This is a genomic window from Mesorhizobium sp. 113-3-9 (genome assembly GCF_016756515.1).
GTDB lineage: Bacteria > Pseudomonadota > Alphaproteobacteria > Rhizobiales > Rhizobiaceae > Mesorhizobium.
The window spans coordinates 3,478,260-3,532,686 of the sequence record NZ_AP023246.1; the positions used below are offsets into that span (position 1 = coordinate 3,478,260).

Below are 54,427 nucleotides of genomic sequence, written 5' to 3' on the forward strand. Positions count from 1 at the left end.
GCCTTGCGGTGCTTGCTGCCCCACGCGCCGAGCGTGGCCAGCACCGGCAAAAGGTCGATGCCGGCCTCGGTCAGCCGGTAGATCGCCTTCAGCCCATGGCTCGGGTCGTCGCTGCGGGTGAGGATGCCTTCGTCCTGCAGCGTCTGCAGCCGCTCCGCCAGCGTGCGTGAGGAGATGCCTTCATCGGACTGCAGGAACTCGCGAAAATGCTTTTTCCCGGCGAAGACCAGGTCGCGGATGATGAGCAGCGTCCAGCGGTCGCCGAGCAGCTCCAGAGACAGGCTGATCGGACAGCCGGATCTTTCACGCGTCGACATTTCTATGCTTCCATTTTTAAATCACTTTACTATTGACATCATTTTTTGCCTGCGTCAATGGTTCCAAAAGTAAAGCAATTGCCTTTTGATCCCGCGTGGAGACGACGATGAAGAAGCTCATCCTTCAGATGCAGATGTCGGTCGACGGTTTCGTCGGTGCCTATGAGGATCATGGCTGGCAACTCTGGGAGTGGGGCGACGACAGCGCCTGGGACGAGGAGCTGAAGCGGGACTTCAACACCGTCTTCGCCGGCATCGACACAATCCTGCTCAGCCGCAAGATGGCCGAGGAGGGGTATCTGACCCATTGGGGCAATGCGGCGAAGAGGTTTCCGGCCGATCCGTTCTACGCCTTCGCCCAGCGCATCGTGGAGGCCCGAAAGGTGGTGCCGAGCGGCAGGCTGAAAAGCTCGCGCTGGGAGCGCACGACGGTGGTCAGCGGCGACCTGCCGCGCGAAATCGAGGCGCTGAAGGCAGGCGAGGGCGGCGACATGGCCGTCTTCGGTGGTGCCGGCTTTGCGTCGGCGCTGATCGCGGCGGGGCTGGTCGACGAGTTCCAGCTGTTCATCAACCCGGCGGTGCTGGGCGCGGGACGCCGTATCTTCGAGCAGGGCGGTTTCCAGGACCTGCTTCTGCTCGGCTCGAAGGCCTATGCCTGCGGCATGGTGGTCAATCGCTACGCTCCGGTGCGGTGAGGAGAGAAAAATCCGGGTCCGACGTATCTTTTGCACCCGCCCGTCCGTCCTTGGCTTTGGAAGGTCGCGCAGCCCGCGATCCGCAACCCTGGGAGATTATCATGGCGAGCACTGAGAGTGAGGCAAACAGGAACCACTATGCGGCGATCGTCGCCAATGCCGGCACGTTCACCAGCCCACAGGCGATGATCGATTTCAACGACACCAGCTGGACGGCGCTGACCGGCGAACCCGGCGGCGTCGACTTTATAGAGGTCGATGCCGGCGGCGTGCCGGCGCTATGGATCGTGCCGAAGGGCGCCGACGAGCGGCGCGTGCTGTTCTACGCCCATGGCGGCGGCTTCCTCGGCGGTTCGATCTACACGCACCGCAAGCTGGTCGGCCATCTCGCCAAAGCCGTCGGCTGCCGGGCCTTGCTCTATGACTATCCGCTGGCGCACCAGGCCAAGCATCCAGCCCAGCTCGAGGCGGCGATGGCCGCCTGGAACTGGCTCGTCGACCAGGGCTTCGACACCAGGCATGTCGCGCTTGCCGGCGATTCCTGCGGCGCGGTGTTGACCTATGGCCTCCTGCAGCGGCTGCGTTCGCAAGGCCGGCTGTTGCCAGCCGCCACGCTGATCATCTCCGGCTGGTTCGACATGGCGCTGACCGGCGCCAGCTACGAGACCAACCGCGAGAAGGATCCGGCCTTCGCCAGGGAGTCCGTCGACTGGCTGGCGACCAATTTCATCGGCGACGGCGACCGGCTCGATCCGGAGGTCAGCGCGCTCTACGCCGACCTCTCCGGCTTTCCGCCCGTCTTCCTGCAGGCCGGTGCCGACGAGGCGCTGGTCGACGAAAGCCGCATGTTCGCCGAGCGCGCGCGGCAGGCTGGCATCGAGACGCGCCTCGATGTCTTCGACGGCATGCTGCACTCCTTCCAGATGATGGCCGGCCGGGCGCCGGAGGCCGATGACGCGATCGGCCGCTTCGCCGCCTGGGTGCGGCCGAGGCTCGGCCTGCCGGATGCCGTCAGCGAGAAGATCGCCAGCGGCAAGGCGGCATAAGCATGGGCGGGCCGATCGGGTCGCACTTCGTGCTTGTGGATGCACGGCGCCTGCGCGATGGTGCCGTGACGTTAGAGCAGTTCACCGTTTCACGGAAACGGCGAACTGCTCTAACTCTTTGTTTTGACGCAATTCCGAACGGAAAACCGCTACACACTTTTCCTGGAATTGCTCTAAGCGACGTGCCGCGATGAACCAGCAGATCCGCACATCCCGTGAAACGAGGCAAGGCATCGAGCCGCGCCTCGATCCCGAAGGCCTGTTCGACCTGCGCTACAGGGCATTCCTGGAGACGGTCTCGCATTTGCGCGTCCGTCTGCACCGCTACTGCGCGCGCATGACCGGCTCGGCTCTCGACGGCGAGGACATCATGCAGGAGGCTCTGTTCGAGGCCTACCGCAAGATCGTGCTGCTCGACGATGCACAGGCATTGCGGCCATGGCTGTTTCGTATCGCCCATAACAGGTGCATCGACTTCATCCGCAACCGCCGCACGCGGCTCAAGGCCGAAGCCTCCTATGCCAGCGATGAGATCGTGCTGCCTGTCGAGCCCGCCGGCGCGGGCGCCGGTCGCGCCATCGAGCGGCTGGTGGTGCACCTGCCGCCGAAGGAGCGCGCCTGCGTGCTGCTCAAGGATGTCCTCGACCACTCGCTCGAAGAGATCGCCGACCTGGTCGGCTCGACATCGGGCGGCGTCAAGTCGGCGCTCAATCGTGGCCGCGCCAAGCTCGCCGCTCTTCCGGCGCAACCGGTCGCGGCATCCGCGCACGACCCCGAACTGGAGCGGCTGCTCGGCCGCTATGTCGAGCTCTTCAATGCCAGGGACTGGGACGGGGTGCGGGCGCTGACCAGCGCCGATGCCCGGCTGCGGGTTTCGGACTGCTACAATGGCCTGCTCTCCCGCTCGCCCTATTTCGTCGAATACGAGCGCGGCGAGCCCTGGCGCATGCGGCAAGATGCGATCGAAGGGGAGGCCGTGCTGGTCGTCGACAGGCTGCAGGGCCAGGCGTGGCGGCCAGCCTATCTGGTGCGCATCCATGCCGATGGCGGCGTCATCGATCGCATCGCCGACTATTATGCCTGCCCCTGGATCCTGGAGATGGTCTTCACGGACGGGTGACGGGCCTATCCGGCCCGCGTCCTATTTCACCGAGTCGGCGGCAGCCAGAATGACATCGGCCACCTCGCGCGGTTTGGAGAGCATCGGAACGTGGCTGGTCGCAAGCTCGGTCACCTCAGCGCCGATCGCCTTGGCCATCGCGGCTTCAGCCGCCGGCGGTATCATGCCGTCGTGGCTGGCGACGATGTAGAAGCTCGGCTTGGTCTCGTAGGCGGCGGCCGTGAGCTTCTCATCGAAGATACCGGCAAAGGGCGGACCTTGCGTGGCTGCGATCAGGCTGATTTCCTGCGGCGGCAGGTCCTGCGCGAAATGTTTGGCGACGCCTTCAGCGCTTAGCCTGACATAGCCGCCGCTGTCGGCTTCCAGGGCGCTTGCCCAGGGCAGCGGCGGCTGCCCCTTGCCAAGATCGTTCACCGACACGCCCTTTGGCGGTGCGAAGGCGGCGACATAGACCAGCGCCTTGACCTTGTCGTTCACGCCCGCCTGACTGATGACGACACCGCCCCAGGAATGGCCGACCAGGATGACCGGCCCCGGCTGGGCATCGATGACCCGCCTGGTTGCGTCGACATCGGCGGCCAGCGAGCTCAACGGATTCTGCACCGCCACCACATTGAGCCCCCTGGCCTCCAGCAAGGGGATGACCTTGCTCCAGCTCGAGCCGTCGGCAAAGGCACCATGCACCAGCACGACCGTTTTCTTCGGCGCGCCGGCGGCCGAAGCCGGCGCGGCCATCGCCATGAGGACGGCGGTTCCCGACAAGAGAAGATGCGACAACGACATTGAATGGCTCCATTTCTTGCCGTGACGGGCCGCCTTGCGGGCGACAACCCATCGGCTTGGTTTCATGACATCGGTTTCAGCAGGTCCGAAATGATCGCCGGCCGGTTGTTACCTGGCGAGGAAATCGGTGATCAGCTTGACCGTGGCATCCGGGTTTTCTTCCATGATCCAATGGCCGGATGCGGGCACGATGGCGCCCGTCACGTCCGACGCGACGAACCGCAGGATGTCGGCCTGTGACGTGCCCGCCGATTTCTCCGCGCCGGCCGCGAGCACCGGCATGGGCAGCTTGCCGCCGGCGGAAAGCATCGCCTGGTTGTCGACGGCGTCCTGGTCGAATGCCTTGAACTGCTCGAAGGCGTCATGCATGGCATGCGGCCGCGCATAGAGTTTTGCGTAGTGGGCGCGCGTCGCCTCATCGATCTTCTTCGGGTCGGCCGACAGTTCGTTGTAGAAGCGGTCGAGGTAGATGCGCTCGCGGCCCGCCACCAGCCGCTCCATGTCGGGGCCGCGGAAGTTGAAGTGCCATAGCAGCGGGCTTTGCTTGATCTTGTCCCAGTCACCTATGCCCGGCAGTGGTGCGTCGATGACAACCCATTTCGTGATGCGCTTCGGATATTGCGCGGCCAGTGCATAGCCGACCATGTTGCCGATGTCGTGCGTCACCAGGTCGGCCTTGTCGATCTTCAGCGCATCCATCACACCGGCGATGTCGACCGCCTGGTTCTTCTTGGCGTAGCCGCTGTCCGGATGCGCCGAAAGGCCCATGCCGCGCAGGTCCGGCACGATCACCGTGTGATCCTTCATCAGCTTTATCGCCGCCGGTGCCCACATGTCGCCCGTATCGCCGAAGCCGTGCAGCAGAATGACCGCAGGCCCTTGTCCGCCGACGCGCACATGCAGGCTGGTGCCGTTGGTCTCGATCGACTGGGTCTTGAAGCCCGCCGGAAACGGGATCACGCGCGCCGAGGCCGGAGCGGCGAGTGACAGCAGGCCAAGCACGATAACCAAAGGACGAAACATGATGCATTACCCCGAGCTTTTGTGGCCGCCGTATCGCGGTCCTTCCAACTATGGCACCATGCCCTTGATTTCGTTAGGCGTCGGTCGCCTGATTGTGAATTCGGGAACGCCGAACAATGCTAAAGCTTGAAGCCGCCGCCGCGTTTGTCGCCGTCGCGGAATCCGGTTCGATCAGCGAGGCGGCCAGGCGCATGAGCCTGTCCAAGTCCGTCATCAGCGAGCGGCTGTCGGAGCTCGAGCGCAGCCTCGGCACAAAGCTTCTGGACCGCACCACCCGCAAACTCTCGATCACCGAAGCGGGGCGGGGTTTTTACGAACGCGCCAAGCGCATCATGCAAGAGGTGGCCGATGCCAGCGCCGAAATCGCCGAACATCGCGGCGAACTGGCCGGGCCGCTCAGGATATCGGCGCCGACGAGTTTCGGCATCCTCCATCTCGGCCCGGCGCTGTATGGCTTCCTGGCCAGGCACCCGGGGATCGAACTGACGCTTGATCTCGACGATCGTTTCGTCAGCATGGTGGCCGATGGCTACGATGCCATCGTGCGTCACGGGCCGGTCGTCGATGACGGACCTGTCATCGTCAAGAAGCTGGCTTCCAGCGAGCGCTTCCTGGTGGCCTCGCCGGACTATATCAAGCGGTTCGGACGACCCGCGGCCACCGAAGATCTGAAACGCCATAAGGGCATCATCTATTCCATCCGGGGCGCCGCCGACTGGCGGTTCAAGATTTCGCGGCGGCTGGTGACGATCCGCCCACAAACGGCGCTGCGCGTCAACAACGGGATCCTGATGCGCGACGCCGCTCTTGCCGGCCTCGGCCTGGCATTACTCCCCGCCTACTTCATCCAGACCGAGATCGCCGACAAGCGATTGACGGTCGTCGATGTCGGCGCCGAGCCCCAGGGAGCCACCATCTATATCGCCTATCCCGAGGATAGGCGCGGATCCGCCAAACTGCGCGCGCTCACCACATGGCTGCGCGATGCCTTTGGCGATCCGCCCTATTGGGAGGCTTGAGCGGCGCTCACTTGGCGTCGTGAAAAATGATGCCGGCCGTGTGGCGCATGCCCGAGCGCAGCCGGCTGACGCCGTGGCGCAGGTTGACGCGGTAGTTGCCCTTGGTTCCCTGCACCGGCCGGTTGTGGACTGCGAAGGCCACCGCATCGCCCTGGCGCAACGGCACCACTTCGACCCGGCTCTGCATGCGCGGCCGCTGCTCGGTCAGCGCGAACTCGCCGCCGGTGAAATCCCCGCCCGGTTCGGAGAGCAGGATCGCCACCTGCAGAGGGAAGGCGAGGTCGCCATAGAGGTCCTGATGCAGGCAGTTGAAGTCGCCGGGCACATATTGCAGCAGGAGCGGCGTCGGCCGCTCCTGGCCGGCGGCATGGCACTGGTCCAGAAACTCGGCATGCGTGCGGGGATAGCGCAGGGCGATGCCCATGCGCTCGTTCCACCGGTTGGCGACCTCGGCCAGCCTTGGATAGAGTGCGCTGCGCAGGCCGCCGATGAGGTCGGGCAAGGGATAGCGGAAGTAGCGGTATTCGCCCTTGCCGAAACCGTGCCTGGCCATGTGGACATGGCTGCGGAAATGCTGCTCCTGGGGGTAGAGGCCGGCGATTCGCCGGCACTCCTCGGGTGAGAGCAGCTTTTGCATCACCGCGCAGCCGAAGCCGTCGAGTTCGGCGGCAAGGGCCGGCCAGTCGTAGCCGGCGATGCGGGTCTCCGCTGCTTCGACCACGGAAGTGGCAACCTTGGCATGGGCGTTCATATCGCGGCCTCCTTGTCCAGCAGCGCGCGCTTGCGCTCGATGCCCCAGCGGTAGCCCGACGGCGTGCCGTCGGCTCTGACAACACGATGACAGGGAATGCCGAGCGCGATCGCGTTGGCGGCACAGGCGATCGCCACGGCGCGCGCGCCGTTCGGCTGGCCAAGGCGCCGGGCAAGCGCGGTGTAGGTGATGGTGGCGCCGCACGGTATGGTGCGCAGCACTTCCCACACCCGTTGCTGGAACGGCGTGCCGTGGCGCATGTCGAGCGGCAGGTCGAGACCGGCGGCGGGCGTTTCGATGAAGCGCGCTATTGCCGCAAGATCGTCACGCAAGGCGGCCTCGCCCTCGGCCAAGGCTGTGCCGGGGAAGTAGCTGGCGAGATCCTGCTTCAATGCATCGGCGTCGGAGCCGATCAGGATGGCGCAGACGCCGAAGGGGCTGCGGGCGGCCAGGATATGGCCGATCGCGGATTGGCCGGTGGCATAGGTTATGGTGTCGTGCGCCGTCGATGCGGTCACTTGAGTTTGCATGGGGTTCATTGCCTTCACTCCTTTGTCTATGGCCGAACCCTAGCCAGGTGCCTTGCGTTCCTCACTCCGATGCTTGCTTTCAAATTCAAATCTTGGCGTTTGAGTGTGCCTATGCCACACGCGTGACGGACACCTCGCCCAGCACGAACACTTCGCCTGATGACAGGCGCAGCTCGATCTCACCTGTCGCGGTGCTGCTCAATTCGGCCTTGCCGGCATCGACCAGGCCGCCGATGGCGGCCAACACCCGTGACTTCGCGTCGATGGCTGCGCCGTTGGCGATCTGGCTGTTCGCGCCGGTGGTGGAAGACCTGGCCATCGCGCGCATCGCCGATCCTCGTCAGGTCCGCGAAGGCCGGTCGGCGGTCGCCGTCCCGTCCGCCTCGCGGTCGAGAAGCGCGCGCCGGCGCTCGGCACCCCAGGCATAGCCTGAGAGGGCGCCGTCCTTGCGGATCACGCGGTGGCAGGGAATCGCGACCGCATGGGCGTTTGCGGCGCAGGCGCCGGCGACGGCGCGGGTTGCCCTGGGCGAGCCGATGCGTTCGGCGATCTCGGCGTAGGAAACCGTGCTGCCGACCGGGATATCCCGCAAGGCCCGCCAGACGCGCTGCTGGAACGCGGTGCCGCGCACGTCGAGCGGCAGGTCGAGACCGAACCGTGGGGCCTCGACGAAGCCAACGACGCGGGCGACCAGCGCCTCGTAGTCGCGGTCGCCGCCGATCAGCCGCGCCCTGGGGAAACGGTCCTGCAGGTCGCGCACCAGTGCATCCGGATCGTCGCCGAGCAGGATCGAGGCGACGCCCTTGCGGCTCGACGCCACCAGTATGGTGCCGAGCGAGGTCTCGCCGACGGCGAAGCGGATATCCTCGTTGGCGCCGCCGGCGCGGTAGCGCGTCGGCGTCATGCCGAGCATGCCGGTCGATTTTTCGTAGAAGCGGCCGCTCGAATTGAAACCGGCGTCGTAGATCGCGGCCGTCACGCTGGCGCCGTCCTCCAGACCCTGGCGGACCCGGGCGGCGCGGTGCGCGGCGGCATAGTCCTTCGGCGTCAGCCCGGTGGTCGCCTTGAAGACGCGGTGGAAATAGCCGGCGCTGCGGCCGGCGGCATCGGCGAGTTCGGCGAGCGAGGGCTCTTCCTCGCCCTGCTCGATCCTGCGGCAGGCATCGGCGACCATCGCGGCATTGCCGGCCTCGAGCGAGGGGCCATCCGGGGTGCAGCGCCGGCAGGCGCGAAAGCCGGTCGCCTTTGCCTGGGCCAGCGTGTCGTGCAGTTGCACATTGGCAGGGTTGGCCTGCCGCGACGGGCAGGAGGGCCGGCAATAGACGCCGGTCGTCGCCACCGAATACCAGAATTCTCCGTCCGCCGATTTGTCACGCGCGACGATGCGCGCCCAGCGCGGATCGTCACTGACCGGCAGCGGCGTGGATTTCAAGTCTCTTTGGAGCGTGACGAACATGGCAGCATTGAAGCCGCCGAAAGCCGCCGCCGCCACCCGTTTCCTGACAAATGTCAGGATGGCGCAAGCGTATGCGAGGGGCGCGGCTCCCTTACGCCGCGCGTTTGGGCTCCACCGCGAACGGGCTGAGTCCCAGCCAGGTCTGCATCTTCCTGCCGATGGCCTGATCGCCGGTCAGGGAAACCTTGGCGCCGGCCTTCTCGACGGTCAGCAACCCCATCCAGATCGCCGTCATCGTGTGCAGGTCGGTCGAGACGTAGAGATCGACATCGAAGCCCGGATCGTACCAGCAAAGGTCGACCTCGCCGTGCTTTTCGACGATCAGCCACCACGAGCGTTTGGATGCCGGCAGATCCTGATACAGGAATTGTATCACCGTGCGCCCTTCAGGGAGCGGCGATGGGTTCAGATTGCGCCGCATGTCCCACATCAGCAGCGACGGATCGAGGTTCTTGAGCGACAGCCGCGACTCGACCCATTTCTGCCCCCAGAAGCCCATCGCCTCGACGACCGGGCGCAAATCGCGGCCGGCCTCGGTCAGCCGGTAATCGAAGATCCCTTTCTCGCCCTGGACCTCCCTGCGCTCGACGATCCCCGCCAGCTCGAGCTCCTTCAGCCGTTGCGACAGAAGGGTCGGCGACATTTTTGGGACGCCGCGGCGCAGGTCGTTGAAGCGGGTCGAACCGGCCACCAACTCGCGCATCAGCACCATCGTCCAGCGGGTGCACAGCACCTCGGCGGCCATCGATAACGGGCAGAACTGCTTGTATCCGTGCTGGGCCATGATTGGCGTCCTTCCCTCGAACCAAGGCCGAACATTAGTCCTTCATGATTGAGGCGGCGAGTACAGAAACTGTACCGGCCCGGTACAGATCGCGGACTGGTTGGCGAGGGCCCCGCCATGCGAGCCCTTTGGCCGGTGACACGGGATACCCCTGTGCGCCGCAACCAGGAGACGACCATGACTGCTTATCTTATCGCGGACATCAAGATGAAGGACCCGAAATGGGTGCCGGACTATGCCGCCTCGGTGCACGACCTCGTCCACAAGCATGGCGGCAAGTATCTGTCGCGCAGCGGCAATGTGAAGACGCTCGAAGGCAAGCCGCTCGACACCACGCTGATCGCCCTGATGGCTTTCCCGTCGGAGGCGGCGGCGCGCGCCTTCACCAACGATCCGGCCTACGCGCCTTTCGTTTCGGCCCGTCAAGGCGGCAGCGACAGCCGTTTCCAGCTGATCGACGACACCGATCTGGCCGGAACGATCCCATATCTGCCGAAGGGATGACCGGCATTCGCCGCATCGTTTTCGGGATCTCCAAGCAACAACAGCTACGGCGCTTGCCTGTCGCGCCGCCGTATTTCCGGCGGCCGGCCAGCCGTGCTTTTTCAAGAGGAATGGAATGGACATGATATCAGATTTTCGCAACAGGCTTGTCATGGCGGGGGCCATGCTGGCCGTCTGCACCACCTTCGCACAGGCGCATCAGGAAGCGGCTGAAGCCGCGTCCGGCCCCAATCCGCTGGCCGACAAGGTACGGGCCGCCAACAGCCGGTTTCTCGACGTGAAAGCGGCGACGGCCGAGGGCTATGCGCCCATTCCCTGCGCCAGCGGCATCACCGGCGGCGCCATGGGCATCCACTACGTCAACGGCCAGTACCTGAAGGACGACAAGATCGACATCGCCCGTCCCGAGGCCGTCATGTACGAGCCGATGGCCGACGGCACGTTGAAGCTGGTGGCGGTCGAATACATCACCTCGAAGGGGCCGGCGTCGCTGGACGGACAGCTGTTCAACTTCAACAGCGCGCCCAACCGCTATGGCCTTGGTGAATTCTACGAGCTGCATGTCTGGGCCTGGAAGGGCAACCCGACCGGCACTTTCGCCGACATGAACCCGAAAGTGTCTTGCGAACACACGATGGCGCCGAGCCAGTAGCGGGCAAGGCCAGGCGGCGCCAAGGTCGCCTGGCCGAAAGCCAGCTGGAGGTGGTTTGCCGGCCTCAGCCGGGCCCGGTCATTGCGACACCGGTTCGGGCAACGGCAGATCCGTCCCGACGGTATCCCGGCTCGCTTGCGGCAGGACGAAACGTCCCGTCAGATACCAGATCGCGGACACGACAAGGATCGAAAGGTAGCCGTCCACGGCATAGTGCCAGCCGGTGTAGACCGAGCCGAACAGGATGAGTGCTGCAAAAGACCAGCCGGCGACGGCCCAGCGGCGGCCGAAACCGGTGAGGAAGAAAGCGTTGAGCGTGACGAAGGCGACATGCATGCTTGGCATGGCGGATATGCCGCCGCCCAGTTCAGGGCGGCCGCTTGTATAGGCTGTGAGCAGATAGCTGGCATACATATGGACCGGCGCGGCGTAGCTGTTCCGCGCCAGCGCGGTCTGCAAGGCGGCAAATCGGTCGCCGCCATAGAACTGGTCATGAAATATCGGGCCGGTGGAGGACAGCGCCATGGCCAGAACGGTGCCACACAGGATCGTGGTCAGCGCGAGCGCCCACAGATAACGCAAACGCGCTGCCGGGTTGTTCCAGAAGGCGACGAACAGCAAGGTGCCGAACCATTGCAGGTGCCAGCCATATCCGTAGCCGATGAAGATGACAGCCGAAATGCGTTCGGGAACGACGCGGTGCGCCCATGTCCAGGGATCGGCGCCATGGAGTCCAAGATCAAGCTCCGCCAGCATGCGGTCGGCATAGAATGGCACGATCTCCGGGATGGCGATCTTAAAGGTGGTGAAGGCGGTAATGCAGAGAAAGGACAGGAGGATCACCGGTGCCGCGCCTAGCCAGCGCTGCCTGAGCATGTCGAGCATGAACCGCGTCGGGCTATGCCTGGCAAATGTCAGCGCCATCACGCCGAGGCCGGCGGCAAGAAGCGTAGGCAGGAAGAAGACGAATGGCTCTGTGTAGGATTGCGCCAGATGCAGATAGCGGTCCGGCTGCAGGCTAAGCGCGGTAAGGGCATAGGCCAGGCACAGGGCGGTCAGCAGCCAACCGCTCCTGGTCACCGCGATGTCCAGGTCGATAACGGCAAGAGACCGGCGATCGCGGTCCCGCTGCCCGGTGTGCGCATTCATTGAAGGACGTCCCGCCAGCTGCCCAAAGCATTATTGATGGGTATTTTTGCATATTGTGTATTACTATTCAGTTACACTTGGCAAAGGATAAAAATTGAAAATATTAGACGTCTATAATTCTTCTTTTTTCATCAAGGAATCGTTGACGAAGATGTCGTCGTGAAATGCACAAGTATTGACGATTTCGCGGGCCGCTTCCGAACGGCTGCCGGCTTCGACCCAGGGGCCACCGCCTGGAGCAGTTCACCATTTCACGGAAACGGCGAACTGCTCTAACCATTTGTTTTTACGCAATTCCTGTGGGAAAACCGTTTCACATTTTTCCTGGAATTGCCCTAGGCGGCGATGGCCTCGCCGATCAGGCGGCCTTGATCAGGCCGAGCTGGGTCAGCGCCGCGACGCCGTCGTCGAGACCGATCTCCTCGACGATCCTGCCGTCGATCACCTTCAGCACCGTGGTACCGGTGAAGCGCATGGCGCGGCCGGTGGCGGCGGGCAGCGAACCGGCGAGGAAATCGCCGAAGGCCGGCCCGGTATGCGTGCCGCCGCCCTCCCACTGGCCGACGACATAGTCGCCCTCGGCGATGAGATCGGCGGTGGCCCAGAAGTTGAGATCCGGGAAGGCGGCGCGGAAATCGGTCATGAAGGCCTTGATGTCGTCGCGGCCCCGGCGCGGCTCATGCAAGGAATATTTGAGCAGCATGTCGGACGCGGCGATGTCGTCGACGACGCTGAGATCGCAGGTTTCACCCCAGAAATCGGTGAACCATCTGACGACGACGGCCTTGTTGTCTTCCTGTTTGGTCATGGGAGGGTCCTCTTTGTTGTCGTGCATGCCGTTTTCCCCAAGGCGTGGGCGCATTCGGCCGATGGCTGCTGGGCGGCTGCTTCTCTCGAGATCGCCGGGATGGGCGGCCTCGTGCGATCACTAGGACCATTGGCCGGCGACAAAACTCCGCTTCTTGTCGGCCAATCGAAAGACCGGGAGGGCGTCGGTATTTGGGACCTGGACAGGGCCGCCCAGACCAAACTCTGTTCCGCCGGGCCCAGGCCTGCCCACCTGGCCCCGGATGGACTTGAGCGGCGAAAGGGCACTGGAAAAGGAACTGGCGATGACGAAGACCTACGAAGAGCCGAGGCTCGAAAAGCGCGAAAAGCTGTCCAGCGTGACGGCGGCCAGCGGCGTGTCAACGGTCGAGGAAAGTTGACGGGCCGCCCCTTGCGGCAAGCAGCGTGGGCGCCTTGATGGGCCGCTGACCTTCCAGACATGGCATTCCGCCGCTCCGGTAACTGTTTCTTCTCTGGTCTTGCCGCAGATTGCCCGTCGGTGGGGCAAGCGAAACAGACTATGGCGCGTCAGGGCAAGAAAAGTCGCAATGGAGCGTTCTGGGCCAAGGCCCTGGAACGCGCCCATCTTGGCGTCTGGGACTGGGATCTTCGCAGCGGCGACTGCTTCTATTCGGCGACCTGGGCACGAATGCTGGGTTACGGGGAAGATGAACTCGCCAACGCCAGCGACCTGTGGCTGCGACTCACCCATCCCGAAGATCGCGAGCGGGCGCTGGCCAGTGGCGACCGCCACATCGCCGGGCTGACCGATACCATCGAGACCGAACTCAGGCTGAAGCACAAGCAGGGGCACTGGGTGTGGGTGCTCGATCGCGGTGGTATCGTCGAGCGCGGCACGGACGGGCGGCCGGTGCGGCTGATGGGCGTGCAGACCGACATCTCGAAGCAGAAGGCTGCCGAAGCCGCGCTCGAACAGGTCACCATGCGCTTCCGCCTGGCGCTCGCCGCCAGCGGCACCGGCATCTGGCACTACGACATCGCCACCCACAAGAGCTATTGGGACGCCCGCACCAGGGCCATATTCGGTGTCGCCGCCGACGCCGACGAGGTGCCCGCCGACCTCTGGCACAGCTATCTGCACCCCGACGACAAGGAAGCCACCGAGCGCGCGCACCAGCCGGCACCCGGCTCGGACGGCGTCACCGCCTCGCAATACCGCATCATCAAGCGCGACGGCGAGATCCGCCATATCGAATCGCTGGTGCGTTTCGTCGCCGCCGCGGGCGCTGCCGGCCAGGTCCTCGGCACGGTGCGCGACATCACCGAGGACAAGCTGCGCGAGCAGGAGCTTGCCTTCGCCGCGCGTCACGATGCGCTGACCGGCCTCTGGAACCGCGCCGCCTTCGACAGGCTGCTTGCCGACCATATCGCCACGGGCATGCCGCTGGCGGTGTTCTATGTCGATCTCGACTACTTCAAGGCGCTCAACGACTTCGCCGGCCATGCCGCCGGCGATCTCGCGCTGAAGAGCGTGGCGGCGGGCATCGGCCGCTGCCTGCCGCCATCGGCGCATGCGGCGCGGCTGGGCGGCGACGAGTTCGCCCTGCTGGTGCCCCATTGCGACGCCGCACAGGCCGAGCGGCTGGCCGGCGCCATCCTGGCGGCCGTGCGCGGCGCCGATCTCGGCCTCGCCGTGACCTCGCGCCGGCTCGCGGCGAGCATCGGCATCGCGATCGTCGATGACCGAGCCACCACGGTTGCCGACGCGCTGGCCTGCGCCGACGATGCCTGCTACGCGGCCAAGGCCGCCGGGCGCGACCGTTTCGCGGTGTTTTCGGCCGAGGCCGCTTCGGGCGGCCTCAACGCGGCACGGCTCGCCGCCGATACGGTCGACGCCATGGAGGACGGCCGGCTGAAACTGTTCGGCCAGGAGATCCACCGGTTGGGCCGCCCCTGGCAGGAAAGCCGCCATGTCGAGGTGCTGGCGCGGCTTGCCGGGCGCGCCGGCAAGCTGATCCCCCCCAGCGAATTCATACCGGCGGCCGAGCGCTTCGGCATTGCCGCCAGGCTCGATCGCTGGATCATCCGCACCGCGCTCTCGCAGCACGGCGCGGCCATGAAGTCCGGCGCGATCACGCTCGGCTTCAACCTGTCGGCGCAGACGCTGAGCGATCCGGGGCTGTGGGACTTCGTCGACAGCATCATCGAGCAAACCGGAGCGCCGCATTCCGGCATCGGATTCGAGATCACCGAAACCGCCGCCGTCACCAATTTCGACGCCGCCGAGGCATTCGTGCGCAAGGCGCGCGAGCGCCGCTGCAAGGTCAGCCTCGACGATTTCGGCGCGGGCATGAGTTCGTTCGAATATCTCAGGCGGTTTCCGGTCGATGCCATCAAGATCGATGGGTCCTTCATCGAGCACATCGCCGAGAGCCGCTTCGACCGCGAGATCGTCTCGGCCATATCAGGCATTGCCCGCAGCGTCGGCTGCGCCGTCGTGGCCGAGAAGATCGAGCAGGCCGAGACGCTCGGCATCCTGCAGGCAATGGGCGTCGATTTCGGCCAGGGCTTCCTGCTGCACCAGCCCGAACCGCTGGAGCAGATCGTGGCACGTGCGGCCGGGCCGGCAAGCGGAGCCCGCAAGGCATCCTGATGCCTGTCGCTTACATCAGCTGGGGTGCCGCATCGTCACCTGAGGAAAGTCCAGCACTCCGGTCTCGGGCCGCCTGTGCTGGGCTTCCGCCACCGTCTCGATGAGGAGGTCGAGGGCCTCGCATGTCGAGCGGCTTGTCTCGTCATTGCCGCGCAGATAGTGATAGGCGCGTTCGAGATGGATGCGGGCGGCTGAAAAATCGCTGGTCAATGGTCCCTCCATGATCCCGCCCTAATTTATCTTGGCTTGCCCGCCGGAACGCTGGGTAAATATCCACAGGCGTTTTTTATTCAAATGCCGCCGGACCTTGCCGCGCTGTCAGGAGAGACACCGCGCAACTCTTTGCCCTGCCTGCCCGCACGGCTAGACTGAGACTTCTTTTCCCGGGGTGACATTCATGATCGTCCAGGCCTGCATCAACGGCGCGCGTCGGCGCGATTTCCATCCGAAGCTGCCGCTGACCGTCGAGACGATGGCAAGCGATGCCGCGGCCTGCGTCGCCGCCGGCGCCGGCGAACTGCACATCCATCCGCGCGGCGCCGACGGGCGCGAAAGCCTGGCCGCCGTCGATGCGACGGTGCTGGCGGTGCACCGGGCTTGCCCGGGCACGCTTGTCGGCGTGTCGACCGGCGCCTGGATCGAAAACGATGTCGGTCGGACCCGGGCGGCGATCGCCGGCTGGCGCGAGCTGCCCGACTATGCCTCTGTCAATCTGTCGGAGGCCGACGCGCCCGCCGTGATGGAGCTGTTGCGCCAGCGCGGCGTCGGCATCGAGGCCGGGCTTGCCACGACAGGGGATGCCGAGCGCTTCGTGGCGCTTGCCGACCGTAGCCGGGTGCTGCGCATCCTGATCGAGATCGACATACAGGACCTGGCGGCAGCGCTCGACGAGGCTCGAGGCATCGGCGCCGTGCTCGAACGCGCCGAGATGCGGCGGCCGATCCTGCTGCATGGCGTCGACGCCACGGTCTGGCCGTTCGTGAAATTGGCGCGCCAAAGGCGCTGGTCGACGCGGGTCGGGCTGGAAGACGGCAAGACGCTGGCCGACGGAACGGTGGCGAAGGACAATGCCGAAATCGTTGCGGCGGCGGTGGCGATCTTCTCGTCGCGGGGCTGATCTACTGCCTCGTCTCGTCCGGCGCCGCGACCCGCAGCACCAGCGCGGCCAGCGCGATCACCGGCGGGATGACGAAGCACCAGACGTTGACGAAGGCGAAGCCGAGTGCGGCTGCCGCGCAGCCGGCGGCGAACACGGCGACCGCCGCCGCCATGCGCCGCAGGCGGGCAACAAGCGCCGGGCGGGCCTCCGGCGCCAGCCCGCCGATGAGGTCGGCGAGGTCGATCATGATCTGGGTGGTGGTGCCGGTCATCAGCGTCGAGGGCGGGGCTGCCGCCAGATGGACCCGTTGCACCGCGTTCTGGATCGCCATGGCGGCGACCAGCACCATGCCGGTGAGGATCGCGGCCGCGCTGTCGCCGCTGGCGAAGGGGCCAAAGCGGATCGCCAGGGCGGCGCCGATGACAAGCAGCGCCAGTTTGGTTCCCAATAGCGGCCCGAGCGCCGGCCGGCCATGCCGGCGCAGATGTTCGCCGGCTAGCCGGGTCAGGATGACGACGATGCAGAACACCGGCAGCGCCAGGAGCTTTGCCAGCACACCCGAAATGCCGAGCACCAGCGAGGCGCCCAGCGTGACGAAGTTCCCCGTCACATGCGCGGTGAACAGGCCCTGCAGCGCCAGGAAGCCCGCCGTGTCGACATAACCGCCATTGAGGCTCAACAGCAGCGGCAGGGTGGGCTTCATGGCGGCATCTCGCGTCCGGGGATCAGGCAGCGTCTCATATCCCCGCGCGGCAATCCACCTCCGTTAGGGGCGTTGCCGTCACGAGCACGGTACCTTTACTGGACGTCCGACTAGGCGTCCGCCCAGATTGCTACTCCAGAATAATCCGGATCGCCTGATCGACCACCGGATGCAGGCCGCTGGCCTGGAAGGAGAGGCGGTTGCCGGAGCCGACATTGCTGGTCATGGCGATGGTGAGATCCGTTTCCGGGTCATGCAGCATGACGGCGACATAGCCAGGAATGCTGCCCTGGTGGCCGTAGAAGGCGCGGTCGGCATAGGCGCTCTGGAACATGCCGGCGCCGGTTTCGCGCATGCGAGTGCCGGGGAAGCTCGCCGGCACGCGGTGTTCGAACATCTCCGCGAAGAAGAGTGGCGACAGCAGTCGGCCGGAAAACAGGCCGCGCATGAAGCCCACCATGTCGGATGGCGTCGACACCATGTCGCCGCAGCCATAGGCGGCGCCGAAGGGGAAGGAATCGGAGGAATCCTGCAAGGCGTCGGAATAGGGCAGAACGCCATCCATGCGCCACATCTCGCCGCCCGAAGCGATGTCGGTGGGCGCGTTCGGCGCCGGCGGCGGCCGGTGGTAATAGCCGCGCACCATCGATTTTTCCGGAAAGGCTTCGGTCGCCGGCGACCAGGTGTTTTTCAGGCCGAGCGGCTGCAGGATCGCGCTTCTGACATAGGCGCCCAGCGACTGGCCGGTGACGGCCTCGATCACCATGCCGGCCAGCACATAGCCGGTGTTGTTGTAGACGGCCGGACCGCCCGGGGCCTTCTGCTTGTCGGAGGCGAAGGCGATGTCGACCAGTTGCTGCGGCGTCCATCGCCGGCTCGGGTCCATCGGAATGTAATATTCGAATTCCGGCAGCCCGCTGCGGTGGTTGATCAGCTGGCGCACCGAAATATCCCGGGCTCCCGGCAGGTCCGGAAACCAGGCGGAGATCGGCGCGCCGAGATCGAGCTTGCCGGTCTCGGCGAGCTTGACCAGTGCCGCCGCGACGAAGGTCTTGGTGCAACTGCCGATCTTGAACAGCTGGTCTGGGGTGACTGGGGTGCCGTGCTTGCGGTCGGCGAGGCCAGCGGTGAGGGCGGTTGGCGTGGCGCCTGTCGAGTAAGCGAGCGAGGCGCCGACCGCACCGTCGGCGAGGTAGGTGGCGAGGAGGGAGGTCAGATCTTTTGTCATGGTGGTCTCGCTTTCTTTTTCCCTTCTCCCCTTGTGGGAGAAGGTGGATCGGCGGTTAGCGCCGAGACGGATGAGGGGTGTTCCAGCGGAGTGAGACGTTGGCGTTCCCTGGAACACCCCTCATCCGTCGCCTTCGGCGACACCTTCTCCCACAAGGGGAGAAGGGAAGCAGGGCCCGGCCTTATTCCGCTATGTCGACCGCGGCAAAATTCTGCCGGCCGAAGGGGTCGAGCACGTAGTTGAGCACGCTCTTGCGGATCGGGATCGCGACCATGGAATGGGCGATCGGCGCCACCGGCACTTCCGCCTTCAGGATGGCCTGCGCCTTGCCGTAGATCGCGGCGCGTTCCTTCGGGTCGGCGGCGACGCGGCCTTCGTTCAGCAGCTTCTCGAAATCCTTGTCGCACCAGCGCGAGCGGTTGGAGCCGCCCTTCACGCCGTCACAGGACAAGAGATAGCTCAGCATGTTGTCGGGATCGCCATTGTCGCTGCTGCCGCCGAGCAGGAAGGTGTCCTGCTCGCCCGCCGCGGTGCGCTTGAGGTATTCGCCCCATTCGAAGCTGACGATCTCCGACTGGACACCAACCTTGGCCCAGTCGGCCTGGATCATCTCGGCCATGCGCTTGGCGTTGGGATTGTAGGGGCGCGACACCGGCATCGCCCACAGGCTGATCTTCAGCCCGTTTTCGTGGCCGGCTTCCTTCAGCAGCTTCTTGGCGCCATCGGGATCATAGTCGATGCCCGCATCGGTGACGGCACCGAGCTGCGCCGGCGGTACGACGCTGCCGGCCACCGTGCCCGCGCCGGCATAGACGGCCTCGACGATCGCCTTGCGGTCGATGGCCTTGGCCAGCGCGGTGCGCACGCGCACATCGCCCAGCGGCTGGTGTTCGACATTGAAGCCGAGGATACCGATGTTCTGGCCCTTGAGGTCGAGCACCGTGATGTCGGGATCGGTGCGCAGGTCGGCCACCGCGCTTGGCGGCGGCGGGGCGGCGACCTGGCATTCATTGGCCTTGATGCGCTCGACGCGGGTGGTCGGCTCGGGCGTGATGGCGAAGACCAGCGTGTCGATCTTCGGCGCGCCGCGCCAGTAATCCTTGTTGGCGGTATAACGGACCTGGCTGTCGGGCACATAGGCCTCGAGCATGAATGGGCCGGTGCCGACCGGCTGGCTGTCGATCAGCTCCGGCGTGCCGGCCGCCACCATCTTTTCGGTCTGCTCCAGTGACAGGATAGAGAGATAGTCGAGCGCCAGCCCGGCCAGGAAGGTGACGTTGGCAGCGGTCAGCGTGAAGCGCACGGTGTAGTCGTCGACCTTGTCGATCTTGTCGATGAGCGTGCCCATGCCGAGCGCATTGAAGTACTCGTAAGTGCCGCCGCCGAGCTTGTGGTAGGGATTGTTGGCATCGCGCTGGCGGTTGAAGGTGTAGAGCACGTCGTCGGCGTCGAAATCACGCGTCGGGGTGAAATGCTCGTTCGACTGGAACTTCACGCCGTGGCGCAGGTGGAAGGTGTAGGTCTTGCCGTCCGGTGAGACATCCCAGCTTTCGGCCAGCGCCGGCCCGACCTCCGTCGTGCCCGGCTTGAATTCGACCAGCCGGTTGAAGATCGTCTTGGCCGCGGCGTCCATGGTGGAATCGGCGATGCCGATCGCCGGGTTGAAAGTCTCCGGATTGGCTTCCGAACAATAGACCAGCGTCTTGGCGTAGGCCTGCCCGCCGAGCAGGACGGACGAGGCCAGAAGGGTCGAGGCAAGCACTGCGCGCAGAACGGGGGATTTCATCGCAAACGCTCCTGATGACACTTTCGGGGTTGAGGGAAGGGCATGAACTTCATGGCGTTGCCGCCGGGACGAGGAAACGGTCGGGCGCCAGCGCCGCGGCGGTGACGCCGAGCGCGGTGATATCCGCCGGCAGGGGCTCGCCGCGCATCAGCGCCGAGCTCAGCCTGGCCAGCGTCAGCGACACCTGGAAGCCGTAGCCGCCCTGGCCGCCGAGCCAGAAGAAGCCGGGCAGGCGCGGGTCGAAGCCGGCGACCGGCGTGCGGTCGGGCGCGAAGGTGCGCAGGCCCGCCCATGGCGTCGAGGGCCGGCCGATGCGCATCGACGTCGCCTGCTCGATGCGGTCGACAGCGATGGCGACGTCGATGTCTTCGGGCCAGGCGTCACAAGGCGCGGAGTCCGTTTCGTCGGCCAGCGAGCCGATCAGCCTGCCGGCATCGGGCTTGAAGTAGAATTGTTCGTGCAAATCGACCACCAGCGGCCAGCCGGCAATGTCGGTGCCCGCGGGAGGGTCGAAAAGGAAGGCGGTGCGCCGTTTCGGCTGGAAGCCAAGCCCGGAGAGCCCGGCAAGGCCGGCGACGACATCGACCCAGGCGCCGGCGGCATTGACGACGATGTCGGCCCGATGCTCGCCGGCACTGGTGATGATATGGAAACCGTCTCCGGCATGGTCGATCTCGCGGACTTCCTCGCCGGTGCGGATGATGCCGCCGCCGGCCTTCAGCGCCGAGGCGCTTGACCCCAGCATCTTGCCCGTGTCGACATCCACCGCGTCCGGCTCATAGACGCCGCCGCAGGTGGCCTCCGTGGCAATGACCGGAACCAGGGCGTGGAGTTCGGTCGCGGAGAGGCGGCGCACGCTCGGCACCAGCGCCTGCAATTCGCCGGCCAGCCGGTCTATCGCCGCGTCGTCGCCGCGCCAGCCGACATGCAGGGCCCCACGCCGGTGGGCGACGAACCCGCCCTCGACGATGGCCTCCCGGCTGGCCAGCGTCAGCCCGCGCACCAACCGGTTGCCATAGGTCTCGGTGAACAGAGCGGCGGAGCGGCCGCTGGCGTGGTAGCCCAGGTGTGGCTCACGCTCGATGACGATGACTTCTGCCCAGTCCCGCACGGCCGCGGCCAGCGACAGGCCGGCAATGCCACCACCGATGACGACGATTTTTTTGGGAGACTTCGACTGCATCCACCAGTCGTAAAAATGTTTTCGTATCCAGTCAATATTTAGCGTATAAGAAAATTGTTGGCATTGTTGATGGTGGCGAGGAGTTCGACTACCTAGAGCAACGAGCGACGACTACCTAGAGCAACGAGCGACGGATGGCCGCGCCATGGAGCTGACGATGTCGGAGCAACCGAACCTCGGTGATTGTCTGCGTGCGCTGAGAAAGACGCATGGCTGGACCTTGCAGGAGGTCAGCACGCTCACCGGCGTCGCGGTGTCGACGCTGTCCAAGGTCGAGAACGACCAGATGTCGCTGAGCTACGACAAGCTCCTGCAGATCTGCGAGGGGCTCGGCATCCATGTGACGGAGCTGCTCAGCGGCGACCGCAAGCAGCCGGCGTCGCGCACGCGCCGCTCTGTAACCTCGCCGGCCAACACGCTGCGCCAGCTGACCCGCAACTACGACTACCGGTATCTGGCCACCGACCTGGTGCGCAAGCGCATGGTGCCGATCCGCGCCTATGCGCGCGCCCGCACGCCGCAGGAATTCGGCCCGCTGACCCGGCATGCCGGCGAGGAATTCCTGATCGTGCTCAAGGGCGAGATCGAACTCCATACCGACCAGTACGCGCCGGTGCGGCTCAAGGCGGGCGAAAGCGTCTACATAGATTCCACCATGGGCCACGCCTATCTCTCGGTGGGCGAGGGCGACGCCGAGATGCTGTGCGTGTGTTCCGGCGACGAGCCCGACATGGAAGGCACGCTGCTGAGCGTGCTGGAGACTGTGGAGGGGTAGGGGGGCTGCTGCGCACGTTCCAATGCGGAGCCCAACGCCCTTGTTGATCTACACGGGCGCCCTTTCCCCCGCATCCAGCAGCCATTGCCGCACGGCCTGCGTCGGTTCGGGATGGCGCTGTTTTCTCGGCATCACGACATAAAAATCCTGCGTGCCGCGCATCTCGCCATGCACCGGCTGGATCAGCCGGCCGGCGGCGAGGTCGGCGGCGACGAGGAAGCGGCTGGCCAGCGCTATGCCCTGGCCGGCGAGGGCCGCGTCGATGGCGAGCCCGGTCTGGTTGAAGCGCATGCGTTTCAACTCGGTCGTCATCTTCAGGCCGACCGCCTTTTCCATGAATTCCGGCCACAGATTGTGCGCGTCGTGCAGCAGGACGTGGTGCTGGATTTCGGTCGCCGCGATTTCGCTTGTGCCGGCCGGCAGCAGGGCCGGGCTGCAGACGGCGATGATCTGCTGGGGAAACAACAGGTCGACGATCAGGCCGGGGCCGAAGGGGGCGCGGCCTTGCCGCACCGCGATGTCGACGCCGTCGGCCTGGAAGCTCGACAGGCTTTCGCTGGCCAGCACGCGCAGGTCGACCAGCGGATTGTCTGCCATGAAGTCCTGCAACCTGGGGATCAGCCATTTGGTGGCGAAGCTCGGGGTCACGCTGATCGTCAGCCGCGCCGGTTCGGGGCGTAGAAGCAAGGTCGCCTCCGAGATCAGGTCGAAGGCGCGGCGGATGTTGGGCACATAGGCGCGGCCCTCATCGGTCAGCGCCAGGCCGCGTGGCAACCGCTCGAACAGTTTCGTGCCGAGATCGGCCTCCAGGCCGCGAATGTGCTGGGCGACCGCCCCTTGGGTGACGTTCAGCTCCTCGGCGGCGATGCGGAAGTTGAGATGGCGCGCCGAGGCCTCGAAGGCGCGTAGCGCATTCAGCGGCGGCAGGCTCAGGAAGGCTTCGGGCATGCAGGAGTTTTTCTACTGGTTGATTTCAGGCATTCTGGTTCGAACCGAGCGGAAAAACCAGCTATATCAGCGCTCGGATCCCGAAAACACCGTTTTCGGCTCTCGCCAACCCGAAGAGGAAAATCCAATGAGTGTAGAAAAAGTGGCTGTGGTCGTGGCCGGCGGCAGCGGCATGGGGGCGGCGGCGGCCAAGCGGCTGGCGGCGGACGGCTTCAAGGTCGCCATCCTGTCCTCCTCGGGCAAGGGTGAGGCCCTGGCCAAGGAATTGGGCGGGCTCGGCGTCACCGGCTCCAACCAGTCGAATGAGGATCTGCAGCGCCTCGTCGACCTGACGCTGGAGCGTTTTGGCCGCATCGACGTGCTGGTCAACAGCGGCGGTCACGGCCCGCGCGCACCGATCCTGGAGATCACGGACGAGCAATGGCACACCGGCATGGATGTCTATCTGCTCAACGTGATCAGGCCGGTGCGCATCGTGGCGCCGCAAATGGTCAAGCAGAAGGGCGGCGCCATCATCAACATCTCGACCGCCTGGGTCGCCGAGCCGAATGCGATGTTCCCGACCTCGGCCGTGTTCCGGGCCGGTCTTGCCGCCTACACCAAGATCTTCGCCAACACCTACGCCGCCGACAATGTGCGCATGAACAATGTGCTGCCCGGCTGGATCGACAGCCTGCCGGCCACCGAGGAGCGCCGCGACAACGTGCCGATGCAGCGCTACGGCACATCGGAGGAGATCGCCGCGACCATCGCCTTCCTGGCATCGGAGGGTGCGGGCTATATCACCGGCCAGAACATTCGTGTCGATGGGGGTGTCATCCGGGCGCTGTGAGGCGCCGGCCTGGGGCCAGGCGCCGCCAGTCTCGCGGCCCGTGCGCAGTACTTTCAATCATTTCTTGAAACCGACAGCGACAGTTTCATGGTTTGATGGTGCCGGCCAAGAGGGGAGGCATCATTGACCGACTTCATCGGACTGCCGAAAGCCGAAGTGCACATCCATATCGAGGGCTGCTTCGAGGCCGACGATGTGGTCAGGAACTGCGAGGAAGCCGGCATTGCGCTGCGCGCGCCGCGCGACAGGCTGTTCGAAGCCCATGACCTCAAGAGTTTTCTCGAGATGCTCGACTGGTTGTGCGGGACTTTTCGCACGCGCGAGCAGCTCGCGACCACGGCCTACAAGTTCGCGCAGCGCATGGGCCGAAGCGGCGTGCGCTACGCCGACGTCATCGTCAACCCGACGCACTGGCCGCATTGGCACAAAGACATTCGGGGGATGATCGACGCGTTCGATGCGGGTTTCGCGGCCGCCGAACAGGATGGGCACCCGCCGGTCGGGCTTTGCGTCAGCCTGCTTCGCACCCAGTCGGCGGCGGAAGCGATCGAGCTGGTGGAGCTGCTGATCGACATCAGGCACGGCCGTGTCGTTGCCTTGTCGATCGACGGCAACGAAGCGGCTGCCGGCCGCACCGGCCCACGCTTCGCCGAGGCGTTTCGCCGTGCCGGCGCGGCGGGTTTGCGGCGCACGGTTCACGCCGGCGAGTCGAGCGGGCCGGAAGGCGTTCGCGACGCAATCGAGCTGCTCGGTGCCGACCGCATCGACCACGGCGTGCGGGCGATCGAGGATCCGGACCTTGTCGACTTGCTGGCGCAAAGACAGATTCCGCTCGGCATCTGTCCGGTCTCCAACCTGGCGCTCGGCGTCTATCCCTCGTTGGCGCAACATCCGCTCGACGCCCTGCGCAAGGCCGGTGTCCCGGTCTCCATCAACACCGACGATCCGGCACTGCTCGACACCACGCTTGAAGCATCCTACGCCGCTTGCGCCGAGGCCTTCGCCTGGGACGACGAAACCATCCGCCAGCTCGCCGCGACATCGGTGCAGGCGAGCTACGCCGACCCCGCGCTGAAGGCACGGATCCTGGCCGATCTGGCGGCCTGGCGAAGCTAGCAAGGTTCAGTTCGCAGGCACCGTCCCGGCCTGCTGATCCGCGTCCGTCAGCGTCTGCAGGAACGCGACAATGTCGTCGATCTCGGCGTCGGTCAGCGCCGGCTTGTCGCCGGGCTTTTTGCCGTTGAAGGGCGGATCCTGATTCAAGTTCGGCCAGTAAGCCTTTGGCAGATCATCATATTGCCGGACCGTACCATCGGCATTTCTGGGGTACCAATGGCCGGGATCGGTATCACGGCTGGCGTAGAAGGCGACAGCGTCGCGCAGCGTGTGGAAGGTGCCGTTGTGGAAGAAGCTCTTGCGCAGCGCGACGTTGCGCAGGGTCGGTGTCTTGAACAGGCCGCAAAACTCGGCCCGGCCCTTGAAGTCGGTGCGCAGCGGGCCGCAGAGGCCGAGATCGACATAGGCGGGATCGGCATTGGCGGGAATTGCCGCGTTGCGCGGCACGGCGATGGCGATCAGGCCAAAATCGGTGAATTGCGGCGGCTCGCCGTCATTGGCCGGTTCGCTGAGATGGCAGCTGGCGCAATTGCCCTTGGCCTCGTCCTCGAACAGCGCGCGGCCGCGCAATTCCCGCGCCGTCAGCTCGGCCTTGCCGGCAAGGAAGGCGTCGTAGCGGCTGGAATAGGGATAGAAATCAGGCGCACTCTGCTCGAATGTGCCGAGCGCCTCGGCGGCGGCGTCGAAGGCATCGCCCGGGTGGTCGAACACGTCGTCGCCGAAGGCGGCCTTGAACTCACCGGCATAGGCTGATTTGCGCAAGGCCGATGTGACGGCGGCCCCGTCCTTGTTGGCCATCTCGAAGGGCGAGAGCAGGGGGATTTTCGCCTGGTCCTTGCCATGGTCGGCCCGGCCGTCCCAGGTCAGGCCGCCGGTCGGGCCATTGTCGACGCTCTCATCGCCCTCGTCCTCGGAATCGTAGAAATGCTCGGTGAAGGCGGGCGCGGCCTGGAGATAGCGCAGCGACGGCACGGCGCGTACGCCTGGTTGGTCGAGATTCGGACCGCCCATCTCGACCGGCGTGGCCGAGGCCGGGCCGAAGGCATGGTGCGGGTCATGGCAGGACGAACAGGCCTGCTTGCCCGAGGCGGACAGCGCCGGATCGAAGAACATTTTTCGGCCAAGCGCGGTCAGCGCCTGCGCCCGCGCGAAGGCATCGGCACGCGATAGCGGGCCGGGGTGGACGCTGCCGGATCCGGCATGGACAAGGGTTTGCGGCCAGGCGAGGGCGAGGCCGAACAACGAGGCGGCAGCGGCCGCGATCATCAGGCGTTTGCCTCGTCCCGTCGTCATCGCTTCCCAGTCCATTTCGCTCCGCAGTTAGGGTCGCACTGCAACGGATTGATGACTGCTCCCGTTCTTCACGAAACCGTGTTCGCGGGCGAGGCAAGTGTCACAAAGGTGACAAGGCATCGACGTAGCTCTTTGCGTGCGCGGCCACCGGCCATGCACGACGCCTCTAGCCATCCCCCTTAGCCATGAGGACTCCTTGATGCGGCCCTTCAGTTCGCTTTTCCTGGCCTCCACCGCCCTGGCATCGTTCGCCAGCGCTGCCAACGCCGCCCCTCCCGGCTACGACAAGATCGATACTGTCGTCGTCATCTATGCCGAGAACCGCAGCTTCGATAATCTCTATGGCGGCTTCCCCGGCGCCAACGGGCTGGCCAATGTCTCGGCCGACCAGGCGCGCCAGCTCGACCGCGACGGCAAGCCGCTTGCCGAATTGCCGCCGGCCTGGGGCGGGCTGACCGCCAAGGGCGTGACGCCTGTGGTGACCGAGGCGCAGTCGGCGCATCTGAGCAACGCCAGCTTCGCCATCGACGACGCAAGCGGCTTCAACGAGAAGACCTCCGTCGTCACCCGCGACCTCTGGCACCGCTTCTACCAGGAGCAGATGCAGATCGATGGCGGCCGGAACGACAAGTTCGCCGCCTGGGCCGATTCAGGCGGTCTGGTCATGGGCCATTATGACGGCTCCGGCCTGCCGATGTGGGCGGTGGCGAAGAAATACGTGCTGGCCGACAATTTCTTCCAGGGCGCCTTTGGCGGCTCCTTCCTCAACCATTTCCAGCTCGCCTGCGCCTGCGCCCCGGTCTATCCAAACGCCGATACCAGCCCGGTGAAGGGCCAGATCGCCGTCGTCGAGGCCGATGGCAAGACGCTGAAGGTGGCCGACAACTCGCCACCCTCCGCCCTTGGCGGCGTGCCGAAATTCGTCAATGACGGCGCCATCACGCCCGACTTCTATGCCGTCAACACCATGCAGCCGCCTTACCAGCCGAGCGCCAACAAGCCCGTCGAAGGCGGCGACAAGGCGCTGGCCGACCCGGCGCAGCCGACGACGCTGCCGCCGCAGCACGACATCACCATCGGCGACCTGCTGTCGCTGAAGGGGATCGACTGGGCCTGGTATGCCGGCGCCTGGCAGGCAACGCTCGACGGCAAGAACGCGACGCCGGTGCCGAACTTCCAGTACCACCACCAGCCGTTCAACTATTTCGCCGCCTATGCGCCGGGCACCGCCGCGCGCACCGCGCATCTCAGGGATGGCGGTCTCGACGGTTCCGAATTCATCAAGGCGATCGATGACGGCAAGCTGCCTTCTGTCAGCTTCTACAAGCCGCAAGGCAATCTCAACGAACACAGCGGCTATGCCGATGTGACATCGGGCGACCAGCATCTGGCCGACCTCGTCGCGCATCTGGAGAAGAGCCCACAATGGAGCCACATGCTGGTCGTCGTGACCTATGACGAGAATGGCGGCTTCTGGGATCATGTCGCGCCGCCCAAGGCCGACCGCTGGGGCCCGGGCAACCGCGTCCCGGCCTTCATCATCTCGCCCTACGCGAAGATGGGCACGGTCGACCACACGCAATACGACACGACGTCGATCCTGCGCTTCATCACCGCGCGCTACGACCTGCCGGTGCTTTCAGGCATCGTCGCCCGCGACAAGGCGCTGCGCAACAACGACCAGCCGCCGATGGGCGATTTGAGCGCCGCGCTTGATCTGAGCCGGTAGGTTGGTTGGCGCCCTTCCTCTCCCTCCGGAGGGCAGGGCAATCGCATATGGAAACTTCCCGAAGGTTTGCCCGGCACGTACCCCCACCCCTAACCCCTCCCCACAAGGGGGAGGGGAAGTGGGTCGGCGCCGATCTCTACGAAGTGTCCAGGTCCGAAGCCAGAAAAGCGGCAGCGTTCCCTCCCCCTTGTGGGGAGGGTTAGGGTGGGGGTCCTCTTCGTAAAAACTCATATGCGATTGCCCTGCTCCGGAGGGGAGAGGAAAGGCGCCATTTGCCACCGTGGTGACCGCGCCATGGCGTCGGGGGCTTGAGGACCGGACCTGATGGAGCCGCGATGATGACAGTCAGGGACCGCTCACCAAGGCTAGCACAAGCTTCTGCAGATTGCCGCCCTGGCCGAACTCGACGCGGTCGAAATCGCGGCTGCCCTGTATCCTCGCCTTCGAGATCGCGTCGAGCCGGCGGACCACCTCGGCCCTGGTCTTGCTGCATTTGGGATCATCAGTGATAGTCAGGCCGTCTGTCGCGGCTTCGATGTCATGGACCATCTGTATCATGCTGGCGCCATGCACCTTCTCATGGGCGCTGACGCCGGCGATGAACACTTCCCAGTTCTTCTGGACGGCCGGCGGCAGCGGCGCGGAAGGGCTTGGCAAGGTGTAGGTGATGACCAGTTTCGGCTTCCCCGCCGTCAGCACGCAGTCCTTGCCCCTGGGCTTGTAGTCCCTGACCCCCCAGGTCAGCTTGAAGTTGGTGTAGGCGATGGCGCGGGTAGTGCCGACATTCGGCCCGTTCTCGCCGATCGACCGGTAGAGCTCGATCCCGGACTGGCCCGAAATGGCGTAGGTCTCGACCTTCTCGACCGGCTTCCACTCAGCATGGGCGGTGACCGGCAAGGCCAGCATGGCGGCCAGCAAAACACAAGGACGAACTCTCGACACAAACTCTCTCCAGGCCGGGACCGGGCGGCGGTGCCGAACAGGCGATGCCACCGGGCCACTTTTCCTATATGTTGCCGGTGGGGGCTGCAAATGTCGCGGCTGAGTCATTGGGGGAAATCATGAAAGCGGGATATCTCGTCGTCGCCGGTGCCGTGGCCGCATTGCAGGCCGCGCAGCCGGCTTTTGCCGCGTCTTGCGGCGGCTGGAGTGCCAAGATGGAGGAAGACGAGGGGGGCAGTGTGCTGACCGCCTCGGTCTGCGGCGGGCCGAAAGGCGACGCGCATCTGATGCTGGCCTGTTTCGACACGCCGGTGCTGAGCTATGACCTCGGCACGGCCGGCCAGCAACCGGAATCCGGCGCCAGCGGCGCGTTCGACTTCAAGGCCGACGGCAAGACGGTGACCAAGACGCTGCAGCTGGAGGAAATGTACGGTTATTTCACGGTGGATTTGGCCAAGGTCGATCCGTTGCTCGACCTGCTGCGCTCGAAAGGTGACGTGTCGGTCAGTTCAGCCAAATATGGCGCGAGCAGTTTTCCGCTGAAGGGGTCGAGCGGGGCTATCGGCAAGGTGCTGGCGCAGTGCGGGAAGGCGAAGCCTGCCGGTGACGGGGATTGAGGGGCGGTACCCGCGCCTTCGTCATCCTAGGGCGAAGCAAGGAGCGAAGCGACGCGGCGTAGACCCTAGGATCCATGCCGTGAGCTTTGCCGGAAAATGCAACGGAATCAGGATTTTATCCCGACGTATTACTGTTGTTCTGCGTCGAATTACAGTGCTCTATCCTGATCCGCTTTGGCCCATCACAGATGTCGCGGCATGGATCCTAGGGTCTCCGCGACGGAGCTTCGCTCCTGCTTCGCCCTAGGATGACGAAGGGTGGAGGGCTTCGGCTAATCTCCGAGGCTTGCGCTGCTCCAAACCAACACAACAACTACCGATCACGACCCCATCACCGCGCCCAGCCGCACCGTCGCTCCCATCAACTCCTCATCCGAAAACCCGGAAAAGCCCAGCACCAGCCCGTGCTTCGGCGCCCCGTCGATGAACATCGCCGACAGCGCCCGCGCGCCGACGCCTGCCGCTTTTGCCGCCTCGACGATCGCGGTGTCCGGGCCAGCGCCCCGCAGCATCGCCATCAGATGCAGCCCCTGTTCGGGCACCGTCACATCGAGCGCATCGCCGCAATGCGCCTCGAGGCCAGCCACCAGCACGTCGCGCGCGGCTTGCACCCGGCGGCGCACGCGTCTGAGATGGGCGGCGAAGTGGCCTTCGTTCAGCAGGTCGGTCAGCGCGCCTTCGGCCAGTGTCGAGGGGTAGCGGTCGGAGCGCGCCCTGACCGCCATCACGGTATCGAGCAGCGGCTCCGGCACCACGACATAGCCGATGCGCAGGCCGGGGAAGAGCACCTTGGAGAAGGTGCCGAGATAGGCGACGCGGTTCGCGCCATCCATGCCTTGCAGCGAGGTCAGCGGCGGGCCGGCATAGCGGAACTCGCTGTCGTAATCGTCCTCGATGATCCAGGCGTCGTTGCGCCGCGCCCAGTCGAGCAGGGCAAGGCGGCGGCGCATCGTCATCGTCACGCCGAGCGGATATTGGTGCGAGGGCGTGACGTAGGCCGCTCGTGCCTGTGGGCAGAGGCTTTCGCCGATCCCGGGATCGAGCCCTTCGCTGTCCACCGGCACGGCGACAATCCTGGCGGCGCTGCCGGCCAGCACGGCGTGCGCCATGGGATAGCAGGGGTTTTCCAGCCAGACGGCGTCGCCGGGGCGAAGTGCGGCGCGTGCCAGCAGGTCGAGCCCCTGCTGCGTGCCCGAGGTCAGCACGATCTGGCCGGCGTCGCAGCGCACGCCGCGCGCGGTCCTCAGATACGTAGCAATCGCGGTGCGCAGCGCGATGCCGCCGCGCGGATCGCCGTAGCGGAAATGTTCGGGGCCGGGGCGGGCGAGGTGGCGCGACAGCAGGATGCGGAACAGGTCGAGCGTGCGCGGGTCGGACACCGCGACGCCAAGGCCGCAAGGCAACGACGTGGCGGCATCGATCTCGGGCGGACGCGCCTTGGCCAGTGTTGTCGGCAGATACGGTACATCGCGCGCGACGAAAGTGCCGGCGCCGACCTTGGCGACGGCAAAGCCTTCCGAGATCAGCATTTCGAAACAGGCGACCGCCGCCGAGCGCGACAGGCCGAAACGCCCTGCAAGGTCGCGGGTGGTCGGCAGCTTGGCGCCGGCGGCCAGCGCGCCGGTCTCGATCAGCCGCCTGAGCGCGGCGTAAAGTTCGCGGCTGCGCGGGCCGTCGCCGGGCAAAACCGGGATCAGCGCCGACCAGTCCGGCAGATTGGTCTGAATTTTATTGCCTTGATTGGTTCTTTTATAGACCAATGCCATGACGCATGGTTGGCAGACAATAATTGAGGATGCAAGCCGTGAACGATGTCGCCGCCAGCTTTCCGACCACCAGCCGCAACCGGGTCAAGCGCCTGCATGAGCGCGGCAGCTACGACCATGCGGCCGTGTTCGCGGTGCTGGATGCCGGGCTGCTCTGCCATGTCGCCTATACGTTCGACGGCCAGCCCTATTGCACGCCGACCATCCACTGGCGCGAGGGGGACATGCTCTACTGGCATGGCTCGTCGGCCAGCCGCATGCTGCGCCAGTTGCGCGGCGGCACGCCCGCCTGTCTCACCGTGTCGCATCTCGACGGGCTGGTGCTGGCACGCACCGGCTTCAACCATTCCGCCAATTACCGCTCGGCCATGTGCTTCGGCACGGCGCGCATCGTTGATGACCCGGAGGAGAAGATGAAGGCGCTGGCCGGCGTCGTCGACCGCTTCTATCCGGGCCGCAGCGAAACCTTGCGGCCGATCTCGGCGCAGGAGGCCAAGGCGACGATGGTGATCGGCATGCGCATCGAGGAGGCTTCGGCGAAAGTCCGCGCCAAGGGTGTCGGCGATGACGAGGAGGATTACGGCCATCCCGTCTGGGCGGGCGTCATCCCGGTGCGGATGGTGATCGGTGCGGCCGAGCCGTGTCCTAGGCTGCTGCCCGGCATCGAGCGGCCGGGGAATCTGGCCGGCTATGCCGAGGGCGAGAGGCTAGACGCGGCGTTGACGCAGGCGCAGAGGGTGTATGAGGGCGAGGTGTAGTTAGCACCTCTTCCTTCCCCCCTTTGTGGGGGAAGGTGGATCGGCGCGCAGCGCCGAGACGGATGAGGGGTGTTCCAGCGGAGTGAGACGTCGGCGTTCCCTGGAACACCCCTCATCCGTCCTCGCTTCGCGAGGCCACCTTCTCCCACAAGGGGAGAAGGGAGAGCTCACTTGCCGCCGCCCATCGCCTCGCGCTAAGCCGCCACCATGATCACCTTCCGCAAGGCTGTTGCCGCCGATCTCTCCGCCATCGTCGCCATGCTGGCCGATGATCCGCTGGGCGCTGCCCGTGAGGATGCCTCCTTGCCGTTGGCGCAAGGCTATGTCGATGCCTTCAAGGCCATCGACGCCGACCCCAACCAGTTGCTGGCGGTGGCCGTGGATGGCGGCGAGGTGATCGGCACGTTGCAGATCACCTTTCTTGCCGGACTTTCACGCAAGGGCGCCTGGCGCGGGCAGATCGAGGCGGTGCGGATCGCCGGCCATCGCCGCTCGGGCGGCATCGGCCGGCGGATGTTCGAATGGGCGATCGATCAATGCCGGGCGCGCGGCTGCGGCCTTGTGCAACTGACCACCGACAAGGGGCGGGCGGACGCACACCGTTTCTATGAAGGCCTCGGCTTCACCGGCAGCCATATTGGCTACAAGAAGAGCCTTTAGGGGCAATTGTCCGCTGAGCTGACGAAGCGATTGATGTTTCCGCCCCGGCAGAGACTGGCGTATACCGCAAGAGCTTCAGGCACTATTCAAATTGCCTGGCAAAGCGGATATAGGTCAGCCAAGTTGACCTATATCCGAAACGTCTGGGGAGGCGTGACTTGACCCTTATGAACCTCTTGGCTTCGCGCTCGTCGCGCATGAAGGCCTCCGAAATCCGCGAACTGCTGAAGCTGCTCGACCAGCCGGATATCATCTCCTTCGCCGGCGGCATTCCCGATCCGGCGCTGTTCCCGGCCGATGCCATCCGCGATGCCTATGCCGAGGTGCTGGGCGGGGCGGAGGCGGGGGCGGCGCTGCAATACCAGGTGTCGGAAGGCTATCTGCCGCTGCGGCGCTGGATCGCCGGGCAGATGGGCAAGCTCGGTGTCGCCTGCGACGAGGCCAATATCTTCATCACCTCCGGCTCGCAGCAGGCGCTGGATTATCTCGGCAAGCTGTTCCTGTCGCCCGGCGACACCGCGCTGGTGACATGGCCGACCTATCTCGGCGCGCTGCAGGCCTTCAACGCCTATGAGCCGCGCTATGACCGTCTGCGGCCGGAAGGCGGCAACATGACGCCGGCGGCCTATCACAGTGCGGCGGCTTCAAATGGCGGCAAGGTCAAGTTCGCCTATCTGGTTCCTGATTTCGCCAACCCGACCGGCAACACGCTGGACCGGCAGCAGCGCGAGGCGGTGCTCGACCTTGCCGGCGAACTCGACATCGCCGTCATCGAGGACGCCGCCTATCGCGCGCTGCGCTATGACGGCGAGGGCGTGCCGCCGATCCTGGCGCTTGACTGCGCGCGCTCCGGCGGCATCGACAAGGCGCGCACGCTCTATTGCGGTTCGTTCTCGAAAATCCTGTCGCCCGGCATGCGCGTCGGCTGGGTGTGCGCGCCGCGCCATGTGGTGGAAAAACTGGTGCTGATGAAGCAGGCCTCCGACCTGCACAGCCCCTCGATCAACCAACTCGTCATGCACCGCGTCGCCGAGGCCGTGTTCGACGGCCAGGTCGAGAAACTCATCGGCGCCTATCGCGAGCGCCGCGACGGCCTGCTCGGCGCGCTGGAAGCCAACATGCCCAAGGGCGTGACCTGGAGCCGCCCGGAAGGCGGCATGTTCGTCTGGGCGACGCTGCCGGAGGGGGTCGATGCAACCGAACTGCTGGCGCGGTCGGTGAAGGACGCGCGCGTCGCCTTCGTGCCGGGCAACGCTTTTTATGCCGACGGCACCGGGCGCAACACGCTGCGGCTGTCCTTCACTCTGGCTGACCGCCGCGCGGTGACCGAGGGCATTCCAAGGCTGGCGGCGCTGCTGAAGGCGTAGGCTTAGGGGAGCTTCGCCGCCGGAATGATGATCCGGCAGCGAAGCTTCTGGAGCAGTTCACCGTTTCACGGAAACGGCAAACCGCCCTAACTCTTTGTTTCCTGGAATTGCTCGAAGTCAGATGCGGTTGATGTCACGAGCTCCGTCGCGTCCGATTTCGTTCGAGCGGTAATTCTCCGCATCGGCGTCAAAGCCGGTCCAACCGTCGGCCTGGTATTCACCGCGCCGCTCTTCCAGGTTCACGGACTTGGCCTGCCCGAGAATCCTTTCAGCCTCGGGCACGAACTGGTCATCGACCTTGGCCGTGACCAATGTGCCGCCACGGCGCACGCCCTCCGCGTAAACGTGTGCATCGGTTTCAGACACGCCGGAGTCGGTCAGTGCGCCGACGATGCCACCCGCGGCGCCGCCAACCACGGCACCTCCCACCGCGCCGACCGCGGTGGCCGCCAGCCATCCGGCCGCCACCACCGGGCCGACGCCCGGAATGGCCATGAGGCCGAGTCCAGCCAGCAGCCCGCCGGCTCCGCCGATCGCAGCTCCAAGTCCAGCACCGCCCGCGGCATCATCCGCGGCCTTGGAGCCGTCATTTTCGTGCCGGTTGTCCGCATTGTTGGCGACGATGCTGATGTCGGAATGCGGAATGCCCGTGGCTTCCAGTTCGCCAACGGCATCGGAAGCGTCGTCATAATTGTCGAATAGTCCGGTTACGGTTTTCATGGTCTTGATCTCCTCGATTTCGGATTCAGTTGGTGCCGGCAACGACGTTGCCCTTGTAGTCCAGCGCGATGGTGGTGTTCTTGCCGCCCTTGCTCGCCTGTCCACGCCAGATGCCTTGGTCGTCCTTGGTCAGCTTCGAAACATCCGAGAAACCGGCATCCTGGATCCGGCCCTTTGCCTGGTCTTCGGTGAAGCTGTTCGCGCCGGAAAGCGGAGGGGCCTGGTCGGGCTTGTCGCCGACCGTGACCTTGGGCGTCTGCGAACTCGACGACTGGGTGCCCATGGTCGCCGCGATCTTCTCGATCATCTCCTGGTGCATCTTGAGCGTCGGCACGGTCTGCCCGGCGAACGTCTTCAGTTCGGCGTTGTCGCCGTCCTTGGCGTAGCTCTCGAACAGCTTCACGGCATCGGTGTGCGCGTCGCGCTGCATCTGGACGTAGGAGCCGTCGATCGGATCCTTGCCGTTCCGCAAGGTGTCGGCATCACTCTTGTGCTTGGCGTCCAGTTCCTTGGGAACCGTCAGCTTCTGCTCGCCGGCGATCGTCTCCAGCTTGGCATTGGCCGCGCCGTGATCGTCGATCATCTTATGCGCAAAATCCTTGACGCTCTGATCCTGCGATCTGGTCTCGGCGATCTTGCTCGAATCTATTTCGAACATCGCACCGTTCGCTGCCTTGTCGACAAAGTCTTGCGCGCTGTCGGCAGCAAAGGCCGGCAGCGCGAAAGCCATAGCTGTGGCTGTGGCCAGTGAGGCCATAAGAAGGCGAGTTTTCATGGGGAAGGTCCTTGTTTATGCACATATGTGCTGAGGACTTAATCTGCGCTCGAGAGCTTTGTTCCGAGGGATAAGCAATAAAGCGACGTCGCCAATGACAAGAAAGTCGTTTCCCTACCTTTGCGACCAGCGAAGGAACTTGAAGCGGGGCGGGCTACGCGGAAGCCACGTATCGGCGCTCCGTAGGCTTGTGGACGCGCCCCACGAGCCCGTTACGCCGGGACGCCGATCAAGAGCTTGATCTTCGAAAGCCTGGCGCGAGCCAGCTTGCGGATCGATTTCTCGAACCCTTCCTTGCCGCTTTCGATGACGAAGACCAATGTCTTGAAGTCCAGCATGAACTCGTCCACCGCCGCTGTGATCTCCTGCGACCTGCCCTTGAAGCGGCGCAGCAAAGCGGTCGCTTCTTCGATGCTGTCGCCGCCGGCGCCGTCGACGAGTGCTTCGAGCCTCTTAAAACTGTCCAATTCAATTCCTCCCTGACCGCGCCACAAACCCGGTCAGCAGTGGAAGGTTCCAGCTCGGAGCGGTCCCGCGAAAAGAAAATCGCTTCCGCCGTTTGAATTGCCGAGGTCCAGCCTCTGTCAGCATTCTTTCGACTTTGTTGGAACCTCCGTGGTCATTAGGGGTTGTCATTGCGTCTGAACCCCCGTCAGACATCTGGAAGCTCAATATCAGCTTTCCAAAGGCCCGCTGGATCCCCTCCTGGCGGGCCTTTTGTTTGAAGCTTGTTATTTGAAGCCTGGGCCGAGGGCTGGCCACCCAATGGCGCGCCGACCAGTGCGGTGGGCTACGGGCCGTTATGCGTGCCCTTTATGGCGTCGCCTTCGAGCTTGGTGAACGGCACGAAGGACAGCGTGCCGCCATTGTAGATGTCGGCGCGCGTGACCTGGAACGTACCGTCAGCTTCCTGGTGCTTGGTGACCTTCAGCACATGCTGGGCGCCGGGCGGGCCGACCGGAATGACCATCATCCCGTTCGGCTTCAGCTGCTGCAGCAGCGGTGGCGGGATATGGTCGATGCCGCAGGTGACGATGACCTTGTCGAACGGGGCTTCTTCCTGCCAGCCATAATAGCCGTCGGCGTTGCGGGTGGTGATCGCCTTGTACTCGGAATAGCCCCTGGCGATCAGCGCGTCGTAGAGCGCGCGCGTCCTTGCCGCCAGCGGCTTGATGATCTCGATCGAGAACACCTTGTCGGTGAGGTTGGACAGATAGGCCGACTGGTAGCCGGAGCCGGTGCCGATCTCGAGCACCTTGTCGCCGGGCTTGATCTCCAGCGAATTGGTCATGCGCGCGACGCTGTGCGGACCGGTGATCGTCACGCCATAGCCGATATCGAGATAGTGCCACTCATAGGCGCGGCTCAGATTGGCCTTGGTGACGAACTCCTCGCGCGGCGTCATCAGATAGGCGCGCTTGTCGCGCAGGTCCCAGATATCCTTGTGAGCGAGCAGGGCCTGGAAGCGATCCCAGCGCTGGCCGAGGAAGCCGGCATCCTCGCCCCGGTTCTTCCTCATCCAGTCGATGAAGCCGGCGCGGCTGTCCATCGCCGGCATGGCGTTGGGATCATAGGCTACCGGCACATTGGCCTCGGCGGGCCCGGCCAGCAAGGTTGCGGCGGCGCCAAACAGGAATTGCCGGCGGTCGACGCGCAAGCGCCTGACCTCGATGCGTGTCTGGCGATCCTTCATGGCAGGATACCCCGCGGCTGACAGGTCAGGCCGAGGATCGTCCCGATCCGATGGTTTGACAACCGGGCCGGTCCATACATTTCGGTAAGATCGGCGAAAGGCGCAAGTACGGGCTCAACCACCGCGAGTGTATGAAGGTCGCGCGGTGGAGATGATTCCCGCGCGCCTGTATATTTCCGATTGTTTTGAAATTTCGAACGCCGGCTCGGGGAATATCGACTGAATTCTTGACCGGTACAGCAATGAAATTGTCGCGCAAGGCATAAACATCGCCAACTCTGGACAAGACGCAAGCAAGTTTCATACGGTGCATTTCCTGGAAGGCGCGGGAAGGGCCGGTTATTTTTGAAAAAGAACGTCTTCTCGTCGGTCGACCTGCCATCACATCTCGACGATCAAGCACGGTTCGCGCTCTGGCAGGATATCCATGTCGCGGAGATCTGGTCGGTCGAATATGCCATCTCGGCCAACCGGCCGTTCGCCGCGGCCATCGAGGCGACGGCGGTCGGGCCGCTGGTGCTGGGACAGATGGCCGGAACGATCCAGCATGCCAGCCGCAAGGCCCGCAACATCGCCGATGACGGCCGCGACGGCTATCTCCTGCTGATCAACAATGGCGATACCACGCTGAGCGGCGCCCAGGCCGGCCGCGACTACAGCGTCGGCAAAAACGAGGCCGCGCTGGTGTCGGCCTCCGAAGCGCTGGAAATGAGCGGCGGCGACAGCAATGTGTGGGCCAACATCGTCGTCCCGCGCGAGATCCTGGAGAATGCCTTCGCCCGTGTCGAGGACCGGCTGGCACTGACTGTCGCGGCCGACAATGAGGCGCTCGGCATGCTCAGGCGCTATTGCAATTTCCTGGCGGCAGGCCCGGCCCTGGTCTCGCCCAACCTTGTCACCCATGCCACCGAAACCATCGTCGACCTGATCGGCCTGGTGACCGGCGCCAAGGGCGATCCCGCCGAACTCGCCGGCATGCGCGGCCTGCGCGCGGCGAGGCTGCAGGCCATACTGGACAAGATCCGCGACAATTTCGCCGATCCCGCCATCTCGGCTCAGCAGGTCGCCCAGCAGTTGCGGCTTTCCGTGCGCTATGTCCATGACCTCCTGCAGGAGACCGGGGTGAGCTTCGCCGAGCGCATTCTCGAATTGCGCCTGCAGAGGGCCCACCGCATGCTTAGCGACAGGCGCAACGACCGCATGCGCATCAGTGAAATCGCGCTGCTGAGCGGCTTTTCCGACGTCTCCTATTTCAACCGCTGCTTCCGCCGCCGCTTCGGTTCGACGCCGAGCGGCGCCAGATAAGGCAACTCGAGGAAAAGCGTGAAACGGCTTTCCCTTGGGATAGTCGGAGTTCGCCGTCGTCGTAAGACGGTGAGCCGCTCGACCACATCGGACCCTTGGTCTCATCCGGCCGGTGCGGAACGGCCACACGGGGCGGGAAAGCACCACGGCACGCTCGAAGACAAGTCCGGTGCGGTCCAGCCCAAGACGAAGGACGGCGAACAATGCGAGACACGCGATGTATCGTCGCGAAGCACTTCCGCCGTGGCGAGCATCTCGGGGACCGCGCACAAGCAATGAAAACGATACTTCTCGCCACAGCCTTCTTTCTCGGGCACGTAGGCATGGCTTCAGCCGCCGACGCCGGCCTGCCGGTCTCGACCGCCTACAACTGGTCCGGTGGCTATATCGGCGCGCAGGCCGGATACGGATGGGACGACGCAAGGGTTGGCCAGACTTTCACGCCTGACAGTTTTGGCGGCTACGGCTGGGGCTACGGCAGCCTTTCGGGCGGCTTCGGCGGCCTATATGCCGGCTATATGAAGCAGTTCGACGGCGGCCTGGTCCTCGGCGTCGAGGGCGATTACAACTTCGCAAGTCTCAAGGACACGACCAGCTATCAGGCGCTGGGCGTCGACGATCCCGGCTTCGGCGGTGTGCTGGAACTGAACTCGATCGGGTCCGCCCGCCTGAGGGCCGGTTACGCGATGGATCGGTGGCTTCCCTTCGTCACCGCTGGCGTGGCGATGGCGCACTACAAGCACAGCACCGTCTTCCTTCCGAGCGGAGATGTCTATGCCGATGTCGAGGACACCATCGCGGGCTATGCGCTGGGCGCCGGCGCCGAATATGCCGTCAGCGACAATTGGGTGGTCCGGGGCGAATATCGCTTTGCCGACTTCGGCCGCCACATCTCCATACGGCACTCGACCTTCGATGGGGCTGCGGTGAATCCCGATGCGATCGAACTGAAGACGCACGATATCCGGCTCGGCATCGCCTACAAATTCTGAACGGTGTCTCGGCTGATGCCGAATGGCCACACCGGTGCGCCAAGTGTGGCGGCGCACTCCAGGACAATTCGCATGCGGTCCAGCCCAAGACGCGGCACGGCGAACGATGCAACACGGGAAGGCCCGTCAGCGCCGGCCACGGTATCGGCCAATTGACGGTCATGTCGCCGGACGCGGGGTCCGGAACGCATATCTTTCGGGGTTCTCAATGCATCGCTTTTTACTTGTCGTCGCTTCGCTGGCCGCCACGACCTCCGCTTTCGCGGCGGACGCCCTGTCGCCGCTGGCCGCCGAGACGGCGGCGACGCCGCGGATTTCGGGTTACGGCGAACTCTATCTCGGCGGGCTGCGCTTTGTCGGCGACGATTATACGACCCGGTCCGGCGGTGGAGCAGCGCGCGTCAACATCGCATTCGCGCAGCGCTGGAACCTGCAGGGCGACCTGACCTACGACCGCATATGGGGTCACTACGACCCCCTCGATGACACACGCGGCGCGGTCCATGGCTTCTATCGCGATCCCGACCGTTTTGCCGCCGGCATCTTCGCGGCCTACACATCGTTCGGCTTCGGCGACGACGTGACCGCCTACAACTATGCGGTCGGTCCGGAAGCCCAGCTCTACCTCGGTAACCTGACCCTTTACGGCCAGGCCAGTCTCGGCCAGCTCACCGTGAACGATTTTCACGGCGACCAATGGGGCGTGCGCGGCGTGGCGCGCTATTTTGTCCAGAAGAATCTTCGCCTCGATGCGGAGCTCGACTTCAACCAAACCGACTATAACGGCACCAGCGAGAACGTGATCGGTGCCGCAGTCCAGGCGATGTACCGGTTCGACGAAACGCCATGGGGGGTGTTCGGACGCTACGAATTCGAACAGAGGAAGTTCGAAACGTCCCCCGAGGGCCTCAAGTCCAACAAGTTCGTCATCGGCCTGCGCGCCAGCTTCGGCAGTGACACGCTGTTCGACGAAGACCGCAACGGCGCCACCATGGACACTTACCGGTCCTCCTCGGTGATCAACACGAAGTGACGCGGCGGGCCGAGCGCGGCGGATAGTGTCCGCCGCGCAGGGCCAGCTCGAGGGAGATCCAGCGAAACCAGGCAAGGCATGTCAGCTGACACCGTCGCCCGTATTGACGGCGCCCGGTCCGAATCTACATTCGGGGCTTTGCGAGGAGGATTTGCATGGAAACCCAGGAGTTGCATCGCGGCCGGCTCATCGACCATATCCAGCTGGTGGTAAGGGATCTCGCCGCCAGCCGGCGTTTCTACGAGGCGATCCTGCAAGTGCTGGATGTGCCGATCGGCGGGACGGCAGCGGATTATTTCTGGTGCGACGAGTTGTTCATCTCCAGTGCCGACAGCCGCGCCGCGCTGGGACAACTCACCGGCCGTCACCATCTGGCCTTCCAGGCAAGGGACCACGCGATGGTCGACGCCTTTTACAAGGCCGGATTGGCGGCCGGCGGCAAGGACAATGGCGCGCCAGGCGAGCGGCCCTATCATCCCGGTTACTACGCCGCCTTCCTGCTCGATCCGGACGGCAACAACATCGAGGCCGTCCATCACGGTCCGCACACGCGCAGTACCGCTTCGGTGAAGATCACCTTCTGAGAGACTGTCTGGCTGAGAGACTGTCTGGACATACCACCCTGGCGGCAAGAGCGAACTCGAAGCACTCTCCAAGCGTCGGCTTTTCTTTGATATCGTATCCTCGTATACGAGACCGGAATGAGCCGCCTCGAGGATTCGCATGAGCCCGTTGCCTGAAGCCGTGCCGTTTTTCAGCCAGTGGGAAACGCCCGACATGACGCTGGCCGTGATCGCCAATGGCGCCCAGGCCGCGTTGCGGCGCGATCCGCTGTGGCGAGGATCAGGCGCGGATACGCTCGACGAATACGCGGTCTGGGCCGACAACATCTGCGGCATGGCGTGCCTGAAAATGATCCTGGCGACGCGGGGCGAGATCGTGCCGACGATCGAGCTGGCCAGGCGATGCACTGGATATGGCGGATATGTCGTCAATGAAGGCTCGATCAAGGGCCTGATCTACGCGCCTTTCGTGACCTTCGTGAAGGCGGAATTCGGCCTGGAGGCGCAGGTGATGACCAATGTCGCGACATCGGACATTCCGGCGATCCTCGGGCAGTCGCGCTTCTTCATCGCTTCGGTCAGCAGCTCGATCCGCTGGCCCGAGCGCGAGCCGCCCTCGAAGGGCGGCCATCTGGTGCTGGTGACAGCGGCATCGGATGATGGTTTTCGCTTTCACAACCCATCCGGCCATACCAGCGCCACACAAGAGAACGCAGTGTTGGCGCCATATGATTTCGACCGTTTCTTTGCCAATCGCGGCATTGCCGTCGCCATTTGATTTTTGAGGGGTTTCAATGACCGGGAAGACAAGAGTTGCCATCCTCTATGGCGGGCGCTCGGCCGAGCATGAGGTGTCGCGCCTGTCGGCGGCCAATGTGCTGAAGGCAATCGACCGGACGCGCTACGAGGTGGTCCCGATCGCCATTACCAGGGACGGCAGATGGCTGCTGCAACCGTTGTCCGAGCCTGGCGGCGATGGGGCAGGGGCCGAGATATCGGAAGACGGTATCGAGGTCGCCCTGTTGCCAGGCGGCAAGGGACGGCTGGTGGCCGTGCCGCACGGTGGCACGCAGCATGACCTGCCGCCGGTCGACGTCGTTTTTCCCGTGCTGCACGGGCCGTTCGGCGAGGACGGCTCGGTGCAGGGCTATGCCGAGGTCGCCGATGTCGCCTATGTCGGCTGCGGCATCCTGGCCTCCGCCGTCGCCATGGACAAGGACGTCGCCAAGCGGCTGATGCGCGAGGCGGGGCTCGGCGTTGCCCGCTCCGTGACCGTGCATCGCAACGATAAAGGTTCGTTCCAGGAAATTGCCGGCGCGCTTGGGCTGCCCTTCTTCGCCAAGCCGGCGCGCCAGGGCTCGTCCTTCGGCGTGAGCAAGGTGAATGACAGGGATGGCTTCCAGCAGGCCGTCGAAACGGCCTTCCGCTATGATGGCAAGGTGCTGATCGAGGAGTTCGTCGAAGGCCGCGAAATCGAATGTTCGGTGCTGGAGCGGGCCGACGGCTCGCTCACGGTGTCGCTGCCCGGCGAGATCATTCCGGCCGGCAAACATGGCTTCTACACCTATGAGGCCAAATATCTCGACGCCGACGGCGCGGTGGTCCAGGTACCCGCCAACGTGCCGGCCGCGGTTGCCGACAGAGCCAAGGAGATGGCCGCGCAGGCTTTCCGGGCGCTCGGCTGCGAGGCCATGGCGCGCGTCGACTTCTTCCTGCGCGCCGACGGTTCGCTGCTGGTCAACGAGGTCAACACGCTGCCGGGCTTCACCGACATTTCGATGTACGCCAAGGCGCTGGCGGCGATTGGAATCGGCTACAGCAGGGTTATCGACGTGCTGATCGAGCACGCGCTGGCAAGGTACGCGGCGCGGTGAGCCGACTGATACCGTTCGGGAGCAACCTCCGCCCGCGCTTGCTTCCGGGTGGAAACCGACGGCAATCGCTTTGACAGGATGTACAGATGCTCCTGTGCGGTATCATTTTTATGATCCCGTACGGTAACAAAGTGGCTTTGATTTCATCCCGGTAAAGCTTATGCTCCCGCTCGGGATCGGAATCATGACCAAGACCACACAGACACCCCCGCCTGAAAGCGCTGTCGAAATCGCGCGCCGCGCCGCACGATCCGCCCCCGCCGGGCAGGGGGATTTGTTCGGGTCGCTGGCGCCGGCCGCCCCGGCTGACGGCGTTTCGAATAAGCATGATGGGAACCTTGAGGACCCCCGCGACGACTCCAGGCCTGTCCGTGCATCGCTGCCGCGGCGGCTTGCTTCGGTCCGCGACGATGACGGGGACGCCTTGGCGCAATCGGTCTTGCAGGACAGCGCCATAACGTCGCCGGCGGATCTCGGCCGGCTGGTGCGCGCGGCCCGTAAGCGGCGAGATTTCTCCCAGCAGCAGTTCGCCGATCTCGCCGGGGTCGGCCGGCGCTTCCTGTCGGAGTTGGAGAACGGCAAGCCGACGCTCGAACTGGGGAAAGTCCTGAAGGTTGCCGGCGCTGCCGGGATCACGCTGTTTGCCAGGCAAGGCTGAGCTGACGGGTGCGTCAGGCTCCGCCCGGCCAATCAACACCGGTCAACTCCCGCGACACGTCCCAAAGGCGGGAGGCGACGGCAGTGTCGCGCGCGTGGCTGCCGATCCTTGCCTCGCCGACCGCGCCCTTCAGTTCGAACAGACCTTGCGGACCGTAATAGCCGCACGGCTTCGCATCGGGCGCGGTCGCGGCGAACAGCGTCGGCAGCGCGCCTGCGGCAGCCGATTGCGAAAGAACCGGCGCGAGCAGCACGCCGAGCCAATCGAAGGGTGAAGACCCGCCGCCGCGCCCCATGCGCGGACCGCTGGTCTGCAGGTCGGTGAGAGCGTAGCCGGGATGAGCCGCATTGCTCAGCAAGCCCCAGCCATTGATGTCGCTGCGGCGCTGCAGTTCGAAGGCGAACTGGATCATGGCGAGCTTGGACTGCGCGTAGGCGGCCCAAGGCCTGTAGCGCTTTTGCCATTGCAGATCGTCGAAATGGATCGCCGCCTGGATGCGGTGGGCGCCGCTGCTGAGATTGACGACGCGCGTCCTGTTGCCCTTGCGCAGCATCGGCAGCAGGCGTCCGGTCAGGGCGAAGTGACCGAGATAGTTGGTGCCGAATTGCAGTTCGAAGCCGTCGGCGGTTTCGTGGTGGGTCGGCGGGGTCATGACGCCGGCATTGTTGACCAGCAGGTCGATGGCCTCCCATTCGCCGGCGAGCTGGCCGGCGAAGGCTTCGACCGAGGCGAGGTCCGCGAGGTCGAGATGGGCATAGCGCACGGCAGCGTCGGGAACCGCGGCCTGGACGCGGCTCAGCGCATCCTTGCCCTTGGCTTCGTTGCGCCCGGTCATCAGCACGTCCGCGCCGGCTTGCGCCAGCGCCAGCGCCGTCTCGTAACCAAGGCCGCCGGTGGCGCCTGTGATCACCACCTTGCGTCCCTGCTGGGGCGGGATGTCGTGCGTGGTCCAGGCGCTCACGAGTGGCCATCCCGCGACAGGAAGGAAAGGTCGACACCCTCGATATCGATGGAGGTGCTGACCGGCGCCCATTCCGTCGCCGCCTGCTGGCGCGCGGCTTCGGCCTGGGCAAAGACATGCAAGGCGTCGCTGCCGAGGATCAGGTGAGCGGGCAAGGCATCGCGGCTGGTGAGATCGACGATGACATCGGCGACCTTTCGCGGGTCGCCAATGGCATTGCCGACATAGGCCTTGAGCATGCCGAGCACCGCGCCGACGGGTGGCTCATAGTCGGGCAGCAGGGCCGGCGCGGCGGCCAGGGCGGTGGCTCCCCAATCGGTGCGCATGCCGCCCGGCTCGACCGAGATGACCTTGACGCCGAAGGGGGCGAGTTCCAGCGCAAGCACTTCAGTGAGGCCGCCCACCGCCCACTTTGCCGCCTGGTAGGCGCCGAGGCCCGGCGTGGCCGTCCGCCCGCCGACCGAGGAAATGTTGATGATATGGCCCGAGCGCTGGGCACGCATGACCGGGATGGCCGCGCGGGCAAGATTGACGACACCGTAGAGGTTGGTCTCGATCTGCGCCCGGAAATCGGCCTCCCCGGTCTGCTCGAACGGGCTGATATGGCCGAAGCCGGCGTTGTTGACGAGAACGTCGAGGCGTCCGAACGTCTCCAGCGCAAAATCCACCGAGGCCTGCGCTGAGGCGGGGTCGGTTACATCAAGCGCGAAGCCGCGCAGATGCCCGGCGTAGCGCCTTTCGAGATCGGCGAGGCGAGTGACATCGCGCGCCGTCGCCACGACGCTGTTGCCGGCGGCAAGCGCCGCCTCGGTGATATCCAGCCCCAGTCCGCGGGCGCTGCCGGTGATCAGCCAGACTTTCGACATTGTCTTTTCCTTTCGGTGTGTTGGCAAATAAACGAGTGATTAGGCACTCATTCATTCGTGTTGATTTGGTCGCAGATTTGCGGTGGTCATGATCCGTGTGGTGCTGTTTGAGACCCGCCCGGAGCTACTTGGAGATACCGCTCCAGAAAAACGCGAAGCCGGCCTCCTTGTAGTGTTCGCGTTGCCGGGGATCGCGGGCGATGAATTCGAGCGTCGTCTCCGCGAGGGCCTCGAAAATGCCCCCGGCAAAGGCCATCGAGCAGCCCTTCAGCCCGCCGTCGTCGAGGCTTTCCTCGATCATCCTGTTGATGTCGCCGAAGGCCGCGTTGCCCTGCCGCCTGCTCTGCTCGGTGATCCGCTCCGAGACGCTGAGCTGGCGCATGGCCTTGCGCTTCATGGGAAATTTCGCACCCCAGTCGATGAAGTTGTTCCAGACGTGGCGGCTGCGCTCGCGCACGCTGGCCTGCGACGGATATGAAGTCAGCAAGGCGTTGCCGAGGCCGGTCTTGATCTCGAGGTAGAGCTGGTTGAGCAACTCATCCTTGCTGGCGAAGTAATTGAAGAGCGAGCCTTCGGAGAGGCCGGCCTCCCTGGCGATCTTGGCCGTGGCCGCGCCGGTTCCAAGCGTCGCCACCAGTTCGGTGGCCGAGGCCAGGATTGCCTGACGTTTTTCTTCGCTGAGGGGGCGTGCCATGTCCAAGCCATTTGAGTGAGTGGTCACTCATTTATTGACGTGTGCACAAAATGTCAAGCGTGTGGGAGCCATTCGGACCGGCGCCCGTTGGGGAGCAGCGCATTGCCGCCGGCCAAGGTTGCACGCCGGCTCAATATGTCAGACCATGGCCGTTGGCAGGGGAGATGTACCAGGTGGCGAACAATCGTCGGAATGGAATGGCGTCGCAGGGGCTGGACGACATTCTTTCGGCCGCCGCGCCCCACCCGCGAACATCACTGCCAAATGTGGCGACCACCGTCACCACGGTGGCTGCGCTGTATTTCGGGCGCGAGGTTTTCCTGCCGATCGCCATTGCACTGCTGCTGACCTTCGCGCTCGCGCCCTTGGTTTCGGCGCTCAAGCGGGTGGGCATTCCCCGGATCGCCGCTGTCATCGCCAGCGTGCTCGCCGCCTTCGCGGCACTTGCCCTGTTCAGCTTCATCGTCGCCACGCAGGTCAGCGAACTGGCGCAGAACATCCCGGTCTATCAGACCAACATCCTGGCCAAGATCCGCTCGCTCAAGGAAACCGGGGTCGGGGGAGGGATCATTTCGAGATTGAGCGGCGTGGTCGAGCGTGTCGGCCAGGAGATCGACAGGCAGGACGCCACGCTGCCGGCCGCCACGCCCGACAAGCCGCCGCGCGAGCCGGTGCCGGTCGAAATCGTCTCGCGCGAAAGGCCGCTCGAAGTCCTGCAGAACATCGTCGGTCCGCTGATCAGCCCGCTCGGATCGGCCGGGCTGATCATTGTCGTCGTCATCTTCATGCTGCTCGAGCGGGAGGATTTGCGCGACCGCTTCATCAGGCTTGTCGGCTATGGCGACCTTCATCGCACCACCGAGGCGCTTCAGGATGCCGGCAAGCGCGTGGGCCTCTATCTGCTCATGCAATTGGTCGTCAACATCGTCTACGCCATACCGATCGCTATCGGGCTGTGGATCCTCGGCATTCCCAATGCCCTGCTTTGGGGGTTGCTGGCGCTGGCGCTGCGTTTCGTTCCCTATATCGGCCCGGCCATCGGCATGCTTTTGCCGCTGTTCCTGGCGCTGGCCGTGGCGCCCGGCTGGGAGCTGGTGCTGTGGACGGCCGCGTTGTTCGTGGTGATGGAACTGGTCACCGGCAATGTCGTCGAGCCCTGGCTCTACGGTTCGCGAACCGGGCTGTCGCCGCTGGCGATCATCGTGGCGGCGATCTTCTGGACGTGGCTGTGGGGGCCGCTCGGGCTGGTGCTGTCGACGCCGCTCACCGTCTGCCTGGTGGTTCTGGGCAGGCACGTGCCGCAGTTCGAATTCCTCGACGTGCTGTTCGGCAACGAGCCCGTGCTGGAACCTCACGCGCGGCTCTACCAGCGGCTTCTGGCCGGCGATCCGGACGAAGCCACTGATCATGCCGAGGAGATGCTGGAAGAAAAGTATCTGGTCGAGTTCTACGACAAGGTCGCCATTCCGGCCCTTCTGCTGGGCGAGCGGGACCGTGTGCGCGGCGTCATGGGTGACCTGCAAAGACGGCAAGTGGCGGCCAGCGCCCTGACGCTGGTGGCCAATCTGGAGGACGAGGCGAAAGAGGAAGCGGGTGAGGAGGATGAGCAGGCCGAGGAGGCGGGCGAGCCCGGCGACGCCGCCGATGAGGACGCGGCCGACCTGCCAGACGGCACCGGCCTATCGGTGCTTTGCGCCGGCGGGCGAGGCGAGCTCGACGATGCCGCCGCCGCGATGCTGGCGCAGGTGCTGGAAGTCCAGGGCGCGGCCGCGTCGACGGCGGGCTTTGCCGACATGGAACCCGCCAGCATCCGCCGTCTTGAGCTCGAAGCCATCGATACGGTCGTGGTCGGCTTCCTCAACCGCGATTCCGTCAAGCATGCCCGCTTCCTGGTTCGCCGGCTGAAGCGGGCGAAGGCAGCACTTCGGGTGGGCGTCGTGTTCTGGTCGGAGACCGGCAACGGCGACAAGGAGGCGACCGCCAGGCTGGCCCAGGACATCGGCGCGGATTTCGTCGCCCATGGCATGGTCGGCGCGGTGACGGGCGCGCTGTCGAAAGAGCCGCCGATTGCGTTGAAGCTCGTCGCCAAACGGCGCCGGCCACGCGCTGCCCCTAGGAAGGTGGCTGCCGCGGCGGCTTAGGGGTGAAGCCAGCCAGATGGTTCAGCTCTGTCATTTCCTGAACGAGGATGCGGAGATGAGTGCACCGGAGGCCGTCGTGTCGTTAAGTTGACGTCCGCCCGACGGACGGAAATGCGGGAATGTCCGCGTTACCTGATTGGAGCCACCATCGGCGGCGGGAGGCGGCTGATCTTGTGGAGTGGCCAAAGGAGGAGAGGGCAAAGGAGGAGCGCGGCAGCGCCAAAATCGAGCGCGACGGCCGCGGTGCCGGCACAGGCAGCAAGTTTTCCACCGATCGCCGGCCCGGCGAGCATGCCGGCATAGTAGACGGTGTAGAACACTCCCATCCCGATCGAGCGCGTCTGCTGATTGAGCACGCGCGTCGGCAAACTCATGATCGCGCCGGCAGGCAAGCCGCACACGATCCCAATGGCTATGACGAGGGGCAGCACCGGTCCGTTTCGCGACAGAAGCAGCATCAGGAATGCAAAGGTGACACAGCCCGCGATGAGGACCGCGCCGCCGTGTTTGGTGCGATCAGCCAGGAAGCCACCCAGGGGGACCGAAAGCGCCGCCAGCCAAAGCACGATGCTGATCGTCGATCCCGCCGACGGGTTGGACCACCCGCGTTCAACGAGCATCGACGGACCGAAACTGAAGACCATTGCGAAGCCGACATTGTAAAGGCACCAGATCAGGCCGGCGGCGACGAGAGCGTAAGTTACCCCTGCCGAAATGCCGCGGCGTTCACTTCCACTGAAGGGTGGCACCTCTGGCGAGCGATAGATGAAGATCATCAGGCCGATACCGACGACAATCAGGACCGAAACAGCAATGCCGACGGCGGTCGTCCCGAATGTCGTCCCGATTGCAGGCAACAGCATGAGAGCGATGGCGATCCCCGCTGGCCAAGAGTTGATGTAGATGGCCATGGCGGTTGCGATTTCCCGGCCGGCAAACCATTCGGCGACCATCTTTGTCATCAGGACATTCAGCAGAATGCCGCCAGTGCCACCGATCAGTCGACCGCCGATTTGCAGGTTCCAGGACGTCGACGCCGTGGTCAGCATCTCACCCGCCAGCATCATCATGAGACCGGCGAGAACGGTCGCCTTGTCGCCGTAGCGCTCTCCGATGGCCGCGCCAGGCAGAGCCAACGCGATCCCCGGCGCAAGATAGAGACCAATTAGAATGCCGATGTCGGCCAGGTTCACGCCGGCAAGGGGCGCGACGGCGGCAACGCTCTGAAACTGAAACGCCATTGCGGTGCGGGCGACAAACAAGACAGCAAGGATCGTCCAGCGACTGCGCACGGGTTCCCCACAGATTCCGGGCTACGCAGGCCTGATGTTTTGGTTCAACCGGAAGAAATTGGTCGGATCATATTGCTTCTTTATGGCGGCAAGGCGCGCATAGTTCTCGCCATAGGCATCACGCACGCGCTCATCGCCCTCATCCCCGAGATTGTTGGCATAGACACCGCCGGTGGAGAATGGTCGGACCGCATTCCACAGATCGCGTGCCCAGCGCATATTCGCCTCGTCATCGGCAGGATTGTCCCAGATGGCGATCGGGAAGCAATCGAGGGCGGCGTCGCGGTTGGCATAGGGGGAGTGCGACGCGGGCACGCGAGCGATCGCTCCGCCGACCTGCTGGAAAACCAGCAGGGACGAGTGGTTGGGAGCCTTCGCGTAGGCATCCAGCAGCGCCTCGATCGCGCCATCGCTGATCTCGCGCAGGAACTGCGCCTTCCAGTAATAGCGTCGCCCGCGTGGAAAAAGGCTATCGCCCGCCGATTGAATCCGAAGATAAGGAATGGGCTGAAGGCGGCTTTCGACAGGGGATCCGAATTTCATAAGCGGTGCGATGACAGGCTCGCCCTCCTCGGGTGGCCCGACATAGCAGGCCGAGATGCTGAAGGCACGATCGCCAGAGGGCAGTGTCACGAGCGCGGCGTCGACGCTCACCTCGTCGGGGGCGTCGCGGGAGAATTTGTCGTAAAACCGCATGGCCTCGCGCGCATGATCGAAGACGTGCAGCACCGAGCCCACGAGAAGGGCCGGGCCGACCGTGTGCAGCCGGTATTCGAACGCCGTCACGATGCCGAAATTGCCGCCGCCGCCGCGCAAGGCCCAGAACAGGTCCGGATGCTCGCCGGCGCTTGTGCGCAGCAATTGTCCGTCGGCCGTGACGATTTCAGCGGCGATCAGGTTGTCGCAACTCAGGCCATGCTTGCGCCCGAGCTTGCCAAAACCGCCACCCAGCGTGAGGCCGGCAATGCCGGTGTCGCTGTTGACGCCCATGGTCGTCGCGAGACCGTGCGTTTGCGTGGCCGCGTCGAACTCGCCAAGGTTGACACCGGCTTCGGCCCTTGCGATGCGGCGCTCGGGATCGACAATAATCTTCTTCATGCGAGATAGGTCGATCACTATCCCATCGTTGCAGACCGACAGGCCGGCGACATTATGGCCGCCGCTGCGAACGGCTACGAGCCAACCTTTTGACCTGGCATGGCTCACGGCATGAACGACGTCGTCGGAATTGGCGCAAAAGACGATTGCGCCAGGCCGCTTGTCGATCGCTCCGTTCCAGACCGCGCGCGCCTGATCGTAGCCAACGTCCGTCGGCAATACCACTTCGCCTTGTAAGTGCTGTCGCAGTTGTTCGAATGTCGTGCTCGGAGAATGAGGTCGGCCCGACAGCGTATCGGTCTGCCTGGGAATCTCCATCGTTACCGCCCTTGGCTCCAGCGAGACGATCATGGTCTCACAGGGGCCCGATCTTCTGCAAAGGCAAAATTCTTAGCTGGCAGATGAGGGGAATTCATCTAGATTGCCGATGTGAGCAACCGTCCGCCCCTCCGCGCCTTGCGCGCTTTCGAGGCCGTAGCCCGGCACGGCAGCTTCAAGGCCGCCGCCGCGGAACTCGGTGTGACGCCGACGGCGATTAGCCACCAGGTCCGCTTGCTGGAAGAGATATGCGGTTGCAAGCTGCTTCAGCGCCGGCCGCGACCGCTCATGCTGACGGGTGCGGGAGCGCGGCTGTTTCCGATCCTTCGCGACGGCTTTGATCTTCTTGCAGGTTCCCTTACCGCAGTCGCCGAGCCCGATGCTCAAGCACCATTGCGGGTGACGAGTCCGAATGCCTTCGCGAGCCGATGGCTGGTGCCCCGGCTGCCGAAATGGCGGGAGGCCAACCCTGCGGTGCCGCTGGAGATCATCGGCACGGATGTGGTACTCGACCTGCGCGCCGGCGCCGCGGACGTGGCGATCCGCTATGCGCGTCGCCCGCCTATAGGCTTTGCAGCGCAAGAGGTGTGCCGCGATTCCTTCTTTCCCGTTTGCAGTCCACGATTGCTGGCAAGCGATGGACTGGCGATAGAGCGTGCCGCGGATCTCTTGCGTTATCCCCTGATCCATTTTGACTGGATGAACCGGGATCCGGACGCTCCTACCTGGCGCCGCTGGCTCGCGACGGCCCGTTCAATCGATCCGGACCTCAATCCCGACAAGGGTTGGGACTTGAGCTTCCGCGAGGAACTGCATGCGATCGACGCGGTTGTCGCCGGGCAAGGCATTGCGATCTGCAGTGACGTCGTGGTTGGCCGTGAACTGGAAAACGGCTCGCTCGTCAAAGCGCATCCATTGTCTCTGCCGGGCTACAGTTTTTATGTCGTATGGATGCATTCCAGTCCGCGGTCCACGATCATAGAGTCTTTCTCGGCGTGGACGAGAACCGTCATATGAGATTGCCGGCTTGCCGCTGAGGAACAGCGTTCATCCGCTGAAGGGCGCTGAGGTTGGGCGGGTGGCTATGTGTTAATTACGAGAAGGAGGATCGGCACCTTGCTTCGGCAGCGAGCTTGGAGCCGGAGCAATTACGAAGCCAGACAATCAACTGGTCAGTCTTGTCCCTACGGCCTGATAAATTTCGATCGAATCGAATAGGCTCCTTCTCGTCCGAGGACGGTTCCCTCGTTTCGCAACTGTCCCTCTACCGGTCCAGCATCGCCATGCCGCGCTCGCCATAGCGTGGGCCGGAGATTTTTCCCGGCGCGAGCGCTTCGTCGAGCGCGGCCATTTCGGCGGCGTCGAGCTTCAGCGAGGCGGCGGCGATATTCTCCTCCAGGTATTTTCTGCGCTTGGTGCCGGGGATCGGCACGATATCGACCGCGAAATCGCTTCCCTTTTGCAGCAGCCAGGCTAGTGCGACCTGACCCGGCTTGACGGCCCGGGCGGCCGCGACGTCGCGCACCGTGCTCGCCGCCTCGACATTGGCGTCGTAATTCTCGCCCTGGTAGCGCGGGTCGTTGCGGCGGTAGTCGCCTTCGGGATAATCCTCGGCACGCCTGACGTCGCCGGTGAGAAAGCCACGGCCGAGCGGCGAGAACGGCACCAGGCCAATGCCGAGTTCACCGAGCAGGGGGATGATCTCGGGCTCCAGATTGCGCTCCCACAGCGAGTATTCGCTCTGCACGGCCGAGACGGGATGCACGGCATGCGCGCGGCGAATGTTGGCGCTGCCTGCCTCCGACAGGCCGAAGAAGCGAACCTTGCCCTCGTCGACCAGTTTGGCGACCGCGCCGGCGACATCCTCAATCGGCACCGCCGGGTCTACGCGATGCTGGTAGAGGAGGTCGATATGGTCGGTGGCGAGCCGGCCGAGCGAGGCTTCCACGGCTTCCCTGATATGGCCGGGCCGGCTATCGACCCCAACCTGCTTGCCGTCTTCGATGCGAAAACCGAATTTGGTGGCGATGGTGACATGGTCGCGCTTGCCCTTCAGCGCCCCGCCGAGCAGGGCCTCGTTGGCGTACGGGCCATAGACCTCGGCGGTATCCAGGAAGGTGCAGCCAAGTTCAATGGCCCGGTGCAGCGTGGCGATGGACTCGGCCTCGTCCGCCGGACCATAGGACTGGCTCATGCCCATGCAGCCGAGGCCGATAGCCGAGACTTGCAGCCCCTGGCTGCCGAGTTTTCGTGTGGCGAGGGTCATGACTGGGCTTCTCCGGTTGCAAGCTTCCCGGATTATATAGGGCCCTTGTCAGTCCTGTCCCTGGATTACTGCATCGATGCCGGGTGACCGAGATCGAGTGGGGTGATCGCGCACTCCTCGTCATCCTCGACGAGATGGTTTCCAAGCACGACCAAGCCACTGTTCAAGGTGTCGAATTCGATTGCCGCGCCAAGCAGTTGGGCGGCCTGCAGCACCAGGTGTTCAAGGTCCTCGAGGGCGACGTTCTCGACCAGATTCCTCATCCGGACCTGTTCGGCCGTCGCCGAGATATTGACGATCCCAGCCATCTTGAATGCCTTCTGGACCGTTGAATTGACGTCGTCGCGCAAGCGCGTGGAGTAGTCATGCCGCATCGAAACCTCCCAGGGGGAACGGTTTTCTGTTCATATCAGAGCATGCGCCCAGTGTGACGGGATGACAAGTGAAATTCTAGAAAATACATAAATAAATCAGTTAGTTATGATAGTTACAGGAATGCGCATCCGGTGTTTGATACGCATCATGAGCTTGATGCGGGGAGCGCTCACTGGCCGGCCTTGACGCATCTTGAGAACTACCCTAATTATAAGCGAAATGAGTTAGATACTAACTCACCGTATTTTGGTCTTGAGCGGGGAAGGCGCACATGGCTGAACTAGAACGCCCGGAACGACTGCAGATCATGCTCACCGCCGACGAATTGGCGGCCCTGGAAAACTGGCGCTACGACAAGCGCATGCCAAGCCGCTCCGCCGCCGTCCGGGAGCTGTTGCGGCGCGGCCTTGCCTCGGACGGGTTCCTGACGGCCGAACAAGGCGTCAAATCGCAAGACTTCGGCGTCCTGCCCGAGGGCGACGGCAAGGAAACCGATCGGCCTTCGGAGTGAGGGCCGTTTCGGCCATGATGCGCCGCCTGTGCGAATTGCCCGGGGCGAGATTGCCTTGATCAATTTGCGCGCTACCTCATGCAAATGAGCGAGATCGTGGTGGCGACGGCTGACATCGGAACAACCGACCAAAAACAGACCGCAACCGCGGATGCGCGCCTTGCGGCGATCGTAGATTCCTCTTTCGACGCCATCATCAGCAAGGATCTGAACAGCATC

57 protein-coding genes (2 of these 57 only partly in view) are annotated in these 54,427 nt (G+C 64.6%); 27 read left to right on the forward strand and 30 right to left on the reverse strand.

The window, feature by feature from the left end; all coding sequences use genetic code 11:
• Window positions 1-317, reverse strand: partial view of a winged helix-turn-helix transcriptional regulator gene (locus MesoLj_RS16885; RefSeq protein WP_140771210.1) — the 5' portion only. The gene continues 100 nt to the left of window position 1, outside the view; the window shows 317 of its 417 coding nt (coding positions 1-317); its start codon is at window positions 315-317; the stop codon falls past the left edge of the window.
• Window positions 318-424: 107 nt separating this feature from the next.
• Here MesoLj_RS16885 and MesoLj_RS16890 point away from each other — a divergent pair, with 107 nt between their 5' ends.
• The 3 genes from MesoLj_RS16890 to MesoLj_RS16900 all read left to right on the forward strand — a co-directional run bounded on the left by MesoLj_RS16890 (window position 425) and on the right by MesoLj_RS16900 (window position 3,178).
• On the forward strand, window positions 425-1,012 hold the full coding sequence (locus tag MesoLj_RS16890) for a dihydrofolate reductase family protein (RefSeq protein WP_202326793.1): 588 nt from the start codon (window positions 425-427) through the stop codon (window positions 1,010-1,012).
• A 101-nt stretch (window positions 1,013-1,113) separates the two neighbouring features.
• Window positions 1,114-2,058, forward strand: a complete 945-nt coding sequence (locus MesoLj_RS16895; RefSeq protein WP_202326794.1) for an alpha/beta hydrolase — start codon at window positions 1,114-1,116, stop codon at window positions 2,056-2,058.
• 190 nt (window positions 2,059-2,248) lie between these two features.
• On the forward strand, window positions 2,249-3,178 hold the full coding sequence (locus MesoLj_RS16900) for a sigma-70 family RNA polymerase sigma factor (protein ID WP_202326795.1): 930 nt from the start codon (window positions 2,249-2,251) through the stop codon (window positions 3,176-3,178).
• Window positions 3,179-3,199: 21 nt separating this feature from the next.
• Here the strand turns inward: MesoLj_RS16900 and MesoLj_RS16905 are convergent, their stop codons facing one another.
• Both MesoLj_RS16905 and MesoLj_RS16910 read right to left on the reverse strand, forming a co-directional pair.
• Window positions 3,200-3,961 (reverse strand): alpha/beta fold hydrolase, encoded by a 762-nt coding sequence (locus MesoLj_RS16905; protein ID WP_202326796.1) that lies wholly within the window; start codon window positions 3,959-3,961, stop codon window positions 3,200-3,202.
• Window positions 3,962-4,069: 108 nt separating this feature from the next.
• Window positions 4,070-4,984 (reverse strand): alpha/beta fold hydrolase, encoded by a 915-nt coding sequence (locus tag MesoLj_RS16910; RefSeq protein WP_202326797.1) that lies wholly within the window; start codon window positions 4,982-4,984, stop codon window positions 4,070-4,072.
• 116 nt (window positions 4,985-5,100) lie between these two features.
• Here MesoLj_RS16910 and MesoLj_RS16915 point away from each other — a divergent pair, with 116 nt between their 5' ends.
• Window positions 5,101-6,003, forward strand: a complete 903-nt coding sequence (locus tag MesoLj_RS16915) for a LysR family transcriptional regulator (protein WP_202326798.1) — start codon at window positions 5,101-5,103, stop codon at window positions 6,001-6,003.
• A 7-nt stretch (window positions 6,004-6,010) separates the two neighbouring features.
• Here MesoLj_RS16915 and MesoLj_RS16920 read toward each other — a convergent pair whose 3' ends face one another.
• From MesoLj_RS16920 to MesoLj_RS16940, 5 genes are all read right to left on the reverse strand, one after another.
• Window positions 6,011-6,754, reverse strand: a complete 744-nt coding sequence (locus MesoLj_RS16920) for a 2OG-Fe(II) oxygenase (RefSeq protein ID WP_202326799.1) — start codon at window positions 6,752-6,754, stop codon at window positions 6,011-6,013.
• Entirely contained in the window at window positions 6,751-7,293 is a 543-nt protein-coding gene (locus MesoLj_RS16925; protein WP_202326800.1) for a methylated-DNA--[protein]-cysteine S-methyltransferase, read from the reverse strand. Before MesoLj_RS16925 ends, MesoLj_RS16920 begins: the two co-directional genes overlap by 4 nt.
• Window positions 7,294-7,393: 100 nt before the next feature.
• Window positions 7,394-7,603: a hypothetical protein gene (locus MesoLj_RS16930; RefSeq protein WP_244735460.1), complete on the reverse strand. Its 210-nt coding sequence runs from the start codon at window positions 7,601-7,603 to the stop codon at window positions 7,394-7,396.
• Between the two features lie 21 nt (window positions 7,604-7,624).
• Window positions 7,625-8,740 carry a bifunctional DNA-binding transcriptional regulator/O6-methylguanine-DNA methyltransferase Ada gene (ada, locus tag MesoLj_RS16935; RefSeq protein WP_202326801.1) on the reverse strand — a complete coding sequence of 372 codons (1,116 nt, stop codon included), beginning with the start codon at window positions 8,738-8,740 and terminating at the stop codon, window positions 7,625-7,627.
• A gap of 91 nt (window positions 8,741-8,831) precedes the next feature.
• Window positions 8,832-9,524: a winged helix-turn-helix transcriptional regulator gene (locus tag MesoLj_RS16940; RefSeq protein WP_140771229.1), complete on the reverse strand. Its 693-nt coding sequence runs from the start codon at window positions 9,522-9,524 to the stop codon at window positions 8,832-8,834.
• A 177-nt stretch (window positions 9,525-9,701) separates the two neighbouring features.
• On the opposite strand from MesoLj_RS16940, the gene MesoLj_RS16945 reads away from it, so the two are divergent.
• Window positions 9,702-10,028, forward strand: a complete 327-nt coding sequence (locus tag MesoLj_RS16945) for a DUF1330 domain-containing protein (RefSeq protein ID WP_013894455.1) — start codon at window positions 9,702-9,704, stop codon at window positions 10,026-10,028.
• 151 nt (window positions 10,029-10,179) lie between these two features.
• Window positions 10,180-10,680 (forward strand): hypothetical protein, encoded by a 501-nt coding sequence (locus MesoLj_RS16950; RefSeq protein WP_446720329.1) that lies wholly within the window; start codon window positions 10,180-10,182, stop codon window positions 10,678-10,680.
• Between the two features lie 78 nt (window positions 10,681-10,758).
• Here MesoLj_RS16950 and MesoLj_RS16955 read toward each other — a convergent pair whose 3' ends face one another.
• Complete coding sequence (locus tag MesoLj_RS16955) at window positions 10,759-11,829, reverse strand: phosphatase PAP2 family protein (RefSeq protein ID WP_202326803.1); 1,071 nt, start codon at window positions 11,827-11,829, stop codon at window positions 10,759-10,761.
• A 358-nt stretch (window positions 11,830-12,187) separates the two neighbouring features.
• Complete coding sequence (locus tag MesoLj_RS16960) at window positions 12,188-12,637, reverse strand: ester cyclase (protein WP_202326804.1); 450 nt, start codon at window positions 12,635-12,637, stop codon at window positions 12,188-12,190.
• A 540-nt stretch (window positions 12,638-13,177) separates the two neighbouring features.
• On the opposite strand from MesoLj_RS16960, the gene MesoLj_RS16970 reads away from it, so the two are divergent.
• Window positions 13,178-15,271: an EAL domain-containing protein gene (locus MesoLj_RS16970; RefSeq protein ID WP_202326806.1), complete on the forward strand. Its 2,094-nt coding sequence runs from the start codon at window positions 13,178-13,180 to the stop codon at window positions 15,269-15,271.
• Between the two features lie 15 nt (window positions 15,272-15,286).
• On the opposite strand, the gene MesoLj_RS16975 is transcribed toward MesoLj_RS16970, so the two are convergent.
• Window positions 15,287-15,481, reverse strand: coding sequence for a hypothetical protein (locus MesoLj_RS16975; protein ID WP_181179755.1), 195 nt, complete (start codon window positions 15,479-15,481; stop codon window positions 15,287-15,289).
• Window positions 15,482-15,668: 187 nt separating this feature from the next.
• On the opposite strand from MesoLj_RS16975, the gene MesoLj_RS16980 reads away from it, so the two are divergent.
• Window positions 15,669-16,388: a 3-keto-5-aminohexanoate cleavage protein gene (locus tag MesoLj_RS16980; RefSeq protein WP_202326807.1), complete on the forward strand. Its 720-nt coding sequence runs from the start codon at window positions 15,669-15,671 to the stop codon at window positions 16,386-16,388.
• 1 nt (window position 16,389) lies between these two features.
• Here the strand turns inward: MesoLj_RS16980 and MesoLj_RS16985 are convergent, their stop codons facing one another.
• The 4 genes from MesoLj_RS16985 to MesoLj_RS17000 form a co-directional block, all read right to left on the reverse strand.
• The gene (locus MesoLj_RS16985) at window positions 16,390-17,073 is read right to left on the reverse strand and encodes a YoaK family protein (protein WP_202326808.1); all 684 of its coding nucleotides are present in this window, start codon (window positions 17,071-17,073) and stop codon (window positions 16,390-16,392) included.
• A gap of 130 nt (window positions 17,074-17,203) precedes the next feature.
• Complete coding sequence (locus tag MesoLj_RS16990) at window positions 17,204-18,301, reverse strand: serine hydrolase domain-containing protein (protein ID WP_202326809.1); 1,098 nt, start codon at window positions 18,299-18,301, stop codon at window positions 17,204-17,206.
• 181 nt (window positions 18,302-18,482) lie between these two features.
• The gene (locus MesoLj_RS16995; protein ID WP_202326810.1) at window positions 18,483-20,087 is read right to left on the reverse strand and encodes an ABC transporter substrate-binding protein; all 1,605 of its coding nucleotides are present in this window, start codon (window positions 20,085-20,087) and stop codon (window positions 18,483-18,485) included.
• A gap of 49 nt (window positions 20,088-20,136) precedes the next feature.
• Window positions 20,137-21,270: an NAD(P)/FAD-dependent oxidoreductase gene (locus MesoLj_RS17000; RefSeq protein ID WP_202326811.1), complete on the reverse strand. Its 1,134-nt coding sequence runs from the start codon at window positions 21,268-21,270 to the stop codon at window positions 20,137-20,139.
• Between the two features lie 157 nt (window positions 21,271-21,427).
• Between MesoLj_RS17000 and MesoLj_RS17005 the strand changes: the two genes are divergently transcribed.
• Window positions 21,428-22,045, forward strand: coding sequence for a helix-turn-helix domain-containing protein (locus tag MesoLj_RS17005; protein WP_202326812.1), 618 nt, complete (start codon window positions 21,428-21,430; stop codon window positions 22,043-22,045).
• Between the two features lie 48 nt (window positions 22,046-22,093).
• Here MesoLj_RS17005 and gcvA read toward each other — a convergent pair whose 3' ends face one another.
• Window positions 22,094-22,993, reverse strand: coding sequence for a transcriptional regulator GcvA (gene gcvA / locus MesoLj_RS17010; protein WP_202326813.1), 900 nt, complete (start codon window positions 22,991-22,993; stop codon window positions 22,094-22,096).
• Between the two features lie 127 nt (window positions 22,994-23,120).
• Between gcvA and MesoLj_RS17015 the strand changes: the two genes are divergently transcribed.
• Both MesoLj_RS17015 and add read left to right on the forward strand, forming a co-directional pair.
• Window positions 23,121-23,825 carry an SDR family oxidoreductase gene (locus MesoLj_RS17015; protein WP_202326814.1) on the forward strand — a complete coding sequence of 235 codons (705 nt, stop codon included), beginning with the start codon at window positions 23,121-23,123 and terminating at the stop codon, window positions 23,823-23,825.
• 123 nt (window positions 23,826-23,948) lie between these two features.
• Window positions 23,949-24,941 carry an adenosine deaminase gene (gene add / locus MesoLj_RS17020; protein WP_202326815.1) on the forward strand — a complete coding sequence of 331 codons (993 nt, stop codon included), beginning with the start codon at window positions 23,949-23,951 and terminating at the stop codon, window positions 24,939-24,941.
• A 6-nt stretch (window positions 24,942-24,947) separates the two neighbouring features.
• Here add and MesoLj_RS17025 read toward each other — a convergent pair whose 3' ends face one another.
• On the reverse strand, window positions 24,948-26,234 hold the full coding sequence (locus tag MesoLj_RS17025) for a cytochrome-c peroxidase (RefSeq protein WP_202326816.1): 1,287 nt from the start codon (window positions 26,232-26,234) through the stop codon (window positions 24,948-24,950).
• Window positions 26,235-26,433: 199 nt separating this feature from the next.
• Between MesoLj_RS17025 and MesoLj_RS17030 the strand changes: the two genes are divergently transcribed.
• A complete protein-coding gene (locus MesoLj_RS17030; RefSeq protein WP_202326817.1) occupies window positions 26,434-27,963 on the forward strand; it encodes an acid phosphatase in 1,530 nt (509 codons plus the stop codon).
• 345 nt (window positions 27,964-28,308) lie between these two features.
• Here the strand turns inward: MesoLj_RS17030 and MesoLj_RS17035 are convergent, their stop codons facing one another.
• A complete protein-coding gene (locus tag MesoLj_RS17035) occupies window positions 28,309-28,869 on the reverse strand; it encodes a DUF922 domain-containing Zn-dependent protease (protein WP_202327322.1) in 561 nt (186 codons plus the stop codon).
• A gap of 155 nt (window positions 28,870-29,024) precedes the next feature.
• Between MesoLj_RS17035 and MesoLj_RS17040 the strand changes: the two genes are divergently transcribed.
• Window positions 29,025-29,522, forward strand: a complete 498-nt coding sequence (locus tag MesoLj_RS17040) for a hypothetical protein (RefSeq protein ID WP_244735462.1) — start codon at window positions 29,025-29,027, stop codon at window positions 29,520-29,522.
• A gap of 320 nt (window positions 29,523-29,842) precedes the next feature.
• Here MesoLj_RS17040 and pdxR read toward each other — a convergent pair whose 3' ends face one another.
• Window positions 29,843-31,288 (reverse strand): MocR-like pyridoxine biosynthesis transcription factor PdxR, encoded by a 1,446-nt coding sequence (pdxR, locus tag MesoLj_RS17045; RefSeq protein WP_202326818.1) that lies wholly within the window; start codon window positions 31,286-31,288, stop codon window positions 29,843-29,845.
• Between the two features lie 29 nt (window positions 31,289-31,317).
• Here pdxR and MesoLj_RS17050 point away from each other — a divergent pair, with 29 nt between their 5' ends.
• The 3 genes from MesoLj_RS17050 to MesoLj_RS17060 all read left to right on the forward strand — a co-directional run bounded on the left by MesoLj_RS17050 (window position 31,318) and on the right by MesoLj_RS17060 (window position 34,073).
• Window positions 31,318-32,046, forward strand: a complete 729-nt coding sequence (locus tag MesoLj_RS17050; RefSeq protein WP_202326819.1) for a pyridoxamine 5'-phosphate oxidase family protein — start codon at window positions 31,318-31,320, stop codon at window positions 32,044-32,046.
• 207 nt (window positions 32,047-32,253) lie between these two features.
• The gene (locus MesoLj_RS17055; RefSeq protein ID WP_202326820.1) at window positions 32,254-32,706 is read left to right on the forward strand and encodes a GNAT family N-acetyltransferase; all 453 of its coding nucleotides are present in this window, start codon (window positions 32,254-32,256) and stop codon (window positions 32,704-32,706) included.
• A 167-nt stretch (window positions 32,707-32,873) separates the two neighbouring features.
• A complete protein-coding gene (locus tag MesoLj_RS17060) occupies window positions 32,874-34,073 on the forward strand; it encodes an aminotransferase-like domain-containing protein (protein WP_202327325.1) in 1,200 nt (399 codons plus the stop codon).
• A 117-nt stretch (window positions 34,074-34,190) separates the two neighbouring features.
• Here MesoLj_RS17060 and MesoLj_RS17065 read toward each other — a convergent pair whose 3' ends face one another.
• The 4 genes from MesoLj_RS17065 to MesoLj_RS17080 all read right to left on the reverse strand — a co-directional run bounded on the left by MesoLj_RS17065 (window position 34,191) and on the right by MesoLj_RS17080 (window position 37,261).
• On the reverse strand, window positions 34,191-34,793 hold the full coding sequence (locus tag MesoLj_RS17065) for a general stress protein (RefSeq protein WP_202326821.1): 603 nt from the start codon (window positions 34,791-34,793) through the stop codon (window positions 34,191-34,193).
• Window positions 34,794-34,818: 25 nt separating this feature from the next.
• Complete coding sequence (locus MesoLj_RS17070; RefSeq protein ID WP_202326822.1) at window positions 34,819-35,568, reverse strand: DUF4142 domain-containing protein; 750 nt, start codon at window positions 35,566-35,568, stop codon at window positions 34,819-34,821.
• A gap of 212 nt (window positions 35,569-35,780) precedes the next feature.
• Entirely contained in the window at window positions 35,781-36,035 is a 255-nt protein-coding gene (locus tag MesoLj_RS17075) for a hypothetical protein (protein ID WP_244735465.1), read from the reverse strand.
• 323 nt (window positions 36,036-36,358) lie between these two features.
• The gene (locus MesoLj_RS17080) at window positions 36,359-37,261 is read right to left on the reverse strand and encodes a protein-L-isoaspartate O-methyltransferase family protein (RefSeq protein WP_202326823.1); all 903 of its coding nucleotides are present in this window, start codon (window positions 37,259-37,261) and stop codon (window positions 36,359-36,361) included.
• Window positions 37,262-37,606: 345 nt separating this feature from the next.
• Here MesoLj_RS17080 and MesoLj_RS17085 point away from each other — a divergent pair, with 345 nt between their 5' ends.
• From MesoLj_RS17085 to MesoLj_RS17115, 7 genes are all read left to right on the forward strand, one after another.
• Window positions 37,607-38,566 carry an AraC family transcriptional regulator gene (locus MesoLj_RS17085; protein ID WP_202326824.1) on the forward strand — a complete coding sequence of 320 codons (960 nt, stop codon included), beginning with the start codon at window positions 37,607-37,609 and terminating at the stop codon, window positions 38,564-38,566.
• 323 nt (window positions 38,567-38,889) lie between these two features.
• Window positions 38,890-39,558, forward strand: a complete 669-nt coding sequence (locus tag MesoLj_RS17090; protein ID WP_244735467.1) for an outer membrane protein — start codon at window positions 38,890-38,892, stop codon at window positions 39,556-39,558.
• A 208-nt stretch (window positions 39,559-39,766) separates the two neighbouring features.
• The gene (locus MesoLj_RS17095) at window positions 39,767-40,591 is read left to right on the forward strand and encodes an outer membrane beta-barrel protein (RefSeq protein ID WP_202326826.1); all 825 of its coding nucleotides are present in this window, start codon (window positions 39,767-39,769) and stop codon (window positions 40,589-40,591) included.
• A gap of 155 nt (window positions 40,592-40,746) precedes the next feature.
• Window positions 40,747-41,175, forward strand: a complete 429-nt coding sequence (locus MesoLj_RS17100; RefSeq protein WP_202326827.1) for a VOC family protein — start codon at window positions 40,747-40,749, stop codon at window positions 41,173-41,175.
• Between the two features lie 139 nt (window positions 41,176-41,314).
• A complete protein-coding gene (locus MesoLj_RS17105; protein ID WP_202326828.1) occupies window positions 41,315-41,932 on the forward strand; it encodes a C39 family peptidase in 618 nt (205 codons plus the stop codon).
• Between the two features lie 16 nt (window positions 41,933-41,948).
• Entirely contained in the window at window positions 41,949-43,028 is a 1,080-nt protein-coding gene (locus MesoLj_RS17110; RefSeq protein ID WP_202326829.1) for a D-alanine--D-alanine ligase family protein, read from the forward strand.
• A gap of 184 nt (window positions 43,029-43,212) precedes the next feature.
• On the forward strand, window positions 43,213-43,686 hold the full coding sequence (locus tag MesoLj_RS17115; protein ID WP_202326830.1) for a helix-turn-helix transcriptional regulator: 474 nt from the start codon (window positions 43,213-43,215) through the stop codon (window positions 43,684-43,686).
• 13 nt (window positions 43,687-43,699) lie between these two features.
• Here the strand turns inward: MesoLj_RS17115 and MesoLj_RS17120 are convergent, their stop codons facing one another.
• The 3 genes from MesoLj_RS17120 to MesoLj_RS17130 all read right to left on the reverse strand — a co-directional run bounded on the left by MesoLj_RS17120 (window position 43,700) and on the right by MesoLj_RS17130 (window position 46,207).
• Window positions 43,700-44,647, reverse strand: coding sequence for an oxidoreductase (locus MesoLj_RS17120; RefSeq protein WP_202326831.1), 948 nt, complete (start codon window positions 44,645-44,647; stop codon window positions 43,700-43,702).
• Window positions 44,644-45,513: an SDR family NAD(P)-dependent oxidoreductase gene (locus MesoLj_RS17125; RefSeq protein WP_202326832.1), complete on the reverse strand. Its 870-nt coding sequence runs from the start codon at window positions 45,511-45,513 to the stop codon at window positions 44,644-44,646. The genes MesoLj_RS17120 and MesoLj_RS17125 overlap by 4 nt, the downstream gene beginning before the upstream one ends.
• A gap of 124 nt (window positions 45,514-45,637) precedes the next feature.
• The gene (locus MesoLj_RS17130) at window positions 45,638-46,207 is read right to left on the reverse strand and encodes a TetR/AcrR family transcriptional regulator (RefSeq protein ID WP_140771287.1); all 570 of its coding nucleotides are present in this window, start codon (window positions 46,205-46,207) and stop codon (window positions 45,638-45,640) included.
• A 173-nt stretch (window positions 46,208-46,380) separates the two neighbouring features.
• On the opposite strand from MesoLj_RS17130, the gene MesoLj_RS17135 reads away from it, so the two are divergent.
• Complete coding sequence (locus MesoLj_RS17135; RefSeq protein WP_202326833.1) at window positions 46,381-48,348, forward strand: AI-2E family transporter; 1,968 nt, start codon at window positions 46,381-46,383, stop codon at window positions 48,346-48,348.
• Between the two features lie 128 nt (window positions 48,349-48,476).
• Here the strand turns inward: MesoLj_RS17135 and MesoLj_RS17140 are convergent, their stop codons facing one another.
• Both MesoLj_RS17140 and MesoLj_RS17145 read right to left on the reverse strand, forming a co-directional pair.
• Complete coding sequence (locus MesoLj_RS17140) at window positions 48,477-49,640, reverse strand: MFS transporter (protein ID WP_202326834.1); 1,164 nt, start codon at window positions 49,638-49,640, stop codon at window positions 48,477-48,479.
• 21 nt (window positions 49,641-49,661) lie between these two features.
• On the reverse strand, window positions 49,662-50,963 hold the full coding sequence (locus MesoLj_RS17145; protein WP_244735469.1) for an FAD-binding oxidoreductase: 1,302 nt from the start codon (window positions 50,961-50,963) through the stop codon (window positions 49,662-49,664).
• Between the two features lie 204 nt (window positions 50,964-51,167).
• Between MesoLj_RS17145 and MesoLj_RS17150 the strand changes: the two genes are divergently transcribed.
• Window positions 51,168-52,073, forward strand: coding sequence for a LysR substrate-binding domain-containing protein (locus tag MesoLj_RS17150; protein ID WP_202326836.1), 906 nt, complete (start codon window positions 51,168-51,170; stop codon window positions 52,071-52,073).
• A 247-nt stretch (window positions 52,074-52,320) separates the two neighbouring features.
• Here MesoLj_RS17150 and MesoLj_RS17155 read toward each other — a convergent pair whose 3' ends face one another.
• Both MesoLj_RS17155 and MesoLj_RS17160 read right to left on the reverse strand, forming a co-directional pair.
• Window positions 52,321-53,322 (reverse strand): aldo/keto reductase, encoded by a 1,002-nt coding sequence (locus MesoLj_RS17155; protein ID WP_202326837.1) that lies wholly within the window; start codon window positions 53,320-53,322, stop codon window positions 52,321-52,323.
• Window positions 53,323-53,387: 65 nt separating this feature from the next.
• A complete protein-coding gene (locus MesoLj_RS17160; RefSeq protein WP_140771297.1) occupies window positions 53,388-53,696 on the reverse strand; it encodes a hypothetical protein in 309 nt (102 codons plus the stop codon).
• 272 nt (window positions 53,697-53,968) lie between these two features.
• Here MesoLj_RS17160 and MesoLj_RS17165 point away from each other — a divergent pair, with 272 nt between their 5' ends.
• Window positions 53,969-54,208 (forward strand): hypothetical protein, encoded by a 240-nt coding sequence (locus MesoLj_RS17165; protein ID WP_140771299.1) that lies wholly within the window; start codon window positions 53,969-53,971, stop codon window positions 54,206-54,208.
• Between the two features lie 84 nt (window positions 54,209-54,292).
• Window positions 54,293-54,427, forward strand: partial view of a sensor histidine kinase gene (locus MesoLj_RS17170; RefSeq protein ID WP_446720317.1) — the 5' end (the start) only. 969 nt of this gene lie beyond the right edge of the window; only the first 135 of its 1,104 coding nucleotides appear in the window; the start codon lies at window positions 54,293-54,295; its stop codon lies beyond the right edge, outside the window.

Coding starts and splice junctions, on each gene's coding strand:
- MesoLj_RS17040 (WP_244735462.1), top strand. CDS start 29,025: ATGAAAGCGGGATATCTCGTCGTCGCCGGTGCCGTGGCCGCATTGCAG.
- MesoLj_RS17160 (WP_140771297.1), bottom strand. CDS start 53,696: ATGCGGCATGACTACTCCACGCGCTTGCGCGACGACGTCAATTCAACG.
- MesoLj_RS16970 (WP_202326806.1), top strand. CDS start 13,178: ATGGCGCGTCAGGGCAAGAAAAGTCGCAATGGAGCGTTCTGGGCCAAG.
- MesoLj_RS16930 (WP_244735460.1), bottom strand. CDS start 7,603: ATGGCCAGGTCTTCCACCACCGGCGCGAACAGCCAGATCGCCAACGGC.
- MesoLj_RS16940 (WP_140771229.1), bottom strand. CDS start 9,524: ATGGCCCAGCACGGATACAAGCAGTTCTGCCCGTTATCGATGGCCGCC.
- MesoLj_RS16985 (WP_202326808.1), bottom strand. CDS start 17,073: ATGAAGCCCACCCTGCCGCTGCTGTTGAGCCTCAATGGCGGTTATGTC.
- MesoLj_RS17100 (WP_202326827.1), top strand. CDS start 40,747: ATGGAAACCCAGGAGTTGCATCGCGGCCGGCTCATCGACCATATCCAG.
- MesoLj_RS16955 (WP_202326803.1), bottom strand. CDS start 11,829: ATGAATGCGCACACCGGGCAGCGGGACCGCGATCGCCGGTCTCTTGCC.
- pdxR (WP_202326818.1), bottom strand. CDS start 31,288: ATGGCATTGGTCTATAAAAGAACCAATCAAGGCAATAAAATTCAGACC.
- MesoLj_RS17095 (WP_202326826.1), top strand. CDS start 39,767: ATGCATCGCTTTTTACTTGTCGTCGCTTCGCTGGCCGCCACGACCTCC.
- MesoLj_RS16890 (WP_202326793.1), top strand. CDS start 425: ATGAAGAAGCTCATCCTTCAGATGCAGATGTCGGTCGACGGTTTCGTC.
- MesoLj_RS16915 (WP_202326798.1), top strand. CDS start 5,101: ATGCTAAAGCTTGAAGCCGCCGCCGCGTTTGTCGCCGTCGCGGAATCC.
- MesoLj_RS16920 (WP_202326799.1), bottom strand. CDS start 6,754: ATGAACGCCCATGCCAAGGTTGCCACTTCCGTGGTCGAAGCAGCGGAG.
- MesoLj_RS16905 (WP_202326796.1), bottom strand. CDS start 3,961: ATGTCGTTGTCGCATCTTCTCTTGTCGGGAACCGCCGTCCTCATGGCG.
- MesoLj_RS16925 (WP_202326800.1), bottom strand. CDS start 7,293: ATGAACCCCATGCAAACTCAAGTGACCGCATCGACGGCGCACGACACC.
- MesoLj_RS17030 (WP_202326817.1), top strand. CDS start 26,434: ATGCGGCCCTTCAGTTCGCTTTTCCTGGCCTCCACCGCCCTGGCATCG.
- MesoLj_RS17065 (WP_202326821.1), bottom strand. CDS start 34,793: ATGAAAACCGTAACCGGACTATTCGACAATTATGACGACGCTTCCGAT.
- MesoLj_RS17155 (WP_202326837.1), bottom strand. CDS start 53,322: ATGACCCTCGCCACACGAAAACTCGGCAGCCAGGGGCTGCAAGTCTCG.
- MesoLj_RS17105 (WP_202326828.1), top strand. CDS start 41,315: ATGAGCCCGTTGCCTGAAGCCGTGCCGTTTTTCAGCCAGTGGGAAACG.
- MesoLj_RS17070 (WP_202326822.1), bottom strand. CDS start 35,568: ATGAAAACTCGCCTTCTTATGGCCTCACTGGCCACAGCCACAGCTATG.
- MesoLj_RS17125 (WP_202326832.1), bottom strand. CDS start 45,513: ATGTCGAAAGTCTGGCTGATCACCGGCAGCGCCCGCGGACTGGGGCTG.
- MesoLj_RS17090 (WP_244735467.1), top strand. CDS start 38,890: ATGGCTTCAGCCGCCGACGCCGGCCTGCCGGTCTCGACCGCCTACAAC.
- MesoLj_RS16960 (WP_202326804.1), bottom strand. CDS start 12,637: ATGACCAAACAGGAAGACAACAAGGCCGTCGTCGTCAGATGGTTCACC.
- MesoLj_RS16895 (WP_202326794.1), top strand. CDS start 1,114: ATGGCGAGCACTGAGAGTGAGGCAAACAGGAACCACTATGCGGCGATC.
- MesoLj_RS17000 (WP_202326811.1), bottom strand. CDS start 21,270: ATGCAGTCGAAGTCTCCCAAAAAAATCGTCGTCATCGGTGGTGGCATT.
- gcvA (WP_202326813.1), bottom strand. CDS start 22,993: ATGCCCGAAGCCTTCCTGAGCCTGCCGCCGCTGAATGCGCTACGCGCC.
- MesoLj_RS16910 (WP_202326797.1), bottom strand. CDS start 4,984: ATGTTTCGTCCTTTGGTTATCGTGCTTGGCCTGCTGTCACTCGCCGCT.
- MesoLj_RS16990 (WP_202326809.1), bottom strand. CDS start 18,301: ATGACAAAAGATCTGACCTCCCTCCTCGCCACCTACCTCGCCGACGGT.
- MesoLj_RS16945 (WP_013894455.1), top strand. CDS start 9,702: ATGACTGCTTATCTTATCGCGGACATCAAGATGAAGGACCCGAAATGG.
- MesoLj_RS17080 (WP_202326823.1), bottom strand. CDS start 37,261: ATGAAGGATCGCCAGACACGCATCGAGGTCAGGCGCTTGCGCGTCGAC.
- MesoLj_RS17055 (WP_202326820.1), top strand. CDS start 32,254: ATGATCACCTTCCGCAAGGCTGTTGCCGCCGATCTCTCCGCCATCGTC.
- MesoLj_RS17115 (WP_202326830.1), top strand. CDS start 43,213: ATGACCAAGACCACACAGACACCCCCGCCTGAAAGCGCTGTCGAAATC.
- MesoLj_RS17165 (WP_140771299.1), top strand. CDS start 53,969: ATGGCTGAACTAGAACGCCCGGAACGACTGCAGATCATGCTCACCGCC.
- MesoLj_RS17050 (WP_202326819.1), top strand. CDS start 31,318: ATGCAAGCCGTGAACGATGTCGCCGCCAGCTTTCCGACCACCAGCCGC.
- MesoLj_RS17005 (WP_202326812.1), top strand. CDS start 21,428: ATGTCGGAGCAACCGAACCTCGGTGATTGTCTGCGTGCGCTGAGAAAG.
- MesoLj_RS17035 (WP_202327322.1), bottom strand. CDS start 28,869: ATGCTGGCCTTGCCGGTCACCGCCCATGCTGAGTGGAAGCCGGTCGAG.
- MesoLj_RS17060 (WP_202327325.1), top strand. CDS start 32,874: ATGAACCTCTTGGCTTCGCGCTCGTCGCGCATGAAGGCCTCCGAAATC.
- ada (WP_202326801.1), bottom strand. CDS start 8,740: ATGTTCGTCACGCTCCAAAGAGACTTGAAATCCACGCCGCTGCCGGTC.
- MesoLj_RS17025 (WP_202326816.1), bottom strand. CDS start 26,234: ATGACGACGGGACGAGGCAAACGCCTGATGATCGCGGCCGCTGCCGCC.
- MesoLj_RS17015 (WP_202326814.1), top strand. CDS start 23,121: ATGAGTGTAGAAAAAGTGGCTGTGGTCGTGGCCGGCGGCAGCGGCATG.
- MesoLj_RS16995 (WP_202326810.1), bottom strand. CDS start 20,087: ATGAAATCCCCCGTTCTGCGCGCAGTGCTTGCCTCGACCCTTCTGGCC.
- MesoLj_RS16900 (WP_202326795.1), top strand. CDS start 2,249: ATGAACCAGCAGATCCGCACATCCCGTGAAACGAGGCAAGGCATCGAG.
- MesoLj_RS17130 (WP_140771287.1), bottom strand. CDS start 46,207: ATGGCACGCCCCCTCAGCGAAGAAAAACGTCAGGCAATCCTGGCCTCG.
- MesoLj_RS16950 (WP_446720329.1), top strand. CDS start 10,180: ATGGCGGGGGCCATGCTGGCCGTCTGCACCACCTTCGCACAGGCGCAT.
- MesoLj_RS17110 (WP_202326829.1), top strand. CDS start 41,949: ATGACCGGGAAGACAAGAGTTGCCATCCTCTATGGCGGGCGCTCGGCC.
- MesoLj_RS16980 (WP_202326807.1), top strand. CDS start 15,669: ATGATCGTCCAGGCCTGCATCAACGGCGCGCGTCGGCGCGATTTCCAT.